At 60.3% G+C, this 57,671-nt stretch carries 50 protein-coding genes (1 of these 50 only partly in view); 28 read left to right on the top strand and 22 right to left on the bottom strand.

The window, feature by feature from the left end; genetic code table 11:
- Positions 1-283 precede the first annotated feature (283 nt).
- The 10 genes from gltA to kdsB (H586_RS0116940) all read right to left on the bottom strand — a co-directional run bounded on the left by gltA (position 284) and on the right by kdsB (H586_RS0116940) (position 13,167).
- A complete protein-coding gene (gene gltA, locus H586_RS0116870; RefSeq protein WP_011369307.1) occupies positions 284-1,714 on the bottom strand; it encodes an NADPH-dependent glutamate synthase in 1,431 nt (476 codons plus the stop codon).
- On the bottom strand, positions 1,701-2,549 hold the full coding sequence (locus tag H586_RS0116875; RefSeq protein ID WP_011369308.1) for a sulfide/dihydroorotate dehydrogenase-like FAD/NAD-binding protein: 849 nt from the start codon (positions 2,547-2,549) through the stop codon (positions 1,701-1,703). The genes gltA and H586_RS0116875 overlap by 14 nt, the downstream gene beginning before the upstream one ends.
- Before the next feature lie 339 nt (positions 2,550-2,888).
- Positions 2,889-4,208: a malic enzyme-like NAD(P)-binding protein gene (locus H586_RS0116880; RefSeq protein ID WP_027182605.1), complete on the bottom strand. Its 1,320-nt coding sequence runs from the start codon at positions 4,206-4,208 to the stop codon at positions 2,889-2,891.
- Between the two features lie 18 nt (positions 4,209-4,226).
- Entirely contained in the window at positions 4,227-4,772 is a 546-nt protein-coding gene (locus H586_RS0116885) for a FumA C-terminus/TtdB family hydratase beta subunit (protein ID WP_027182606.1), read from the bottom strand.
- Positions 4,772-5,611 (bottom strand): fumarate hydratase, encoded by an 840-nt coding sequence (locus tag H586_RS0116890; protein ID WP_027182607.1) that lies wholly within the window; start codon positions 5,609-5,611, stop codon positions 4,772-4,774. Before H586_RS0116890 ends, H586_RS0116885 begins: the two co-directional genes overlap by 1 nt.
- Before the next feature lie 265 nt (positions 5,612-5,876).
- Positions 5,877-7,310, bottom strand: coding sequence for a transferase (locus H586_RS0116900; protein ID WP_027182608.1), 1,434 nt, complete (start codon positions 7,308-7,310; stop codon positions 5,877-5,879).
- A gap of 58 nt (positions 7,311-7,368) precedes the next feature.
- Positions 7,369-9,495: a SulP family inorganic anion transporter gene (locus H586_RS0116905; protein ID WP_027182609.1), complete on the bottom strand. Its 2,127-nt coding sequence runs from the start codon at positions 9,493-9,495 to the stop codon at positions 7,369-7,371.
- Positions 9,496-10,471: 976 nt separating this feature from the next.
- A complete protein-coding gene (locus tag H586_RS0116930; RefSeq protein ID WP_027182612.1) occupies positions 10,472-11,272 on the bottom strand; it encodes a tetratricopeptide repeat protein in 801 nt (266 codons plus the stop codon).
- A 21-nt stretch (positions 11,273-11,293) separates the two neighbouring features.
- Positions 11,294-12,421 carry a glutamine-hydrolyzing carbamoyl-phosphate synthase small subunit gene (gene carA, locus H586_RS0116935; RefSeq protein WP_011369315.1) on the bottom strand — a complete coding sequence of 376 codons (1,128 nt, stop codon included), beginning with the start codon at positions 12,419-12,421 and terminating at the stop codon, positions 11,294-11,296.
- Complete coding sequence (gene kdsB / locus H586_RS0116940) at positions 12,418-13,167, bottom strand: 3-deoxy-manno-octulosonate cytidylyltransferase (protein ID WP_011369316.1); 750 nt, start codon at positions 13,165-13,167, stop codon at positions 12,418-12,420. The genes carA and kdsB (H586_RS0116940) overlap by 4 nt, the downstream gene beginning before the upstream one ends.
- 281 nt (positions 13,168-13,448) lie before the next feature.
- Between kdsB (H586_RS0116940) and H586_RS0116945 the strand changes: the two genes are divergently transcribed.
- From H586_RS0116945 to H586_RS0116990, 10 genes are all read left to right on the top strand, one after another.
- Positions 13,449-15,035, top strand: a complete 1,587-nt coding sequence (locus tag H586_RS0116945; protein ID WP_011369317.1) for a peptide chain release factor 3 — start codon at positions 13,449-13,451, stop codon at positions 15,033-15,035.
- Between the two features lie 55 nt (positions 15,036-15,090).
- Positions 15,091-16,347 carry a toxin-antitoxin system YwqK family antitoxin gene (locus tag H586_RS0116950; protein ID WP_027182613.1) on the top strand — a complete coding sequence of 419 codons (1,257 nt, stop codon included), beginning with the start codon at positions 15,091-15,093 and terminating at the stop codon, positions 16,345-16,347.
- A gap of 183 nt (positions 16,348-16,530) precedes the next feature.
- Entirely contained in the window at positions 16,531-17,607 is a 1,077-nt protein-coding gene (locus H586_RS0116955; RefSeq protein ID WP_027182614.1) for a UDP-glucose--hexose-1-phosphate uridylyltransferase, read from the top strand.
- The gene (locus tag H586_RS0116960; protein WP_234702990.1) at positions 17,604-18,908 is read left to right on the top strand and encodes a galactokinase; all 1,305 of its coding nucleotides are present in this window, start codon (positions 17,604-17,606) and stop codon (positions 18,906-18,908) included. The genes H586_RS0116955 and H586_RS0116960 overlap by 4 nt, the downstream gene beginning before the upstream one ends.
- Positions 18,909-19,019: 111 nt before the next feature.
- On the top strand, positions 19,020-20,024 hold the full coding sequence (locus H586_RS0116965; RefSeq protein ID WP_027182616.1) for a LacI family DNA-binding transcriptional regulator: 1,005 nt from the start codon (positions 19,020-19,022) through the stop codon (positions 20,022-20,024).
- A gap of 194 nt (positions 20,025-20,218) precedes the next feature.
- The gene (locus H586_RS19695) at positions 20,219-21,274 is read left to right on the top strand and encodes an aldose epimerase family protein (RefSeq protein WP_267878778.1); all 1,056 of its coding nucleotides are present in this window, start codon (positions 20,219-20,221) and stop codon (positions 21,272-21,274) included.
- Positions 21,275-21,318: 44 nt separating this feature from the next.
- The gene (locus tag H586_RS0116975) at positions 21,319-22,419 is read left to right on the top strand and encodes an ABC transporter ATP-binding protein (RefSeq protein WP_027182617.1); all 1,101 of its coding nucleotides are present in this window, start codon (positions 21,319-21,321) and stop codon (positions 22,417-22,419) included.
- A gap of 155 nt (positions 22,420-22,574) precedes the next feature.
- Positions 22,575-23,846: an ABC transporter substrate-binding protein gene (locus tag H586_RS0116980; RefSeq protein WP_011369324.1), complete on the top strand. Its 1,272-nt coding sequence runs from the start codon at positions 22,575-22,577 to the stop codon at positions 23,844-23,846.
- A 67-nt stretch (positions 23,847-23,913) separates the two neighbouring features.
- Positions 23,914-25,032 (top strand): ABC transporter permease subunit, encoded by a 1,119-nt coding sequence (locus H586_RS0116985; protein ID WP_011369325.1) that lies wholly within the window; start codon positions 23,914-23,916, stop codon positions 25,030-25,032.
- The gene (locus H586_RS0116990) at positions 25,032-25,856 is read left to right on the top strand and encodes a carbohydrate ABC transporter permease (RefSeq protein ID WP_011369326.1); all 825 of its coding nucleotides are present in this window, start codon (positions 25,032-25,034) and stop codon (positions 25,854-25,856) included. The genes H586_RS0116985 and H586_RS0116990 overlap by 1 nt, the downstream gene beginning before the upstream one ends.
- 339 nt (positions 25,857-26,195) lie before the next feature.
- Here H586_RS0116990 and H586_RS19700 read toward each other — a convergent pair whose 3' ends face one another.
- Complete coding sequence (locus H586_RS19700; RefSeq protein WP_049753918.1) at positions 26,196-26,576, bottom strand: TraR/DksA family transcriptional regulator; 381 nt, start codon at positions 26,574-26,576, stop codon at positions 26,196-26,198.
- 226 nt (positions 26,577-26,802) lie between these two features.
- Between H586_RS19700 and H586_RS19705 the strand changes: the two genes are divergently transcribed.
- The 3 genes from H586_RS19705 (at position 26,803) to H586_RS20920 (ending at position 30,364) form a co-directional block, all read left to right on the top strand.
- On the top strand, positions 26,803-28,734 hold the full coding sequence (locus H586_RS19705; RefSeq protein WP_034619672.1) for a lysophospholipid acyltransferase family protein: 1,932 nt from the start codon (positions 26,803-26,805) through the stop codon (positions 28,732-28,734).
- A 268-nt stretch (positions 28,735-29,002) separates the two neighbouring features.
- Positions 29,003-29,419 carry a 2-thiouracil desulfurase family protein gene (locus tag H586_RS0117010; RefSeq protein ID WP_011369329.1) on the top strand — a complete coding sequence of 139 codons (417 nt, stop codon included), beginning with the start codon at positions 29,003-29,005 and terminating at the stop codon, positions 29,417-29,419.
- A 768-nt stretch (positions 29,420-30,187) separates the two neighbouring features.
- Complete coding sequence (locus tag H586_RS20920; protein WP_011369330.1) at positions 30,188-30,364, top strand: hypothetical protein; 177 nt, start codon at positions 30,188-30,190, stop codon at positions 30,362-30,364.
- Positions 30,365-30,782: 418 nt separating this feature from the next.
- On the opposite strand, the gene H586_RS20770 is transcribed toward H586_RS20920, so the two are convergent.
- Genes H586_RS20770 through H586_RS0117035 form a run of 3 tightly spaced genes read right to left on the bottom strand, consistent with a single transcriptional unit; the run spans position 30,783 to position 31,603 of the window.
- Entirely contained in the window at positions 30,783-30,938 is a 156-nt protein-coding gene (locus tag H586_RS20770; RefSeq protein ID WP_011369331.1) for a hypothetical protein, read from the bottom strand.
- Positions 30,919-31,131, bottom strand: coding sequence for a hypothetical protein (locus H586_RS0117030; RefSeq protein ID WP_011369332.1), 213 nt, complete (start codon positions 31,129-31,131; stop codon positions 30,919-30,921). The genes H586_RS20770 and H586_RS0117030 overlap by 20 nt, the downstream gene beginning before the upstream one ends.
- Positions 31,132-31,156: 25 nt before the next feature.
- Entirely contained in the window at positions 31,157-31,603 is a 447-nt protein-coding gene (locus H586_RS0117035; protein ID WP_011369333.1) for a flavodoxin, read from the bottom strand.
- 746 nt (positions 31,604-32,349) lie between these two features.
- On the opposite strand from H586_RS0117035, the gene potA reads away from it, so the two are divergent.
- The 4 genes from potA to H586_RS0117055 are packed head-to-tail and all read left to right on the top strand — an operon-like array spanning position 32,350 to position 36,149.
- The gene (potA, locus tag H586_RS0117040; RefSeq protein ID WP_011369334.1) at positions 32,350-33,471 is read left to right on the top strand and encodes a spermidine/putrescine ABC transporter ATP-binding protein PotA; all 1,122 of its coding nucleotides are present in this window, start codon (positions 32,350-32,352) and stop codon (positions 33,469-33,471) included.
- Positions 33,458-34,336 (top strand): spermidine/putrescine ABC transporter permease PotB, encoded by an 879-nt coding sequence (gene potB, locus H586_RS0117045; RefSeq protein WP_027182619.1) that lies wholly within the window; start codon positions 33,458-33,460, stop codon positions 34,334-34,336. Before potA ends, potB begins: the two co-directional genes overlap by 14 nt.
- A complete protein-coding gene (gene potC / locus H586_RS0117050; protein ID WP_011369336.1) occupies positions 34,336-35,106 on the top strand; it encodes a spermidine/putrescine ABC transporter permease PotC in 771 nt (256 codons plus the stop codon). The genes potB and potC overlap by 1 nt, the downstream gene beginning before the upstream one ends.
- The gene (locus H586_RS0117055) at positions 35,103-36,149 is read left to right on the top strand and encodes an ABC transporter substrate-binding protein (RefSeq protein ID WP_011369337.1); all 1,047 of its coding nucleotides are present in this window, start codon (positions 35,103-35,105) and stop codon (positions 36,147-36,149) included. The genes potC and H586_RS0117055 overlap by 4 nt, the downstream gene beginning before the upstream one ends.
- A gap of 567 nt (positions 36,150-36,716) precedes the next feature.
- Here the strand turns inward: H586_RS0117055 and H586_RS0117065 are convergent.
- From H586_RS0117065 to H586_RS0117100, 8 genes are all read right to left on the bottom strand, one after another.
- Positions 36,717-37,106 (bottom strand): Fur family transcriptional regulator, encoded by a 390-nt coding sequence (locus H586_RS0117065; RefSeq protein ID WP_011369338.1) that lies wholly within the window; start codon positions 37,104-37,106, stop codon positions 36,717-36,719.
- 111 nt (positions 37,107-37,217) lie between these two features.
- Entirely contained in the window at positions 37,218-39,044 is a 1,827-nt protein-coding gene (locus H586_RS0117070) for an amino acid kinase family protein (protein WP_027182621.1), read from the bottom strand.
- 20 nt (positions 39,045-39,064) lie between these two features.
- Positions 39,065-39,691, bottom strand: a complete 627-nt coding sequence (locus H586_RS20300) for an acyltransferase (protein ID WP_011369340.1) — start codon at positions 39,689-39,691, stop codon at positions 39,065-39,067.
- A 72-nt stretch (positions 39,692-39,763) separates the two neighbouring features.
- Positions 39,764-41,662, bottom strand: coding sequence for an asparagine synthase (glutamine-hydrolyzing) (asnB, locus tag H586_RS0117080; RefSeq protein WP_027182622.1), 1,899 nt, complete (start codon positions 41,660-41,662; stop codon positions 39,764-39,766).
- Positions 41,650-43,050 carry a glycosyltransferase gene (locus H586_RS20575; protein ID WP_011369342.1) on the bottom strand — a complete coding sequence of 467 codons (1,401 nt, stop codon included), beginning with the start codon at positions 43,048-43,050 and terminating at the stop codon, positions 41,650-41,652. Before H586_RS20575 ends, asnB begins: the two co-directional genes overlap by 13 nt.
- Complete coding sequence (locus tag H586_RS0117090) at positions 43,043-43,891, bottom strand: cytidylyltransferase domain-containing protein (protein ID WP_011369343.1); 849 nt, start codon at positions 43,889-43,891, stop codon at positions 43,043-43,045. The genes H586_RS20575 and H586_RS0117090 overlap by 8 nt, the downstream gene beginning before the upstream one ends.
- Positions 43,888-44,487: an acyltransferase gene (locus tag H586_RS20305; RefSeq protein WP_011369344.1), complete on the bottom strand. Its 600-nt coding sequence runs from the start codon at positions 44,485-44,487 to the stop codon at positions 43,888-43,890. Before H586_RS20305 ends, H586_RS0117090 begins: the two co-directional genes overlap by 4 nt.
- A 2-nt stretch (positions 44,488-44,489) precedes the next feature.
- Positions 44,490-45,524 carry an N-acetylneuraminate synthase family protein gene (locus H586_RS0117100; protein ID WP_027182623.1) on the bottom strand — a complete coding sequence of 345 codons (1,035 nt, stop codon included), beginning with the start codon at positions 45,522-45,524 and terminating at the stop codon, positions 44,490-44,492.
- 293 nt (positions 45,525-45,817) lie between these two features.
- On the opposite strand from H586_RS0117100, the gene H586_RS0117105 reads away from it, so the two are divergent.
- The 11 genes from H586_RS0117105 to H586_RS20315 all read left to right on the top strand — a co-directional run.
- Positions 45,818-47,629 (top strand): ABC transporter ATP-binding protein, encoded by a 1,812-nt coding sequence (locus H586_RS0117105; protein WP_011369346.1) that lies wholly within the window; start codon positions 45,818-45,820, stop codon positions 47,627-47,629.
- Positions 47,630-47,693: 64 nt separating this feature from the next.
- A complete protein-coding gene (locus H586_RS0117110; RefSeq protein ID WP_027182624.1) occupies positions 47,694-48,218 on the top strand; it encodes a GntR family transcriptional regulator in 525 nt (174 codons plus the stop codon).
- A gap of 17 nt (positions 48,219-48,235) precedes the next feature.
- A complete protein-coding gene (locus tag H586_RS0117115; protein ID WP_027182625.1) occupies positions 48,236-48,997 on the top strand; it encodes an HpcH/HpaI aldolase family protein in 762 nt (253 codons plus the stop codon).
- 26 nt (positions 48,998-49,023) lie between these two features.
- Positions 49,024-49,947: an NAD-dependent epimerase/dehydratase family protein gene (locus H586_RS0117120; protein WP_011369349.1), complete on the top strand. Its 924-nt coding sequence runs from the start codon at positions 49,024-49,026 to the stop codon at positions 49,945-49,947.
- Positions 49,948-50,078: 131 nt separating this feature from the next.
- On the top strand, positions 50,079-50,852 hold the full coding sequence (kdsB, locus tag H586_RS0117125) for a 3-deoxy-manno-octulosonate cytidylyltransferase (protein WP_027182626.1): 774 nt from the start codon (positions 50,079-50,081) through the stop codon (positions 50,850-50,852).
- Between the two features lie 3 nt (positions 50,853-50,855).
- Entirely contained in the window at positions 50,856-51,464 is a 609-nt protein-coding gene (locus H586_RS0117130; protein ID WP_011369351.1) for an acyltransferase, read from the top strand.
- A 56-nt stretch (positions 51,465-51,520) separates the two neighbouring features.
- Positions 51,521-52,438 (top strand): phosphoglycerate dehydrogenase, encoded by a 918-nt coding sequence (locus H586_RS0117135; protein WP_011369352.1) that lies wholly within the window; start codon positions 51,521-51,523, stop codon positions 52,436-52,438.
- A complete protein-coding gene (locus H586_RS0117140; protein ID WP_027182628.1) occupies positions 52,438-53,088 on the top strand; it encodes an HAD family hydrolase in 651 nt (216 codons plus the stop codon). Before H586_RS0117135 ends, H586_RS0117140 begins: the two co-directional genes overlap by 1 nt.
- Before the next feature lie 59 nt (positions 53,089-53,147).
- The gene (locus H586_RS19730) at positions 53,148-54,107 is read left to right on the top strand and encodes an NAD-dependent epimerase/dehydratase family protein (protein WP_051364088.1); all 960 of its coding nucleotides are present in this window, start codon (positions 53,148-53,150) and stop codon (positions 54,105-54,107) included.
- A 15-nt stretch (positions 54,108-54,122) separates the two neighbouring features.
- Positions 54,123-54,887: a CatB-related O-acetyltransferase gene (locus H586_RS21155; protein ID WP_051364089.1), complete on the top strand. Its 765-nt coding sequence runs from the start codon at positions 54,123-54,125 to the stop codon at positions 54,885-54,887.
- Between the two features lie 3 nt (positions 54,888-54,890).
- Positions 54,891-57,671 carry the 5' portion of a DegT/DnrJ/EryC1/StrS family aminotransferase gene (locus H586_RS20315; RefSeq protein WP_051364090.1) on the top strand. The gene runs 690 nt beyond the window's last position, so 2,781 of the gene's 3,471 nt are visible here — the first part of the coding sequence; its start codon is at positions 54,891-54,893; its stop codon lies off the right edge, out of view.

The raw sequence follows: 57,671 nt of genomic DNA on the forward strand, positions 1-57,671 counted from the left end.
GGCTACGCCCGACCCGCTGCGGGCGGCATTGACGACCGGCCCCCTGCAAAAGCCCGCCTGTGCCAGTCGCATGACGTTTGCGGCAGGACACGGCCATACCGGTGCAGCCCTGTCCGGCAGCCTGCAACCGGCCCCGGAATGAACAGACCGCACGCAGACAGGGAAGCTTACGAGGGCAGCGGCACCACCTGCGGCAGCCGGATCAACGGACGGCAGAGACAGCAAAAGCGCCCGCGGCGTTGCCGCGGGCGCTGAAAGTATGCTGCAGATACAGACAGATGCGCTAGTCTTCCACCGCGCACCCCAGTGAACGGGCAATGTGCTTGGCCGCCCTGCGACCGGCCCCCATGGCCAGAATAACCGTGGCGGCACCGGTCACTATATCACCACCGGCATATACGCCGGGCATGCTTGTTTCGCCGGTTTCCTCGTCCACCGACACATAGCCCCTGCCCGTCAGCTTCAATTCAGGTTCATTTTCCAGCAGTACGGGGTTGGACCGTGTGCCGACGGCAATAACGGCAAGGTCTGTGGGCAGTTCCACGGTGGCACCCTGCACGGCCACCGGCCGGCGGCGACCGGACTCATCGGGTTCCCCCAGCTCCATTTTCTGCAGCACAACGGCTGCCAGACTGCCGTTTTCACCGGCACGGAATTCCAGAGGACCGCACAGTTCGGCCACCTGCACGCCTTCTTCAATGGCGTGTTCCACTTCTTCGTGGCGTGCAGGCATTTCTGCCTGCGTACGGCGATAGACGATATGCACAGATTCGGCGCCCAGCCGCATGGCTGTACGGGCCGCATCCATGGCCACGTTGCCCCCGCCGAAAACAGTCACGCGGCGGCCGCGGATGATGGGGGTGTCATATTCCGGAAAAGAATACGCCCGGCCCAGATTCACACGGGTAAGATACTCATTGGCGGAAAACACGCCGTTGAGATTTTCTCCCGGTACTCCGAGAAAACGCGGCAGCCCCGCCCCGACTCCGATAAAGACCGCCTTGTACCCCTGTGCGAAAAGATCGCTTATGGAAAATGTTTTGCCGCCCACTCTGTTGCGGACAAATTCCACCTGCAGTTCACGCAGGGCGTTCACTTCCTTGGCGACAATCTTTTCCTTGGGCAGACGGAATTCGGGAATACCGTACACAAGCACGCCGCCCAGTTCGTGCAGGGCCTCGAAAACAGTAACCTTGCACCCGTGCGCGGCCAGATACCCCGCCGCAGTGAGGCTGGCAGGTCCGCTGCCGATACAGGCGACCTTTTTTTCCGGGTCAATGTAAGGGCATTCCGGTTTACCGGTTATCAGACCGCAGGCGTCACGGTGCATGTATTCGTCGGCCACAAAACGTTCCAGACGGCCGATGGCCACCGGCTGCCCTTTTGCCTGCAGTATGCACGCCCCCTCGCACTGCGATTCCTGAGGGCACACCCGCCCGCACACGGCAGGCAGGCTGTTGGTGGTTTTGATAATCCGGTAGGCATGTTCCACATCGCCCTGCGCCAGCGCGGCGATGAACTGCGGTATGGGCACTTCCACAGGGCAGCCCTTGACGCAGCGGGGCTTTTTGCACTGCAGACAGCGCCCGGCCTCCTGCCGCGCCATTTCCGGCGTATACCCCAGCGCCACTTCGTCAAAATTACGCACGCGTTCCGCGGGCGGCTGGTTGGGCATGGGCACACGGGGCAGTACGGGCTTTTTACTTGCTTTCATTACACTTGCACCTGCAGTGATGGTCGTAGGATTCACGCTCCAGCGGGCGGAATGCGCCCAGCCGCTGCCGCAGTTCCGCAAAATCCACCTTGTGTCCGTCAAACTCCGGTCCGTCCACACAGGCAAAACGGGTCTCGTTGTCCACCGTCACGCGGCAGGCGCCGCACATGCCTATGCCGTCCACCATTATGGAGTTCAGGCTCACCGTGGTTTTCACGCCGAAAGGTTCTGTGGTGCGGGCAACAGCCTCCATCATGGGCACAGGGCCCACGGCCACCACTTCGCTTACACTGTCGTCTGCTTCCAGCCGCTGCCGCAGCAGTTCGGTAACCAGCCCTTTATGTCCGTAGCTGCCGTCATCGGTGGAGACAAGCACTTCAGGAGCAAATTCCTTGAGCTCTTTTTCAAACAGCAGCAGATCTTTGCTGCGGGCGCCGATGATGGCGACCACGTGGTTGCCGGCTTTATGGTGCCCCTTGGCAATGTGATGCATGGCGGCAATGCCGGTGCCGCCGCCCACACAGATGACTGTGCCGCCCTGCTCTATATGCGTCGCACGTCCCAGAGGACCGCACAGGTCAAGAATGGCATCGCCCTCGTTCAGGTCTTCCAGCATGGCCGTGCTTTTGCCCATGACCAGATACACGATGGTTATGGTGCCTTTTTCAGGGTCGGCATCCGCGATGGTCAGCGGAATACGTTCACCATGTTCGCACACGCGCAGAATGACAAAGTTGCCCGGCTGCGCCTTGGCGGCAATATGCGGAGCATCGATGACCAGCTTGCTGGTCTGGCCGGGGATCAGCCGCTCCTTGGAAATAATTGTATTTTCCATATGCTATCCGTTTGCTTGCTGCTCCGGTCATGCCGGACAGACATGAAGCTTATCATCCGTTCCTGCAGAAAAAGCGTGCTGCGCTGACTGTGCAGCCGCACAACCATAGACAAAACACCATCACAGGCATGCAAGTCAACCTTGTGCCGCGGGGTGCAAGCCAGATGCGGAATACGGGCCCGCCGGCGGACAACGGCTGCGGCTGCATCCGCAGACCGCCAGTGTATGCCGGATACGCTGCAACGAGTATTATTACGCTGCCGCAGAAGATGCGCAAGCAACGGTATTTTTCTGCCTGCATCCTGCACGACCGCCGCAGGATGCAGGCAGCGGCAGAAATCAGACGCCGGAATAACTGTCCACCACGGCTGCCGCACGGCGCGCCGCAGCATCCACGCGGACCCGCAGCGAAGCGGCATACGCTTTCATATCAGCCACAGGTACCGTGGCCACGCCGGAATCCATGGCCGCCTGCGCCACGGCGGGAGTTTCCCACTCCAGCACACGCGGGTCCAGCGGCTTCGGTATGACATAGTCCACGCCGAACTCCAGAGAATCCACACCGTACAATGCGCAGATTTCTGCAGGAACAGGCTCGCGCGCCAGCGCCGCCAGCGATCTGGCAGCGGCGATTTTCATGGCCTCGTTGATTTCCGTGGCGCCCACGTCCAGTGCTCCGCGGAAAATATACGGAAAACCGGAAACATTGTTCACCTGATTGGGAAAATCGGAACGCCCTGTACCCATGATGCAGCCGGGGCAGGCTTCTTTGGCATCGGGATATGCAATTTCCGGATCGGGATTTGCCATGGCGAACAGCACCGGATCCTTTGCCATGGCCCGCACCATGTCTTTGGAAACAAGGTCTTTTGTGGACAGACCAAGGAACATGTCCGCCCCTTTCATCACATCTTCAAGACTTCCGGCATCTTTTTTCTGAGCAAACCGTTTCTTGTAGCTGTTCAGATCGCTGCGTCCGGCATGGATAAGCCCCCGCGAGTCGAACATGTAGATATTTGCAGGATCGACGCCGAGTGCAACATAGAATGTGGCACAGGCAATGCCTGCAGCTCCGGCTCCCACAACCACAACCTTCATGTCTTCGGCCCTGCGGTTGGTTATATCCAGCGCGTTGAGCAGCCCCGCTCCGGAAATCACGGCGGTGCCGTGCTGATCATCATGAAACACGGGAATATTCATCTCGCGCTTGAGCGTCTCTTCGATGTAAAAGCATTCCGGAGCCTTGATGTCTTCCAGATTGATCCCGCCGAAGGTGGGCTCCAGCGTTTTCACCACCTCGATAAGCTGATCGGCGCTGCGCACGTCCAGATTGATGTCAAACACGTCGATGTCGGCAAAGGTTTTGAACAGCACGCCTTTGCCTTCCATAACCGGCTTTCCTGCCAGCGGGCCGATGTTACCCAGCCCCAGAACCGCGGAACCGTCTGAAACCACGCCCACAAGGTTGGAACGGCCGGTATACAGCGCGGCCTTTGCCGGATCTTCGCGGATGGCTTTGCAGGCTTCGGCCACGCCGGGCGAATACGCCATTGAAAGATCTTTCTGGTTTCTGCAGGGCTTTGCGGGAACGACTTCCAGCTTACCGGGGCGCGGAGCCTCATGATATTTCAGTGCTTCTTCTTTTGTGAAAAGAGCCATTGTCAGCCTCCTGAGTGGTCACAGATCAAGTTTGGGGGTTACATACAGCTCGCCGCCGCAGGCATCGTTGATCACCAGCAGCGGAAAATCACGCACCGTCAGCCTGCGCACGGCTTCCGGGCCCAGCTCTTCATAGGCCACAACCTCGGCGGCCAGAACACACTGTGACAGCAGCGCACCGGCGCCGCCCGTGGCTCCCAGATACACAGCGCCATGCTCACACATGGCGTTGCGCACCGTGTCGCTGCGCTTGCCCTTGCCTATGGTGGCACGCACCCCCAGTGCAAGCATGCGGGGAGTGTAGCTGTCCATCCGGCCGCTTGTGGTGGGCCCTGCCGACCCGATGGGGCGTCCCGGCGGCGCGGGTGCCGGTCCCACATAGTACACGACCGCTCCTTCCGTCGGAAAAGGCGGGGTGCCGCCGCTGTCCAGCTGTTCCATGATGCGTTTGTGCGCCGCATCGCGGGCTGTATATATATCGCCCGAAAGCAGCACGACATCACCGGCGCGCAGTTGCAGCACATCCTCAGACCTGAGTGGTGTGGTAAGATGCCAGGTAGCCATCAGAGAATCACCTCTCTGTGCCGCGCCGAATGGCACTGCACATTCACCGCCACAGGCAGGCTGGCAATATGGCAGGGATGCAGGGCAATTTTCACAGCCAGACATGTCGTGCGTCCGCCAAGGCCCATGGGACCGATGCCCAGCGCGTTGAGCGCATCCAGCAGCTCGGTTTCCATGGCGGCCACTTCCGCATCGGGGTGCACGTCGTCCAGTCTGCGGAACAGCGCCCGCTTTGCCCGCGCGGGAGCAAGGTCGAACGTACCGCCTATACCCACTCCCACGATGGTGGGCGGGCAGGGGTTGGGACCGGCTTCGGCCATGCGGCGTACCACAAATTCCTTTATACCCTGCCAGCCCTGCGCGGGGGTCAGCATGGTGCAGCGCGACATGTTTTCGCTGCCGCCGCCTTTGGCCATATAGCGTATGGTCAGCCGGTCGCCTTCCACCAGTTCCGTATGCACGATGGCGGGACGGTTGTCGCCGGTGTTGCAGCGCGTAAGCGGATGGCACATGGACTTGCGCAGGCAGCCTTCTTCATACGCCTGCGCCATGGCGCTGTTCAGCACATGCTGCAGCGAACCGCCACCCAGACGCACGTCTTCGCCCATTTCCACAAAAAAGACCGCAGCGCCGGTGTCCTGACACAATGCCAGTCCGCCGGATGCGGCAAGGTCGGCGTTTTCCAGCAGCTGACGCAGCACCTCTCTGCCCGAAGCCGAAGTCTCACTCTCCATGCTGCTTTTCAATGCGGCGTACACATCATCGCCCAACACCCTGTTGGCGGCCAGAATCATCTGCCGTACCGCAGCGTGCACAGCGGACGCTTCTATTATCCTCATATGGTCACACCTTTTCCGACATATTGCAGACATACCGGCCCGCGCGGCGGCATACGGCACCGGACACGGCCCCGTCCGCGCGCGCAACCCCTGTCTTAAACGTCTTCTTTGCGTTCGTCACCCCCATACAGTGGCATAACATGCCCCGCATGTTCATTTTTTGCACCATATCCGCCGGAGAGATCGCACATAAAAAAGCCGCCCCTTACGGGGCGGCCGTCAATGTTTCAGGTTTCCGGCGGTGCGGCGCACAGGCCGCAGCCCGCTAGGAGCCGTTGTTGGGCTGAATGAGAATGGTCGGATACATGCCGCGCGGGTCACCGTCCTGATAGGGCTGGATGATGTTGAACGTGAAGTTCTTACCCTTCTGTGCGTGTCCTGTGCCTTCGCTGCCATCAAAAAATGCACCGTTTTCGCTGAGAATACGTTTGATGCGCTTTTTGAAGGAATCAAGGAACGGACCGCCCTTGCCGCGGAAGGTCATACGCCCCATGGTCACTTCACCGTCCACTTTGGCAAACTCTTCAAAGCTGATGGAATGGGCAGCCAGATCGGCCTTGTTGCGGATATATCCCCACACAAGGTGACCGGCCGGAATTTCCAGCGGCTCTTCCAGATCGATGATGGTGTGCGGCATGACCACGCATCCGTCACCGATTTTCAGCGGACTGCTTTCGCTGCCCTGCAGGAACGAGTTGAACCCGGTGAAGATCATGTCGCCCAGATGCGCGTTGATGATCTTTCCGCCGTGGGCAGTGACGCAGTTGCGTTCCAGACGGCTGTTGATGATGTAGCAGTTTTCCTGCGCGTTGCTGCCCTTGCCCATCCATGCGTTATCCAGATAGGCGCGCTGTGACACCAGCACATTTTCGCCGATGACGGTGTCGCCTTTTATGACGGCATATCCGCTGACGGACGCACCGGAAGCCGACCCGGCGCCGCTGGCCATATGACCCGAGGCAAAGACCTCCTCGAAATCCTCCTGCCGCACTTCCACAAACTCCATGAGGACGCCTGTGGGGCAGGAACCGGCTTCCTGCGATATGTACTTGTCAAGAATGGCTTTATCAAAGCTGTAGTGGAACTCCAGCTCATCACCGCTCTTTATCCATATCTGTCCGGGTTCCACGCATTTGCCCACCAGTTCGCCTGTCTGCACATACGAGAAGTAGCGCACCACGCTGTTGTGGATGGTGGAAAGGTCCACCGTTGCAAAGGAACCGATGAAGCTGCCTTCCGTAAGCGAACCGTGGATGTTTGCATAAGGCATGGCCACGGTGTTGCGGATGGTGAACTCTTCCGGCGATTCCGGATCGTGCGAGTTGGAATGCACCAGCGTCTTGTTCAGAAAGCTGTCCTTGATGGTGATGACCTCGTCGTCATGCAGAGGAATCATCTTGCCGTCGCAGACAAAATGCTGACCCTTGCGCTTCAGTTCGTCACCGCGGATATCGCTCTTGTACAACGCAGAATGCAGCACGTTGACACGGCCCAGAAAGTAGCTGCCGGCAAGACTCGAGTTCTTGAAGTGGAAATGCACGGGGTCATCGGCCGAAAGGCCGTAGAATGCATAGAACTTCGAGTAATGCAGGTGCGGCGTCTGCCGGCGCACGTAGTCGCCCACGTCAAACTTCTGATGGCGAAGGTTGACGTTCACCCGGTCAATGATGCGCTCCAGAAGCAATTCCAGCTGCGTCATGGCTTGTCTCCGTAACAGCGCGGTCCCATTGCCGCGGGACCGCAGTTGTCGGTTGTTCCTACGTCAATGCGCAGTAGGTTGTTAGCGGACAGTTGTCCTCGGCTCCGTTTTTATGAGCCTTTTCATGGATTTCGCACAAGGCAGCGTCCATGGTCGCGTATATGTGGTCTTCTCCGATGCGTTCCCACACGTGGGTACGCTTGAGCACCGCAGTGACAGCCTCGTTCATGCCCGAAAAAGACAGATCGATGCCGGCGCTGCGTACACGGTCGATAAGCAGTCCCAGTGCTTCTTCGCCCGATGCGTCAATATCGTTGATGCCGTTGCACACTATCAGAATGTGGCGCAGGCGGGGCATGGCCTCCATGCGTTCCATTATCTGGTCTTCCAGAAAGCTGGCGTTGGCGAAAAACAGCGGCCCGTCAAAACGGACAACGGCCATATACTCGCACTGACGCAGCCCTCTGGCCTCCGCATCGCGCATATCCAGATTTTCGTCGCGCGACAGGTTCGCCACGCGGGGACGCATGGATTTATACAGGAACACACCCAGCGACAGCACCACGCCCACAAAGATACCCTTGTCCAGATGCGGCGCAAACGCCAGCGTGCACAGAAAAGATACAATGGAAATGGCACCGTCGTACCACTGGGCCTTCCATGCATGGCGGAAGCCCTGCGCGTTGATCAGCCCGATAACCGCCATCATGATGACCGCTGCCAGCACCGACTGCGGGAGATGATACAGCAGCGGGGTGAAAAACAGCAGCACAATGACCACAGCCATGGATGTGAACACGCTGGAAAGCCCGCTTACGGCACCGGAAGCCAGGTTGACCGCCGAACGCGAAAACGAACCGGATGCGGGATAGCTTTTGCCCACCGCGCCCAGAATGTTGGCAAGCCCCTGCCCCACAAGTTCCTGGTTGGGGTCAAGACGCTGACCTGTTTTGGCGGCCATGGCCTTGGCAATGGAAATGGCTTCCATAAAGCCCAGCAGCGAAATAATGGCAGCATAGGGAAGCAGCTGCAGCATGACGCTGATATCAAGGGTCGGAATGGAAAGCGTGGGCAGACCGCTGGGCACGGTGCCCACCACCGCACCGCCGCCCATCATGGGCAGTGCGTTCACGTCAAGAGGTCTGTTACCCACCTTCAGGCGCCACACGCGTCCGTCGGTCTGCATACCGTCGGGAGTCTGCCCCTGCTGATAAAAAAGCATGGAGCCGTCGGCCATGACCACACCGTCAAACAGCATGTCGCGCAGCGCGGCTCTGTCGTTATGAATGCCGCCTTTCAGGCGGTCCATGGCCAGCCCCACTTCCTTGATGCGGTATTCCAGCTCAAGGTGGGCATTGTCATCGGCCAGGCCTTTTGCTTCTTCAAGCTTTCTGCCCAGCTCCGCGCGTTTTTCTCCCAGTGCGGGAATGGCGTTCACCTTCTGGTTAAAGGCGGCGATCAGCTCCGAGGCCGCGGGGGCCTTGAGCGCGGTAACGGGAGCCTTGGCATCGTGCTGAAACCCGATACCCCACGATATGGTGGTGGTCAGCGCCACGGCCACCAGCACGTTGGGCACCTTGGGCATGTACCGTTTGAGCAGATACATGATGGCAAAGGCCAGCACCCCCATGACAAGGGTCGGCCAGTGCGTGAAATTCATTGCGCTTTCAATGACGCGGATAATGGTTTCGTAGTGATGCTCGGCTTTGTCCACATACACGCCGAACAGCTTGGAAAGCTGCGAGGTGGCAATGATGATGGCCGCCGCGTTGGTAAACCCGTTGACCACGGGGTGCGACAGAAAGTTAACCACCAGCCCCAGCCGCAGTACACCCAGCGCCAGCTGAAAAAGTCCCACCATCAGAGCCAGCATGATGGCGTATGCTATGTACGCCTCGCTGCCCTGCGTGGCGAGAGGAGCAAGCGAGGCCGAGGTCATCAGTGAGACCACAGCCACCGGACCGGTGGCAAGCTGACGGCTGGAACCGAACAGCGCCGCTACCAGCGGAGGAAGAAAAGAGGCGTACAGACCGTAATATGGAGGCAATCCCGCAAGCTGCGCATAGGCCATGGACTGCGGAATTAGGACCAGCGCCACCGTGAGACCGGAAATCAGATCCGCTCTCAGGCTTTCGCCGGTATACCCTTTGAACCATCCGAGGAAAGGGAAGACTCTCGTCAGCATTCGTTCACCCGTCGCTTTGTATCTTCCGCAGCCGGACGGAATAATCCTGCCCTGCCCGACGCGGAAACTGCCTGAACATGCCGGAAAAAACCGGCAGCGATGCACAAGGATTCCCGGCACCCGCGCGGGCCACTGCGCGCTGCCATGCGGAACCCTGCCGCACCGTCATAACTGCAAACACTCCGGCCAGATGCATACCGGCTGCCCACCGGCGCTTCCGGCTGCCCGCCGGAAAGCATATGTTCAATGCATATGACCAATTGTGACCCTTAAAAATTTTTCTCCCAAAACACAAGGTAAAAATTTCACAAGCTATAATATATGTCAAAACAAAGACATAGAAGTCATTTCGACAGACTTGAAAGTTTTGTCAACCTCTTTCTGGGATGTGATTTTTTACACAGGACGCCTGCCCCCGGGCCGCCGGCACACACGTGCCCCCCGCACAGGCCTGCATGCCGTACGGCTTTGAACACCCCTACCCCGCATCAGGCATGGACCACGGACCCCGCACCCGAAGCGTTTTGGCAGCCAACCCGTACAGGGTATGCCGCAGGCGGCAGAACAGTGCCCCGTCGCACAACGGTTCAAAGCGGCGCACACCTTTTCCGCAGCAGGCTGCAGCAAAATGCAGCAGCGCACCACCATGAGACATCTGCTCGTTCCCGAGTCAAACAAGCGGCCGCAGGTGCACAGGGCATTCTGCACACACCGTGCCTGAAAGAGGTGTTCACGAAAGACAGATTGCCCCGCCATAAAATATTTCTTTATGCATGCCGCATTAGCGCCGCATGCGTTATTCCAATCAAAGCCTAAAACCTGATTATGGGCAGTGTGTCAACACCCGCCATGTTGCATGATGTCCATATGCGTATTTCCTGTGATTTTTTTCGCGCATCAAAAAAAAACGGCCCCGCAACGGGGGCCGTTTCATTTATTATCATTTTCATGCAGACCGGAAGATATCAAACCGGCGTCACTGGATTTTTTTCAGTGCGAAGTTGAGCATCTTTTCCGCTTCCACAAAGTCGGGTTTTAATTTCAGAGCCATACCCGCAGCCTTGGCTACTCTGTCCCACTTGCCCCAGTCCACATACAGCCGGCCGAGGTTAAAAAACAGATGCGGGTCATGCCCCGTGTACTTGGCAGCCTTGAAGTAATACTTTTCGGCCACGTCGAACTTGCCCAGCTTGCGCAGGGCAATGCCGATACGGTTGTACAGATGCACCGACTCGGGGCTTTCATCCAGCGCCTGCGCAAGGTATTCAAAAGCTTCTTCGTAGCGGCCCGCTTTCAGAAAGCGGTCGCCAATCTCGCCCTTCAGCTCGGCATCGTCTTCAAACCGGGCAACCAGTCCGCGGAAGTGTTTCTGCGCATCCTCAAACTGACGGTCGTCCAGCATCTGCTGCCCGCGCCGCATCTCAGCCTCTTTCGACGCTTCAAACTGCCTGAGCTGTTCCTGCGCTTCGGACACGGCGGCCTCTTCCAGCGCCTTGACCAGCGATGCCACCACATCCAGCACTTCACGTTCCGCACCGGGTTTGTAAGAAATGGTCAACGGAAAAACCCTGCGCAGTTCGGCGTCATTATTCAGATGATGCGCCGCATCATCCAGCAGACGCTCGAATTCCTCTTTCTCCGCCTTCATCAGCGGGTTTTTAAGAACAGCCAGCAAAGCAGTGTGATACGACTGCGCAGCGGGCATAACCTTGCCCTGCCGCAGCAGCGAACGCACCTGCGTAAGCTGTTTCCGCGCTCTGGTCAGTTCAGCAGACATTCTTTTCTCCGGTCGGCACGGCTACTTTCCCAGATGTTCGCGCAGCAGTTTGCGGAACCTGCCGAAGAAGTAGTGGCTGTCGTTGGGTCCCGGGCTGGCTTCGGGGTGGTGCTGCACCGAAATGACCGGTTTGACGGTATGCTCGAAACCCTCAAGCGTATTGTCATTCAGGTTCACATGGGTCACACGCACATCGGGAACTGCATCCAACTCTACACAGAACCCGTGGTTTTGCGAAGAGACTTCTATGCGCCCCGTTGTCAGGTCCTTCACCGGGCTGTTGCAGCCGTGGTGCCCGAATTTAAGCTTGCGCGTGGTACCGCCCAGCGCATGCCCGAGCAGCTGATGCCCCAGACAGATGCCGGCCACGGGCATCATGTCGGTCAGTTTTGCGATTTCGGCTATTTCAGCCTTCAGCGTTGCCGGGTCTCCGGGACCGTTGGAAAGGAACACGGCCTCGGCACCGCAACGCTGCACGTCCTGCGCGGTAAAAGAAGGCGGCACCACAAGCAGGTCCAGTCCTTCTGCGGCAAGCAGGCGCAGAATATTCCATTTGATGCCGAAGTCATAGACCACCACACGCGGCCCCTTGCCCGGCCATGCGTACACCCCGTCCTGCAGAGTCACTTTCTGAGGGCGCTCGCCGTCCCAGCGGTAAGGGCTTTCGGGTGCCACGCGCACAACCAGATTCTGGCCTTCCATGGACGGCAGGTCTTTTGCCCGCTGCACCAGCGCCGCGGGGTCGGTCTCCGCAGTGGAGATAATGCCCCGCATGGCTCCGTGCATGCGCAGATGACGGGTAAGGGCGCGGGTGTCTATGCCTTCGATGCCCATAATTCCGTTACGCTTGAGATAATCGGGAAGCGACGCCACGGAACGCCAGTTGGAGGGCACCTTGCAGCATTCCTTAACAATGAACGCCTCAACGTGCACCTTGCCGGATTCCACGTCTTCGCGGGTCACTCCGTAGTTGCCGATAAGCGGATAGGTCATGCAGACCATCTGCCCCGCATACGAAGGATCCGTCAGCACTTCCTGATAGCCGGTCATGCCGGTGTTGAAAATCACCTCACCACCCGTCTCTCCGGGGCCGGTAAAGGAACGGCCTTCCAGTACGAAGCCGTCTTCAAGGGCCAGCAGCGCTCTCATCCTTCGTTCTCCCGTATCATGTTGATAATTACGTCGATATCCCCGGGGCGGTCCACACCGTGCGTCCGGTATGCCGTTTCCACCACCCGTATGGGTATATTGTTTTCCAGAAGCCGCAGCTGCTCCAGTTTTTCCGTACGCTCAAGCACGGACTGTTCCAGCTGCGTAAAACGCCGCAGAGCCTGATACCGGAAAGCATACAGCCCCACGTGCCCCATGCAGGGCGCACCGGACTGCCCGTCGCGGCAGTACGGTATGGCTGCCCGCGAAAAATACAGAGCGTCACCCCCCGCCGTGCACACCACCTTGACCACATCGGGACAGGCGGCCTGCTGCGGGCTGATGGCCCGCGCCAGAGTGGTTACCTGCACGGCGGCATCTTCAGCAAAAGGCCGCACCAGCTCGGAAAGCATGCGCGGCTCCAGTGCGGGCTCGTCACCCTGAATATTAACCACCACGGCGTCCTCGTCCAGCTGCAGCAGCGTTGCCGCTTCAAAAACGCGGTCGGTGCCGCTGGGGTGGTCGGAACGGGTCATCACATACGGCACGTCCAGCGCGTGCGCCGCTTCCGCAATCCGTCCGTCGTCCGTGGCCAGCACCACCTGCTGCAGCTGCGGACACAGGCTTGCCCTGTGCCACACATGCCAGAACATGGGGCGGCCCTGAATATCTGCCAACGGTTTGCCGGGAAAACGGGAAGAATCGTATCGTGCCGGGATTATTCCGTAACATGCTGTTGCGGTCATGAGTCCTGCCGGAATATAGCTGCGTGGCGGCGGGTGCCGCCCGGTAACAGTGCGCCAAATCGATGGACTATACCTGCAAACGCCGCAGGAGGAAAGAGCTTTCAACCGGCCGGAACCCGCACGGACTGCCGCAAATCGGCAGGACACGCAACATACTGCCGCTGCGGATTATTTTCAGCGCTCATGCCTTATGTTGACCGCACACCGCATCTATAGCATAACACCGCCCTCGCGGGTGTCCCTTGCAGGGCGCCGCAAAACCACCCCGCCGAGGTTTCACCGTGAACAGGGAACATCAGAGAGAAGTAGACAAACGCCGCACGTTCGGCATCATCAGCCACCCCGACGCAGGCAAGACGACCCTTACCGAAAAGCTGCTGCTTTTCGGCGGGGCCATACAGATGGCCGGCACCGTCAAGTCGCGCAAGGCAGCCCGCCACGCCACGTCAGACTGGATGGCCATGGAGCAGGAACGCGGCATATCCGTCACCACCTCGGTGATGAAGTTCCACCACAACGGCTACGAAATAAATCTTCTCGATACCCCCGGTCACCAGGATTTCTCGGAAGACACCTACCGGGTGCTCACCGCGGTGGACAGCGCGCTGCTGGTCATCGACTCCGCCAAAGGCGTGGAAGCGCAGACCCTGAAGCTGATGGATGTGTGCCGCATGCGCAGCACTCCCATTGTCACCTTCATCAACAAGCTGGACCGTGACGGCCTGCATCCGCTGGAAGTGATGGATGACATTGAAAGCCGCCTCAATATCCAGTGCAGTCCGCTTACCTGGCCCATCGGCATGGGAGCGGATTTTAAAGGCACATGGGACATACGCACCGGACGGCTGCATATGTTCACCCCCGCCAACGACGGGCGCATCGCCTCGGGGCGCATCATTGAAGGACTGGACAACCCGGAACTGGACGAAGCGCTGGGCGAACAGGCCGTTACGCTGCGTGACGAGCTGGCGCTGCTGGCAGAAGCCGGAAACCCCTTTGATAAGGAACGGTACCTCAAAGGTGAACTGACCCCGGTGTTTTTCGGTTCGGCCATCAACAATTTCGGTGTGCGTGAAATGCTGGACACCTTTGTGGATCTGGCACCGGCTCCCCAGCCGCGTCCGGCCACAACCCGCACGGTTTCACCCTATGAAGAAGATTTTTCCGGTGTGGTTTTTAAGATTCAGGCAAACATGGACAAAAACCACCGCGACCGCATCGCCTTCATGCGTATCTGCTCCGGCAAGTTCACACGCGGCATGAAAGTGCGTCATCACCGCATCGGCAAAGAAGTGGCACTGGCCAATGCCACCATATTCATGGCGCAGGACAGAACCGGCGTGGAAGAGGCATGGCCCGGCGACATCATAGGCATACACAATCACGGCACCATCAAGATAGGGGACACTTTTTCCCTACGCGAGCCGCTGAAATTTGTCGGCATACCCAACTTTGCCCCCGAACATTTCCGCAGGGTGGTGCTGCGCGACCCCATGAAGGCCAAACAACTGCAAAAAGGTCTGGAGCAGCTGGCCGAAGAAGGCGCCGTACAGCTTTTCCGGCCGCTTCTCGGCAATGACTATATTCTCGGCGCCGTGGGTGTGCTGCAGTTTGAAGTCATCGTGGCCCGGCTAAAAGACGAATACAACGTCAACGCCCTGTATGAAGGCTGCAACATAACCACGGCACGCTGGCTGCACACCGACGACCCCAAAACCATGGCCGAATTCCGCGACTACTACCGCAGCGAACTGGCCATGGACGCGGAAGGCTGCCTTGCCTATCTTGCGCCCAACCCGTGGCGGCTTGAATCCGCAGTGGAGCGCTATCCCAAAATGGAATTCCGCACCACGCGTGAAATCAGCTAGCACTGCGTCCGCCGAGGGCAGTTCCGCCGCGGCAACATCAGCGAGGTACTCCGCCATGCGGTCACACAGCGTTCTTTTTATTTTCTGCACCTGCCTTGCCTTCTGCATCGGCGCAGACGCAGCGACCGGACACAGGGCGCTTGCCGCACAGCAGGACGAGTCATGGCCCGCGGCACGTGTGCTGCATGAAGAACACTACCCCGACGGAACACTCAAACTGCGGCGCACCACAAGCTTTTCCGACATGTTTGAAACGGAATACCGCTACAGCCGCAACGGCACGCTGGTATCCACCACGGAGTATACTGACGGCAAGCTCCGCAACGTGACGGAAGAGCTGGGCCACGGCCTGCAACGGCAGACATCCTTCCATCCTGACGGGGTGACCCCGCACTGGGAAAGGACGAGGGAAGCCGTCGGCGAAGGCAAATTCCGCACGACCCGCGCCACCGGCGACTCGTTTGTTTACCGCCCCGACGGAACGCTGAAAACCAGAGCCCTGTACCGCGAAGGGTACAAGGTGCTGTCCGAAGAATTCAGCCCTGACGGAACGATGACCATACGCCGCAGCCATTACAAGGCCAATGACAGCCTGATTCCGGTACACCTGCTTATGCAGCCCGGCCCCCCGCCGCGGTTCTGTTCCGCGCTGGACCGCCGCGTGACCACGGCAGCGGGTGACGATGTGTTTCAGACAATCACCTGCTCGGGCAGCACGCGCCTGCTGGTCACCCCGTTTTTCAGCCTGCGCACGGAACAGCTCCCATCGGGCGGTACGCTGACAACAGTGCTCGACTCCGACGGTTCGGCACTGGCCACGCTGGAACCGGCGCAAAGCCACAGCAAGTACGTCACATTATACGCCTATGATGATATTCAGGCGGTGCTCTACAAAAAAAAGGGCATTTTCGGCACCACGGAGCGGAGTATCTTTTTCAAGCTGCGCACGCCGTGGCCTGACACCGGACAGGCCGGAGAAGGACAGAGTCTCTGCCCGTACCGGCTTGTGCAGTACTACACGTCGGCAGTCTCCATGGAATTCGACGAGCGGGAAGAACTTGCGGACCTCATGCTCAGCCGCGACAAGCGTATCGTGCACTGGCTGCGCCTGTACGGGCATATCGTGGTCCTCGACCAGCGTTACGACCTGCGCCCCGATCAGGAATCCATCATCACACAGGTTTTCGTGGACGGCAAAACCGCAGGAGAAGTGCACTTTATGGGCAGGCCCGACCATCTGGCCCACCCGCTGGAAGACGGCCGCGTTCTGCACGTGACCCCCAAGGACCTCTGGCTGGAAGAACAACCCTAGCCGCCACCGCCCTTTTACCCCGCGCTGCGGCTGCGGCTGCGGGCGCCCGCATGCCTGTCAGACACAGGCCCCCCACGTTTTTTGTATCCGCAAATTGCAAACGTTTGCATCAGCAACGGAAGTCCGTTAGGGTTACCCGGAAAACAACCCGGCACTCAGACCGGTGTCTTCCGGAGACATGCCATGGGCCTGCAACCGTACAAGGACATTCCGCACACACGGCGCAACGCGCTGACAGGCGAATGGGTGCTGGTGTCGCCCCACAGGGCAATGCGCCCCTGGCAGGGGCAGCAGGACGCACCCGACACCACCGTCATGCCCGCCTATGACCCGCAGTGTTATCTGTGTCCGGGCAACCTGCGCACAGGCGGTGCCCGCAACCCGCACTACAGCGGCGTATTCGTCTTCGACAACGACTTTCAGGCACTGAAAACGCCCGGCAGCCGCACCGCGCAAAGCCCCCCCCGCAAAAACGACGACCTGTTTGCCGCCAGACCCGAGACTGGCATCTGCCGTGTCGTATGTTACTCTCCCCGCCACGACCTGACCATGGCCCGCATGCAGCCCGCACAGGCAGAGGCCGTCATCACCGCGTGGCAGCACGAGTATGCCGCACTGTGCTCACGGCAGGATATCGGGTATGTCCAGATTTTTGAAAACAGAGGCGCCATGATGGGCTGCTCCAACCCGCATCCCCACGGGCAGATATGGGCCAGCAGCTCCGTGCCGCACATCGCCGCGCAGGAAGACACCATGCAGCGCCGCCACCTGCAGCAACACGGCGACTGCCTGCTCTGCAGATACACCGCTCTGGAAGAAGAATACAAAGAGCGTGTGGTCTTCAGCAATGACTCGTTCTGCGCGGTGGTACCCTACTGGGCGGTGTGGCCCTTTGAAACCATGCTTCTGCCGCGCAGGCATGCCGCCGACATCACAGACATGACTCCGGCGGAAAAAACCGATCTCGCGCATGCGCTCATACGGCTGACCACCAGATACGACAACCTGTTCCGCACGCCTTTTCCCTATTCCATGGGCATACACCAGCAGCCCTGCAAGGGCGCTTCTCCGCAGGCGTGGCATTACCATTTTCACTTCTATCCGCCGCTGCTGCGTTCCGCATCGGTACGCAAATTCATGGTGGGCTATGAAATGCTGGGCAGCCCGCAGCGCGACCTGACAGCAGAGAGCGCGGCGGACAGGCTGCGCGCCCTTTCCGACGTGCATTACACGGGCCTGCGGCAGGGGTCTGCAACATGATGCCCGCGCTGCTTACGCAGCAGGAAATGCTGAACGCCCTGCATAGGGGGGCACTGGACGCGGGGCTGCGCGCCCTGTACGCGCCGGACAGCGACAGCGGGCACACAGCCGCTGCGGCACGCATCCGGCTGGAAAACCTGCTGCATGAACATCTGCACCGCTACGGCCCGCGGCCTGTGGGTATTTTCAGCGCGCCCGGCCGTACGGAACTGGCAGGCAACCATACCGACCACAACAGGGGTGTGGTGGTGGCGGCAGCAGTCACACTGGACTGTCTGGCCGTGGCTTCTGCCCGCGCCGACCTGCGCGTGCATCTGGTTTCCGCCGGATTTGCCCGTCCGGTGGGCCTGACACTGGATGACCTGCAGCCGCGCGCGGACGAAAAAGAAACCCCCGCGGCCATCGTCAGAGGCATGGCTGCCGGCATACACGGCCTGATGCCCCTCTGCGGGTTCGATGCCTGTGTGCACAGTACGGTTCCCGTGGGTGCGGGACTCAGCTCCTCCGCAGCATTCGAGGTGCTCTGCGGCCGCATTTTTTCAGGCTGGCATTCCGGTTACGTCCTCACTCAGCAAACGCTGGCGGCACTGGCCCATACCGCAGAATCCCGTTATTTCGGCAAGCCATGCGGCGAAATGGATCAACTGGCCTGCGCGGGCAGCGGAGCTTCGGTCATCCGCTTCGGCATGCCGCAGGGCAAAAACGTTGAAGCCGTGCCCGTCAATATTGCGGAAGCCGGCTATCAGCTTGCGGTTGTAAACACGGGGGGCAGCCACGCCGACCTGACGGCGGAATACGCCGCCATACCCGCAGAGATGCGCCGCGCCGCGGCCGTACTGGGCAAGCAGCAGGCCCACGGCATCACCGCCGCAGAGGTGCTGCGCCACGCCGCAGCCATCCGCAATGCGGCCGGAGACCGGGCCCTGCTGCGGCTGCTTCATTTTGCCGAAGAGACACAGCGTGCCGAAGCCGTGGCACAGGCGCTGCGTCACAACCGCACGCAGGAATTGCTGCGGCTGGTCAATGCCAGCGGCGATTCTTCGTGGCGGCTGCTGCAAAACTGCTACCCCGCCGGTGCGTCCGCCCAGCCCCTGCCCGTGGCGCTGGAAACGACCCGCCTGCAACTGGACGGACAAGGGGCATGGCGTGTGCACGGCGGAGGATTTGCCGGTACCATACAGGTCTATGTGCCGCAGCGGCTCATGGCCGGCTACACAAAGTGCATGGAACAGCTTTTCGGCGCCGGGTGTGTCATCCCGCTGGATATCCGCGGCAGCGGCCTGCACCGGCTGTTCCCGTAAGTCAGCTCCGCAGGCAAAAAAAGCCGTGCCGCTTTTGACAAAACCATGTAAATGAGGTCAAACTGCAAACGTTTGCAGCAACTGCGGCACCCGCCGCAAAACGGACAGCGCATGCGCCAGTACACCATTAAAGACATCGCCAGAGAACTGGGGGTTTCACCCTCGACGGTGTCGCGTGCGCTCAGCGGACACCCCGGCATCAGCGCCCGGACCCGCAGCAGGGTTCAGGAACTGGCCCGTCTGCACAACTACCAGCCCAACCTGCTCGCTAAAAGTCTGCAGCAGAAACATTCCAGCACCATCGGCGTCATTGTGCCGGAGATCCGCCACGACTTTTTCGCCGCCACCATCAGCGGCATCGAAGAGGTGGCCTACACGGCAGGATACGCCATCATGGTCTGCCAGAGCCATGAAACACTCGACCGCGAAACAACCAACATAGCCGCACTGCTGGGACAGCGTATAGCGGGCCTGCTGCTTTCCGTCTCGTGCCGCACGCACGACGCACGGCATCTTGCTCCGGTGCTGCGCAGCCGGACGCCTCTGGTGATTTTCGACAGAGTGCCCGAAGGGTTTGCAGGCAGCACAGTCACCACCGACGACGAGCAGGGAGCCTGTGACATCACAGCGCTGCTGCTGCAAAAAGGCTACCGGCGCATAGCCCACATAGGAGGCCCCCCGCATCTGGCCATAAGCCGCCGACGGTACGCAGGCTATGCAAAAGCCCTTGCCGCGGCGGGAATGCCGCAGTTTTCCGGATACCATATTCAGGGCGGCTTTGACGAAGAAGACGGCAGACGCGGCGCCATGCAGCTTTTTGACCTTGCGCAGCCGCCTGACGCCATCATGGCCGTCACCGACCCTGTGGCACTGGGAGTGTACAGCGCCGCGCGGCAGCGGGGTTTGCGCATACCGCAGGATATAGCGGTCACCGGATTCAGCGGCAACCCCGTGGGCGAACTGATCACCCCGCGCCTGACAACAGTATACCAGCCAGCCTTTGAAATGGGCAGACGCGCCGCCGGCCTGCTGCTGGAACAGATACGCGGCGCCGCGGCACAAAGCACAGCAACCGTGTCATTGCCCACGCGTGTGGTTGTGCGCGAATCGGCGTAGAGGCAGACATGAGCAGCACGCAGGATACATGTTTTACGCACCTGTCAGGTGCGCATACTGTCAGACCGCAACCCTGCGCAACAATACCGCACTGTTCCTGCCCTGCTTTCCGGCGTATTCCGTGGCCCGGCCGCGCCGCACGTCCCGCCCCTCAGCCAGACGGCCGGTCTCCTTCTGCGACACCCTCCCTGTTCATGCTGCGCAATACAAATGACATGACGGTTTGTATTACCGATTACGGAGCACGGCTCGTTTCCGTTCTCTGGCCGCAAAGTAAACCGCCTTGTTCCGGCAGTACCGGCGCACCGGATTCCCGGCGCGATGTCATAACGGGGTATGATTCACCATACATGTACATGGACGATCCGTATTACATGGGCGCAATTATCGGCAGGCTGGCCAACCGGACCTCCGGAGCATGTTTTTCACTGGACGGGCAGCGCCACTGCCTGAAAGCCAACGACGGTCCGCATCATCTGCACGGCGGCCCGCACGGTCTGCACAGCCGCATGTGGCAGGTGCAGGCAGGCGATTACGCCGAAAACGCAACAATCATATTGCGGTATGCCAGCCCGCACGGAGAACAGGGATACCCCGGCACCGTGCAGTTCACCGTCAGCTGCACGCTGACAGACAGCAACACGCTGCGTCTGACCATGCACGCGCAGGCCGACGTTCCCACGCCCGTCTCACTGACAGCGCATCCCTACTTCAACCTGAGCGGTCATCCGGCGGGCAGCCTGCACGGGCACCGGCTTACCGTTCACGCATCCCGTTATCTGCCCTGTTCCGCAGCACAGAAAACCGGCTACGGCATTCCTGCCGGTCACACCGCGCCTGTGGCAGGCACCGCGCTGGACTTCACAACGCCGCGCGACCTGACACAGGCCCTGCGGCAAACTCCGCAGGGCTTTGACCACTATGCCGTGCTGGACGCCGCAGCATCCGCAAGCGAACCGCAACACCCCGTGCTGCGCCATGCCGCCACGCTGCACCATGTGCCCACCGGCCGCAGCATGCAGGTACACACCGACCAGCCGGGACTGCAGATATATTCAGCCAATTTCATCGCCCCCCGCACACGGGGCAAGTACGGAACCTGCTACGGCCCTCAGACAGCTATCTGTCTGGAGCCTCACGGCTTTCCCGATGCGGTGAACAACGCACACTTTCCCTCATGCATCATCGGGCCGCAGGCACCGTACACCCAGACAACGGAGTACCGTTTTTTTACAGGACAGCAGGCGTAACAAACCCCGCCGTCCGCAAGCAGCAACAGGATCACGGAAACGCCATGGAAAAAGTTTCGCTCAACGGTATAAGCAAGCGCTTCGGCGACGTACGGGTCATTCACGATGTCAGCCTGTCCATCAGAGAAAATGAATTCATCGTGCTGGTGGGGCCTTCCGGCTGCGGAAAATCCACCATACTGCGCATGATAGCGGGGCTGGAGAGCGTGAGCGGCGGCGAAATACGCATAGGGGGCCGCGTAGTCAATGACGTGCCGCCCAAGGAACGCGATGTGGCCATGGTGTTTCAGAACTACGCCCTGTATCCGCACATGACCGTGGGAGAAAACATGGGGTTCAGTCTTAAAATGCAGAAACGCCCCGGAGCCGAAATCGAGTCGAAAGTGCAGGAGGCCGCAGCCGTTCTGGGGTTGACCGAATATCTGCACCGCAAACCCGCGGCTCTTTCCGGCGGGCAACGGCAGCGCGTGGCCATGGGCCGCGCCATTGTGCGCAAACCGCAGGTCTTTCTGTTCGACGAGCCTCTTTCAAATCTGGACGCCCAGCTGCGCACCCAGATGCGCATGGAACTGAAAAAACTGCACCTGAAGCTGAACACCACCACCATATACGTCACCCACGATCAGGTGGAGGCCATGACGCTGGCCGACCGCATTGTACTGCTGAAAGACGGACATATACAGCAGGTGGGGGCCCCTGTGGATGTCTTTGAACGTCCGGCCAATGTGTTCACCGGGCGTTTTATCGGCAACCCGCCCATGAACGTGCTGCAGGCGGTGCTGCATAAAGGCGCGGACGATGCAGGGCGCCATGTGGCCGCAGAGGGCCTGCGCATTGCAGTGGCAGACACGGTAGGCGCCGCGTTGCCCCACGGTACGCCGGTAACCGTGGGCATACGGCCCGATGCCGTCAAAACCGGCGACGCGCTTATGCATCTGCCGGAACACTGCCATATGGATGCGCGTGTGGAAGTGGCCGAAATTCTGGGCGGTCAGTCGCTGCTGGAAGTATCGGCGGCGGGTGTTCCGCTCATAGCGGAAGTGGCAGGCCGCGTGCTGGTGCGCCCCGGAGACTCCATACGCATAGGCGTTGACCCTGCACGGGTTCTGCTTTTTGACGCGCAGACCCAGAACGCCGTCGACTGAAACGCGGAAGAGCACGGCCCCCCTGACGGAAGCCGTGCAGACCATAGGCTCATGGCCGCGCACAGCGGCAAACGGGATTGCCGGACAACGTCTGCCGGCGCATTGCGGCTCAGGGCGCCACAACCGCCCGCACCGCACAACGCAGGAGGAAGGGTATGAACAGATTCCTGGCAAAAGCGGCCGTTGCGGCCGCCGCATTCTGCCTGATGATCACGGCGCCCGCCATGGCGGCGGCGCAGGACAAGCTTGGCGGAACTCTGGAAATTTTTTCGTGGTGGGCCGGTGACGAAGGCCCCGCGCTTGAGGCCATGATAAAGCTGTACAACAAGCAGCACCCCGGCGTCAGCGTGGAAAACGCCGCCGTCACGGGCGGATCGGGCATCAACGCCCGTGCAGTGCTTAAAACCCGTATGCTGGGCGGCAATCCTCCTGACAGCTTTCAGGTGCATGCAGGACAGGAACTCATCGGTACGTGGGTTGCCTCGGGCCGTATGGAAGACCTGACCTTTCTGTACAAACAGCAGGGCTGGATGGAAGCGTTTCCCGCCGACCTCATCAAGCTGATCGGCACGGAGAACGGCATATGGTCGGTACCGGTGACGGTTCACCGCTCCAACGTCATGTGGTTTGTACCCGCCAACCTGAAAAAATGGGGAATACAGGCTCCTGCCGACTGGAACGAGTTTCTGGAAATAGCCCCGCGGCTGCAGGAACAGGGCGTGGTGCCGCTTGCTCTGGCCACCAACTGGACTGCCAACCACCTCTGGGAATCCGTGGCGCTGGCCTCCATGGGGGCCGACCGGTGGGACGCCCTCTGGCGCGGCGAAATTCCGTGGACCGATCCTGAAGTGGTCAAAGCATGGGAGCTTTTCGGCAAGGTGCTGCAATACACCAATGACGACGCCACATCGCTTTCGTGGCAGCAGGCCACAGACATGGTTGTGGACGGCCGCGCCGCCTTCAACGTCATGGGCGACTGGGCTGCCGGCTACATGAACACCACGCTGGGCATGGCACCCGGTAAAGACTTCGGCTGGTCCGCATCGCCGGGCACCGGCGGCGTGTTCATGTTCCTTTCCGATTCGTTCGGCCTGCCCGTGGGCGCCGCAAACCGCGACAACAGCCTCGCGTGGCTGGCACTTGTGGGTTCGCGCAGCGGCAGCGACGCCTTCAACCCGCTCAAGGGTTCCATCTCGCCCCGGCTTGATACCGACCTGAACCTGTACAATGACTATTCAAAATCCGCCGCAGGCGACTGGGGCCGCGACCGCATCGTGGGCAGTCTGGCTCACGGAGTCACCGCCAACGAAGGCTTCATGAGCGATTTCGCATCCGTTATGGAGATGTACCTGAAAAACCGCAACGCCGGTCAGGCCGCCATGGCCTGCCACGCCATTGCCGTAAAAAACGGCATAGCCAGACGATAGCATACTGACCATTCACCGCGCCGGAGACCGGCAGGTCTCCGGCGCCACAGACGGGGTTTGCACAATAATGGCCGACTTATCACGGGACAGATGGAAAGCACTCATCACGCTCATGCCGTCCGTCGTGCTCATTGCGGTGTTCGTTTACGGGTTTATCGGCGACACCATTTATATTTCGCTGACGGACTGGGGAAGAGGCGCCGCGCTGGCACTTGATCCGCAGATCAATTACATCGGTTTTGAAAATTATACCGAACTGTTCACCGGTTTCATCGACGGCCGCTTCCGGCAGGACATGGTCAACGCCATGTTCTACTCGGTGCTGCTGCTGGCCGGGGCCATCGGTCTGGGGCTGTTCATCGCCGTGCTGCTGGACAGAAAACCCGCGGGCGAGGCCGTGCTGCGCACCATATTCCTGTATCCCATGGCGCTGTCTTTCATCGTCTCCGGCACCATCTGGCGCTGGCTGCTCGCCCCGCAGGGCGGGGTCAACGTGCTGCCGACCTATTTCGGATTCGACAGACTGCAGTTCACATGGCTTACCAGCAAGCAGACCGTGCTGCAGTTCAACTGGCAGAACCTGCTGCCGCTGCTTCTCTGTATCATGGCTGCGGTGCTCGTCCTGTCCGGGTTCGGCTGTCTGCGCAGCAGGCCGCGGCGTGCCGCATGGTTTATGGGCTGCGGCGCCCTGCTGGGCCTGTTTGTGGCCGTTGCGGGCAGCAGCCTGCCGCAGGCTCTGTTCATGGAAGAAACACACGGCTTCAATCTGGCCACGACGGGCATCATCATTGCCACCGTATGGCAGTATTCGGGTTACACCATGGCCCTGTATCTTGCGGGACTGCACGGCATATCGCAGGACCTCGCCGACGCCGCCCAGCTGGACGGTGCCTCACAGTTCGCCTACTACCGGCATGTGGCCATCCCCATGCTGCGCCCCATAACCATCAGCGCCATCATCATTCTGTCGCACATCTCGCTCAAGATGTTCGACCTCATCTTTGCCATGACCGGCCCGGACAACGGTGCCACAGGACATCCCGCGCTGCTCATGTATCTGACCACATTCAGGGCCAACGACTTTGCCAAGGGTGCTGCCATTGCCGTGGTGCTGTTTCTGCTGGCGGCCATGTTCATCATTCCGTACCTTGTCAGTTCGTACCGCCGCAAAAGGAGGGGCTACTGATGCACCGCACGTTTTCACCGGCGCGGGTGCTGCTGTATGCAGTGCTGTTTCTGCTGGCGGCCGTCTATATCACTCCGGCATACATGGCCCTTATCACCGCGCTCAAGCATCCGGCCGAAATCAGCCTGACCACCGCATGGGAACTTCCCGCCACGGCCAACTGGAGCAGCTTTGCCGAAGCCGCACGCAAGCTGGGCCCCAACTTCATGAACAGCATAATCCTGACCGTATGCGCCACCATCGGCTCCACGGTGCTCGGCTCGCTGAACGGCTATGTTTTTTCCAAATGGAAGTTCAAGGGCAGCGAAGTGGTTTTCACCCTGTTTCTGTTCGGCATGTTCATTCCGTACCAGATCATTCTCATTCCGCTTTTTCAGCTGCTGCGCGACATGAACCTGTACGGCGGCCTGCCGGGGCTGATTCTGGCACACGTTGTCTACGGTCTGCCCATCACCACGTTGATCTTCCGGAATTTTTACAGCCAGATACCGACAACGCTTGTGGAATCTGCCCAGCTGGACGGCGCGGGATTCTTTTCCATATACCGGCATATCATCTTTCCGCTGTCCATTCCGGGCTTTGTGGTGACCAGCCTGTGGCAGTGCACGCAGGTATGGAACGAATTCCTGTGGGGTATCTGCCTGACAAAGCACACCTCCGCCCCCATGACCGTGGGACTGGCACAGCTGGCAGGCGGACAGGCCGTCAGCTGGAACCTGCCCATGGCCGGTTCTGCCATTGCCGCACTGCCTGTGCTGATGATGTACATTCTGCTGGGCCGCTATTTCATCCGCGGACTGCTGGCGGGTTCCGTCAAAGAATAACGTCACCGGCATAAAAACAGACGGGCATTTCCGCCAAAGATGCCCGTCTGTTTTTATGCCGTGCAGAAACCCGCTGAAAATACGCCGCAGTGCGGCGGCATGCAGCAGACGACCTGCTGCCGGAAAAACACGCCGCGGTGCCGCCCGTGCAGCAGAGCCGCGCGACAGACCCGGAAAACAGGCCCGGAAGCGGGCCCGGAAACAGGTCCGGAAACAGGTCCGGAACAAAAGCACCACGCCGGTGCCCGTTACCCTGTGCAGGCCGCATAAAAGCCCCGCCCAGAGCACACCGCAGTGCACACACGCCATGCGGCGGTCGCTGTGCAACCGTATCCGCGCTTACGCGCAGACCGGATCGCGCAGCAGATACCTGCGGGCGGCCTCGGCCTCTCTGTCTTCCTGACAATGAATACAAAGCGTCGTGGTCGGATTGGCCTTCAGCCGGGCTTCGCCTATTTCGTCACCGCATTCTTCACACCGGCCGAAGCCACCCGTGGCAATACGGTGCAACGCCGATTCCACAGCCGCCAGCTGCCGAGCCAGCCGCCCGCGCAATGCCACATCCAGCGTCAGTTCCGCCAGCCGCGAAGCCTGCTCGTTTTCATCGGGGCAGGCAATAACCGCTGCCGCGGTTTCCGGCGCCAGTCCGCACTGCTGTTTAAGAAAAACCACCCTGTCGCGCAGGGAATCCGCAATGGTGCCAAGCTGCTGATCATTCATAACCATAACTCCGTTGGTTGCGGTTTTCCGATGCTTCAGGGTTATGCCCCGCATGCCGGCATGCTGCACGGCAGTCCGGTTACGCGCAGCAGACAATCATATGACACGCTCTGCCGGCGTGTTTCTTCACCAAACAGTCACCCCCAGTTCACCGTATCTCCACACCGCCGCCGTACTACAATGCAGCGACAATCATACTCCGGTACCAGCCGGAGGGAGGTAACCCATGCAGAGTACCCGCACCGGCAGCCCCGGCCGTCAGCCATCGTCAGCAGTCCAGCCGTCCGGTTTCATGCCGCCTGTGGCACGGGCCATTCCCGCGCCGCTGCGCACCCCGCTGATGCACGCCCTCAAGCTGCCTCAGCTGCTTTCCATGTACAGGCAGGTTTCCACCGGCGGCAGCGCCTGTGGCGAAGGTCTCAAACCGTCCGGCCGCACGGCGGACGTGCTGGCCCTGCTGGCCGCACGCACACACGATGCCGGAGAACTGAAAGCCCCGCATATATTTGCCCGTGACGCGCTGCAGCTGCTGGACATCACGCTGGATATCCGGCCGGAAACACAGGCAGGTCTTGAATCGCTGCCCCCCGACCAGCCGCTGGTGGTGGTATCCAACCATCCGTTCGGTGTATTAGAGGGACTGGCCCTGATGGCTGCACTGCTGCCGGTGCGGCCCGACACCCTTTTTCTGGCTAATTATCTGTTGCGCAGCATTCCGGAAATCCGCGAGCTCATTCTGCCGGTCAACCCCTTTTCCACACGGCAGGCCCGTCGCGAAAATATCAGCGGGCTGCGTGCGGCCGTGGGGCACCTGCGTCAGGGCGGCTGTCTGTGTGTCTTTCCCGCCGGAGAGGTGGCGCATCTGCAGCCACGCCGGCGAGCCATAACCGATCCGGTGTGGAACAGTAACGTTGCCGGTCTCATACGCCGCACCGGCGCCGCGGTGCTGCCCCTGCATTTCGAGGGGCGCAACAGCATGCTTTTCAACCTGATGGGCCTTGTGCATCCTTTTGCCCGTACCGCCATGCTGCCGGCTGAACTGCTGAAAAAGCGCTCTTCCACGGTAACGCTCAATGTGGGACGCATCATTCCGCCACAGATATTCCGCGACCTGCCCCGTGAAACCGACATCACCGCGTATCTGCGCGCCCGCAGCTACGCTCTTTCGCGCGGGCCGAAAGACCGGCAGACGGCAACAGCCGTTGCACGCCGCGCGGCCCCCGTGGCCGGGCCGTTTCCCGTGGCGCGGCTGCTGGCCGAGATTGCAGACCTGCCGCCTGAACAGCTGCTGCTGCGCGAAAACGGGTACCTTGTTTTTGAAGCCCGCGCATGGCAGGCACCGTGCTTTCTGCATGAAATAGGCAGACAGCGGGAACTTACCTTCCGCGAGGTGGGCGAAGGCAGCGGAGAAGCGCTGGACACGGACGTGTTTGACAACCGTTACGACCATATCATTCTGTGGCATGAAAACGACAGGCGGCTTGCCGGTGCCTACCGCATCGGGCAGACAGGGACAGTCCTTCCGGAATTCGGAGTGAAGGGACTCTATTCGTCCACGCTGTTCCGCTTCAGCCCGCGCTTTTTTGCACAGGATGACAATGCGCTGGAACTTGGACGGGCCTTTGTGACCGCACCCTATCAGCGTGACTATGCGCCGCTGATGCTGCTGTGGAAGGGCATAGCGCACTTTGTGCTGCGCCGCCCCGGCGTCCGGCGGCTGTTCGGCCCTGTCAGCATCAGTCTGGAATACAGCCGGTATTCACTGAGCGCCCTTACAGAGTTTCTGCGCCTGCACCATCAGGACAACACGCTGGCCGCCATGGTCAGCGGGCGCAAGCCTCCCCGTTATAAAATGGACAAACGTGCCCCCGACATGCTCAACATGCAGGGCATGCACTTCAACGGCTTGTGCAATCTGGTGAAAGATATCGAGGGCGGACGCACCGTGCCGGTTCTTTTCAAGCATTATCTCAAACTGGGCGGGCGGATAGGCGGCTTTCACGTGGATACGGCGTTCAGGACTCTTGATGCCTTTCTGTGCATTGATCTGGCCGATGCCCCGCCCGCCATGCTGCAGCGGTACATGGGCAAAGAACAGGCGGTGACCTTTCTGCGCCGCTGCCAGCACAGCGCCTGCCAGATAATTTCTGGCAGATAAGTTCTGGCAGGTAAGGTCTGGCAGGTAACGCCTCACAGGCCACATTTGACAGGTCCGGCGCTGGGGGCTTCCGCGCTTCGCCCCGCCGTGCCGGATACAAAGGCGTCCCGCCCCCCGCGGGCGGTTTACACCGCGGCAGATGCCCGCATCCGCCTCCTGCTGCCGGCATCACCGCCGGAGCCGCGGCGGCGCCTTGACAACACACCCCGTGCGGATACAGTCCGCACGGGGTCTTTCTGGTCTTGCCTGAACATAAAAGGAGACGACCATGCGTTACATTGTCAGTGCCTGTCTGGCCGGAGTATGCTGCCGCTACGATGCACAGGCAAAACCGCACCCGCAGGTGCTGGAGCTCATCCGTCAGGGCAGGGCCATACCCGTATGTCCCGAACAGCTGGGCGGCCTGCCCACACCGCGTGACGGCGCGGAACTTTGCCACGGCCGGGTGCTAACCCGCAACGGAACCGACGTCACTGCGCAGTTTGTACTGGGTGCGCAGCAAGCTCTGGAGCTTGCCCGTCTGTTCGGCGCCGGTGCGGCCATACTGCAGGCGCGCTCTCCTTCATGCGGAGTCACACAGGTTTACGACGGAACATTCAGCGGCAGGCTGGTGGCAGGTTCCGGCATTTTTGCGGCTCTGCTGCAGCGCAACGGCATACCCGTTACCGAAGATACCGCCCTGTGACCTGACTTGCACATCTGCACACATTTTCTGCACAACCATGTGCATCACGCTGCACATGCGGGCATATAAAAAAACGAACAGTTTTACAACATGCTGTTATAGCATGTTATTTTTGTTTGGCACGACATGTGCTTTAAGGAAAGCATTGGCAATGAGTTTCCTCTGAAACAGACGCATCCTGAACACCACCGGAGACCGTTACCGAACCACTTGCGGCATCCCCGCACACGGTTCTCCGGCACTTTTACCGGCAGTTTCCCTTCCGCCGGACAACCCCGATTCCGAGAGTGTGGCGCTCTGGAGGTTGCCCGGCCCGAAACATCGCCGATTACGGGGCGACAAGCCCAAGCGCTAACGGTCACGCTTTTTGACCGACTGAATATATCGGGGTCATGTACCCCGTGGCCGCCCGGCTTCCTCCTCCCCGTCGGCGGCCGCACTGCGAAAGATGGCGACGTGGCAAGGCCGCAAGGCCTTGCCCAGCTTACAACCCCGCTCATGCGGGATGACATAGACAACTTGCCATGAGGACACTCCTCCTCTGCTGCATACGCCGGTCGCGGCAACGCCCGAAGCCGTGACCAATGGCAGACGAACCCGTCAATACCTCCTTTGCTCTTCCCCCGGCCGCATTGTGCGGCCGGGGGCCTTCTTTGTACCCCGCACACGGGTATGGCTGTTGACAGCAGCCCTTACATTTACCTACCTTCCCGTGCACCGGGCACAACGTACAACCCTCATGCGGCCCTGCCGCACACAGGAAGCATCATGTCCAACTTTCTTGTACGCGGCATTCTTATAGGCGGCGCTCTGGGCGCATTCGGCGGTATGCTGGGATTGAGCGACAATCTGCCCCGCGCCGTTGCCATCGGCATGGTCGGCGGTTTTTTTGCCGGTCTCACGCTGGCCCGCAAGCACGCAAAAAAGCAGAACAACACTAAATAGCACTGCGCTTGGGGCGGTGCTGCGGACAGGGTATAAAAAAAGCAGCCCGGCGGGCCGCTTCAGGCGGTCCGTCAGCCGCGGTCTGTTTTACCCGCCGTCAGCCCCGTGCAAAGTTATGCCTGAGGTAATCGGCGGCCGTAATCGGCGGGCGTAATCGGCAGACGTGACCGGCAGACGGGCATGCCGTGTACGGGCAGAAACCAAAACACACATAGCCGCACACAAAAAGGGCGCCGGAGCGCCCTTACGGATACATGCCAGCCCGATACGGCGGCCTGCTGCCCTGCAACTGCGCAACGCAGCTTTCGGCTGTGTGCCGGCTACAGGGCGGTTCAGATATTTTCCGGCTGCCGGAACGGCGCAACACGGCAGACCCTGCCGCAGAATACGCCGCATGGCGCCTTTTCATCTGCTGCCGCTAACCGGCAAGAGTGCCCAGCAGCATTTCCAGCAGCAGAACAGTGACAAGGCACAGCATCACATCACGCACTTCCGAGCCTTTGCGGAACATTCCCTTTTTTCTGCCGACGGGTGCCTGCAGTTTCCGGGGGGAATTACCGGCCTGCGGCACCACGGGCATCTCCTGCGGAAGAACCGGCAGCGGCGCCGGACGGGGCGGCACCTTCGGAAAGAACTCCGGCCGCATGCTCCTGTTCGGCCATGGCGCGGGCAAGATGGCCGGAATCATCGGTCAGAACGCCGCGCAGAACGCTCCGCAAAAAGCCTTTTGCGGTTCCCCGGGAATGAATGCTCAACTTGGGCTGCATGATGCCTCCTGTGCTGTGGTATCTGTTACAGGGCTGCGCCGACGGCCGACGCCCAGTCTGCTATCTCGCTGCGGCACGAACCGGGATCGCCGTCAATCTTCAGTGAATCGCAGATAATGCGCGCGCCGTTTTCCTTTGCACGTTCTTCAATGGCGTCCACCGCGCCGCAGAACCACTGATAACTGGAATCGCCGCACCCGAAGCAGCCCACCTTGACGCCACTCAGGCCGGCCTTGTCCAGTTCATCATACAGGTCGATGAAATCGTCCTGCAGTTCAATCTCCTCGTCACCCCATGTGGAGCAGCCGAAGAGCACAGCGTCGTAGCCCTCGCACAGACCTTCCGCCTCGACTGCGGTAACATCGTTTACCACGGCATCATGGCCTGCATTTTTCAGTTCGGTGCCCACAATCTCGGCTGTGGTCTGGGTGTTTCCGGTTGTGGAACCGTAAACGATAAGCACTTTAGCCATCTCGCAAACCTCGTGTGACAGTTTGTACGCCCCCGCCAATCGGGGGCATGCTACAGTGGCTGTGCACAACGGCGGAACAGATGAACAAAGGTGCCGGCCGCGCGCGCAGGACATGACGGGCTGATTGCTGTGCCACGGAGCCTGTCAGTTCGGGCGCCCTGCGCGCCGCCGGTCTGGTAAGGAGCATGCGTTTCATTTCGGTATGCGTGTCGTTCCTTTCTCGGTTGCCCCTCTTGTATGTGAAAATGAAATTCATTGTCAATTCTATTCTCAAAAAAATATTGCCGGGGCCCGTCACAATTTGCATCGCAACCGCGATATGTTATGGTTGCCGCAGTATATTACCCTTTAAAGGAGTGTTTTTTTTCTTGTGAAGACAGAAAGATCATGGCAAGTAACGCGCGTTGCATTTTGCAGCGGCGCGTACACGCGTCAGATCATCGCAAGGGAGCGGCGGGACTATGCAAACCCTCCACCACTGCAGCAGCGCCCCTTCTTATCATGCGCTGCACCGCGTACACTACGCGGGCGATGCCCGAACGCCGGGCTGCGGTTTAACCGGCAGGGGGTAGCCCCGGCCGGACTTCCGCAGTGTTACCGGCCTCTTGTTGTCTTGGGCAGGTTCTGCCCAAACTTTCCCAAATCCAGTAAAATCGAGTACCATCGCAGGACATGCTCCTGCACTGGCCGCGCGTACCGGCCCGTCCGACGGGTTGGCATCATGTTTTTTTATCGGGGGTGCGACGATGGCTGAACAGGATTACATATTCGAGCTGCGCGGAGTATCAAAATACTTCGACGACACCTGTGCGCTCGAAAATATAGATCTGCAGATCAGAAACGGCGAGTTCCTTACGCTGCTGGGCCCTTCGGGCTGCGGAAAAACAACCATTCTGCGTCTTCTTTCCGGATTCGAAACGCCCTCATCGGGCGATGTCATCCTGAGCGGCCGTGTGGTGAACGACGTTCCGCCCGAGCAGCGTCAGGTAAACACCGTGTTTCAGAATTATGCGCTTTTTCCGCATATGACGGTGCGTGATAACGTGGGCTTCGGGCTGAAAATGCAGAAACGTCCGAAGGATGAAATAGCCAGACGTGTGCGCGAAGCACTGAAGATGGTGCATCTGGAGCAGTTCGGCGACCGCAAGCCCGCGCGGCTTTCCGGCGGGCAGCAGCAACGAGTGGCCATTGCCCGCGCAGTGGTGAACAACCCCTATGTGCTGCTGCTGGACGAGCCCTTCAGCGCCCTTGATTTTAAGCTGCGCAAAAAAATGCAGCTGGAAATCAAGCATCTGCAGCGTCAGCTGGGCATCACCTTTGTCTTTGTGACACACGATCAGGAAGAGGCGTTTGCCATGTCCGACCGTGTGGTGGTGATGAATGACGGCCGCATTGAACAGATAGGCTCGCCGCAGGAAATATACGAAGAACCGGCCAACCTGTATGTGGCCCGTTTTGTGGGCGACATAAACATACTGGACGGTACCATAACCGCCCGCCGCAACGGCGTGCTGTATGACGCCACGCTGGAAGGCGTGCCTTTTCCCGTGCAGACCGGAAAGCAGTTTGAAACCGGCGACCGCGTCAAGGTTCTGCTGCGTCCCGAAGACATCCGCCTGCACATGATGCACGACCTGCCGGATGGTGAATACTTTACCGGCGCCATTGAAGAAACCGTGTACAAAGGCGCCACCGTTGATATTGTGGTGCGGCTGGACAGCCCCAGCGAAGGACAGCCCGGCAAACAGCTGCTGGTTGCAGAATTCTTCAACGAGGATGACGAAGAAATCAACTACACTCCGGGCGAACGCGTGGCCGTCACCTGGGTAAACGGCTGGGAGGTAGTGCTGGGAGATGATGGGGAGTAAGTTTTTCCGCCGGTTCAGCATCACCGCCGTTGCGCTGTGGCTGGGGCTTTTTGCGCTGGTACCGCACCTTATGCTGGTGGGAGCGTCTTTTCTGACGCGCGACCCCGGCAGCTTTGTTGCGCCGCAACTCACTCTGGACAACTTTATCCGTCTGTTCGATCCCATGTTCGTCAGAATATTTCTGGAATCGTTCAGGCTGGCGGGCATCACCACAGCTTTCTGCCTGCTGATGGGCTATCCGTTCGCCTTTCTGCTGGCCACAGCCCGCGAACACCTGCGCCCGTGGCTGCTGCTGCTTGTCATCATTCCTTTCTGGACAAACTCGCTCATCCGCACCTACGCCATGATCATTATCCTGAAATCCAACGGGGTGCTGAGCAAAGTGCTCATGGCGGCGGGGCTTATTGATGCCCCCATATCGCTCATGTACAGCGAAATAGCCGTGGTGGCCGGTTTTGCCTACACGTCGCTTCCGTTCATGATTCTGCCGCTGTTCGCTTCCATCGAAAAGCTGGACATGCGCCTGCTGGATGCCGCACGCGACCTTGGCGCCAGCACGCGGCAGACATTTTTTTCCGTCACGCTGCCCCTGACCATGCCGGGCATAGTGGCCGGCTGCATGCTTGTTTTTCTGCCTGCGCTGGGCTGTTTTTATGTGCCGGAAATACTGGGCGGTTCCAAAACGCTGGTCATGGGCAGCTTTATCAAAAACCAGTTTCTGGTGGCCCGCGACTGGCCGCTGGGTTCCGCTGCCAGCATAGTGATGACTCTTATTCTCGTGGTACTTATTCTGCTGTACTATATGGCAAAAAAACGCAGCGCCACGCATCACAAGGATGATGAACTGTACGGGGAGGGCATGTGATGAAAATCCTGCGCCGGACCTACATGTGGGCGGTCTACGCCTTTTTGTACATTCCCATTCTGGTGGTCATTGCCTATTCCGTCAACAACGCGAAATACACCACCGACTGGAAAGGCTTTACATGGAAGTGGTATCAGCAGCTGTTCAGCAACCAGCAGCTGATGGACGCCGCCGCAAACTCGCTCATGGTGGCCACCGTTGCCGCCACCTGCGCCACCGTGCTGGGCACGCTGGCCGCCCTGTGCATACACCGCTACCGCTTTACCGGACGCAAGGTGCTGCACGGCCTCACGTATGTGCTTACGGTGTCGCCCGATATCGTCATGGGCATCTCGCTTCTCATCTTTTTCATTTTCTTTCATATCGAGCTTGGTTTCGGCACGCTGCTGGCAGCGCACATCACGCTGTGCCTGCCTTTTGTCACGGTGACGGTACTGGGCCGCTTTTCGGAATTCGATGAAGATGTGGTGGCTGCAGCCAAAGACCTCGGCGCATCAGAAGGACAGGCCTTCCGCCATGTCATTCTGCCGCTTATCATGCCTGCCGTCATGGCAGGCTGGCTGCTCAGTTTCACACTTTCCATGGACGACGTGCTCATCAGCTTCTTTGTAACGGGGCCGAACTTTGATATTCTGCCCCTGCGCATCTATTCCATGGTCAGGCTGGGCGTAAAGCCCGACATCAACGCGCTGAGCGCGGTTCTGTTCTGCCTGACAATCGTACTGGTACTGCTGGCCCACACCCTTAGCAAGGCAAGGAGACGCCCATGAAAAAGCTCTTCGCCGTCATCCTGACGGTCATGCTGTGTCCGTTTTTTGCCCAGAACGCTCTGGCGCAGGATGAAAAAATCCTCAATGTGTACAACTGGTCGGAATACATTCCGCAGGATGTGCTGACGCAGTTCACGGAAGAAACCGGCATCGAAATCAACTACACCACGTTTGAATCCAATGAAGCCATGTACGCCAAGCTCAAACTGCTGGACGGCAAAGGCTACGATGTGGTGGTGCCTTCTACCTATTTTGTCACGCTGATGCGCGAACAGGGCCTGCTGGCCAGAATAGACACCGGCAAGCTGGATAACTTCAAGCATATTGACCCGTTTGTTCTGCACCAGCCCTTTGACCCGAAAAACGAATATTCCGTGCCTTACATGTGGGGTTCCACCAGCCTGCTGGTGAATACCGATCATGTCGATCCCGCATCCGTAACCAGCTGGCACGACCTGCTGCGTCCGGAATTCAAGGGCAAGATCATTCTGTCGGACGATCTGCGCGACACCATGGGCATGGCTCTGCTGGCCACCGGCCATTCGGTGAACAGCCGCAGCGATGCAGAGCTCAAAGAAGCGTACGAGTTTCTGAAACAGCTCTACCCTTCCGTACGCGTGTTTGATGTGACTGCCACCAAGCAGGCGTTCGCCAGCGAGGAAGTCATCATCGGCATGTCATGGAACGGCGATGCCACCGTGCTGACGCAGGAAATGCCCAATCTGCAGTACATCTATCCCCGAGAAGGCGCCCCCCTGTGGCTGGACAGCCTGTGCATTCCCAAAAATGCCGAGCACAAAGACAACGCCCATACGTTCATCAACTTTCTGCTGCGGCCCGACATTGCCAAGCGCATAGTGGAAGAATATCTGTATTCCACCCCCAACAAAGCCGCGTGGGAACTGCTGCCCGAAGACCTGAAAAACAGCCGGGCGGTTTCCCCCACAGCGCAGGATCTCGAAAAAAGCGAATTCTGCGACTCAGTGGGCCCCGCACTGCAGATATATGAAAAATACTGGCAGATGCTGAAAACCAGAAGTTAACGCATTGCGCCACCCGCACATAAAGCCCGCAGGCATAAGCCTGCGGGCTTTTTTTCATACGCGCATTGACAAAAAAAACTGCGGAGGCTCTCCGCAGGACGGTACTAAGCCGGAACAGGCCGCTGCCGCGCGCACGCACAAAGCCGGAGCACGGTCCGCCGCGGGTGCAAAAGCGCCTGCCGGAACCGCACCCCGCCGGAGCAGAGACACAGCCGTTCCGGCGGCAGAAAAGGCGGGCCGGTACACGGTCCGGAAGCAGCACCCGGACGGAGCAACACAAAACCGGCATGTGCAAGGTGTCAGAAAGACCGCCGGAAGGCGGAAAAAGGACCGCGCTCGTATGCACCATACGCCGCAGCCCTGCAGCCCAGTGGTCCGGATATGCGGGAGGTATGCAGCGGAGTCACCGCCGTTCACCGCCGTTTAGGCGGCACCGGTCTGCCATTGCGGGAAACCGGCACTGCACGGCCTTATACGGCAAAAAGCCGTGACCGGTGTGCGGAAAACGACAATGGCCGCGGGGCTGCGCCGCAGCCGTTCACAGCCGGCTGCAGCGCAGCCGCGGCATCAGTTTTTCGTCATGCATTCGTCGCAGATACCCTCAAACTCCACCCGCGCTGTGGTCACGGTAAAACCGGGCACATCAAGGCGGTTGAAAGCAGGCACGTCAAGCGGCTTCATCACATCACCCACACGGCCGCATTTTGTGCAGCGTACATGCTGATGCGGCGCCGTGTTGCCGTCAAAGCGTTTCTGGGCGCCTGCGTGCTCAAGCCGCAGAATCTCACCGGTTTCCGCCAGCAGATCCAGATTGCGGTATACCGTACCCAGGCTGATACGCGGCAGAATGGGGCGGACCATCTCATAAATCTCATCTGCGGTGGGGTGGCTCGTCACTTTACGCAACTCGTCAAGGATCACCTTGCGTTGCCTTGTCATTCTTGTCTGTGCAGCCATGGAAGCCTCCAGCAACTAATTAATAATAACCATTCCTAAAGTAGTGCCGCTGCAATGTCAAGGACCGGCGGTCTCGCGACCGCAGAAAATACTGTCCGCCACAAAAGCTCTTCAGCGTCCCTGCCCCGCCATCATGGCCGCCAGATGGCTTTCTATGCCTGACAGCGGGCAAGCGGTGTTCACATAGGCGCGGCTGAATGCCGTATCGCGCAGCTTGCCGCCCTGCTGCGGAGAATATCGCAACAGAGCCTGTGTCAGCTCATCCGCCGTATGAAACACGTGAACTCTGCGCTCCAGCAGCCGCAGCGCTCGTTCGGTGAACGGTGCCGTAGGGTCTGTCAGCAGAAAAATATCCATGTCATACGCCAGAGCCTCATACAGCGGCGTGGAAGGAAATTCAATGACCGCCAGAGAGGGCCGGTAGCGCTCCAGAAAATCACGCCAGCCCATCTGCACCACCTGAGCATGACGCAGCCCGCGCAGTGCGGATGTCACGGCAATGCTGTCGCGTGAAGCATGGGGAAAAGGTTTGACGATACTGCGCAGGTCGGTGCGCGCTTCAAGCGCTTCAAGCACGGCACACTGCGCACGGGCAAGCCTGTCCGCTCCGGTACGGCACGTCCAGAAAAGATCCACCGCGTTAGTGACGGGAAAGACCACATCCACAGGCTCGGCGCCCTGACGGGGCGATGCATGATCGGCATTGCCCCCCGGCAGTACCGTGCAGCACCTTACCGCGCCGTAAGCACGACGTTCACCGGCGCTGTAGGCGTCTTCAAAACATTCCTGATCGGCGGCATAACTGATAAAATGGGTGCAGGCGGCAAAATCGGTCATAAAATGTTTTTCGCCCAGATGCTGCGAAAGGTAACAGCCGCCGTGCTGCAGCCCCGCCACAGGAACGCCCTGCCGCATAAGAGCTTCCGAGGCAAGCCGCGAGGGAGTGCCTACCAGCGGCACTGTCCAGCCGGCCGCGGTCACCCCGTAGCAGTCATGAATCCGCTGCATGTGCACCGCAGGCGCCATGAAATAAGCCAGCCGTGCGGTAAAATCGGCAACAAGGCGATCCTGCAGCGCCTGCCTGTCCGTACCTGTAAACACAGGCCCGCCGGCCGATCCGCCGGGCACCCCCGGGGCCGACCTGCGCACATACTCCGCGGCGTCCGCCCACAACGTGCGGCCGGTGGCAGGTATTCCCCGTACCGGACGCACTCCTTCGCGCGGCCACACAAGAACAGTATCGGCATGGCGGGCAAACATGCCGCCAAGCTGCTTTTCAGGCTGAAAGACCACAGCCAGCGAGCGACCGCGGTGCAGCCGCACCCCCCGCCGCCCTTCGGCGGCGGCCCTCAGGCGCTGCAAAGTCCTGCGCGGTGCAAGAGCCAGACGCAAAGCCCGCTTCCAGCCGTGTTCCAGCACGGAGCCATGTGACGTGACGGGATGCTCCAGCAGCCGGGCGCCGTGCATATATGCCGCACTGCGCAAAATACCCAGAAAAGAAAAAACAGGATGGGCCGCAGCTTCGCGCTGATGCCAGTAATGCACGACGGCCGTGCCGTGCGGCACAAAAGCAGCATCGGCCCAGTGCGAAAGCAGACGCGCCCCCGTCAGGTGATACTGCCCGTGATAACGGTAGAGCAGGTCGAACACGTCCATTTCGGGCAGGCCGAGCATACGGCACAACCCGGCGGATATACCGGCATCCAGCGGCCGGAGCAGTTCATGCAGTTCACGGCAGGAGCTGTCCATGAGCGTGCGTATGGTGTTGTCCGGCGTGAAGGATGAAACATCACGGCATGCAACACCGTGAGCCTGCAGGTGGTCCACCACAGACCAGTGAGTTGAAAACACCCGTTCATGACGGGCCTGTGCGCCGTATGCCGCCAGAAACGCTTTCGATGCAGCGCAGGAGTCTATGAGATGCAGCGTGCCGCCCATATCTGTGGCTCCGGTATTCTTCAGGGCCTGTCGCAGATTTTTCTGGCAGGCACACCCACATTGACCGAATACGGCAGGGTATCTGCGGTCACCACGGCATTGGCACCGATAACGCTGCCATCGGCTATGGTCACGCCCTTTGTTACGGACACGTTGGCCGCCAGCCAGCAGTCACTGCCGATGATCACCGGTTCGTGCGTGTAACCGGACTGCCTGACGGGCACGCTGCGGTCGTAGACATGCTCGCTGGAGTTGATGCTCACACGGGGACCGATGATCGTACCGCGGCCTATGCGGACATCGGCTCCGGCATTAAGCAGCAGATACGGCGTAAGAGCGCACTGCTCTCCTATGTCCACCACGGCGTCCCGCGCCGCCACCAACCGGCACGGCCCGTCAACCACCACACCGTCCCGCAGAATTATGGTGCCGTTTTCACGGTTGCGCAAATCCAGATCACCCCACACGGAAACATTGTCTCCGATGATTATGCGGTCGCGTCTGCCACGCAGTTTGAGCAGGATGCGCCCCTTGATGAAAAAACCGCGGCCCACCTGCACGCCGTAACAGCGCAGCGCCCAGGCTATCAGCAGACTCCAGACTCGCCACAGACGGTCGCCGAAAAGCATTTCCAGTATCATTCTCATAAAATACACCTCTGTCGAAAAGCGTACGCAAAACTTACGAAAAGCAACCGGACAGTTATTGAAATAAATGCCTCACGCATCGGCGCAGTCTTCAAGAAACATCTTGCAGCACAGGATGTTAAACAAAAACTTGCTTTCGCTGTTGCCCAGAGACCGGCCGTCCAGCAGCTGCGCCACGGCATCACGCCGCACAATGTCCCATACGGGACTGTCCGCCAAGACCTGCGCCCGGACCGCGCTGTCCCGCACATCCAGAAAATCAAGCACCGGCGCATTGAACCCCACCTTGCGGCGGTTATCCAGAATCATATCGGGCACAATGCCGCGCATGGCTTCGCGCAGCACAGCCTTTGCCATTCCGTCGCGCACAAGATGCCGCACAGGTATGCGCAGCGAAAAATCAAACAGAGCTCTGTCCAGAAAAGGGGAACGGTTTTCCACCGAATGGTACATGGCGTTGAGGTCGTCCTCATGCAGAATGACGGGAACCGCTTCGTGGAACAGTTCGTTCAGCATTCTGTTGCGCAGGGGCACGGCGTGGTAGGCATGTTCCGTAAAAGGCTCGTCGAAAGGCTGACGCAACGCCCCGGCGAATCTGTCGTTATGCAGGTATATGTGGCCGCGTTCCTGCGGGGCGTGCACAAACACCTCCGGGTCCTGCAGGTACGGGTTGCGCACCACGGGTGCCACATGGCGGCGCCAGTTTTCCAGCGCTTTGTCGTACAAGGCGCCCGAACCGTACATGGCGGCCAGATACAGATTATGATGGTCGTAGTAGCCGGTGAACAGTTCATCGGCGGCCGTACCGCTGATGGATATGGCATATCCCTGCTGCCGGATACGCTGCATGAGCAGCCAGTGCACATAATATGAAATGGTCAGCACCGGCGCATCGTGGGCACGCACCAGAGTCCGCAGCCCGTCCAGAAACCCCGCGACGGAAGGTGATACCGAGGTATGCCGCAGTCCGAGCTCGCGGACCACATGCTCCACGCATTCACGCTCTTCGTAGCGGGCGTCGGTGTTCATGACCGTGAATCCGTGCACATCGTACCCGAACACCCTGCGGGCGATGCAGATAAGCGAATTGGAATCAATTCCGCCACTCATGCAGAACGCCAGCGGCACATCAGCTCTCAGACGCAGCTCCACGGAGCGGATGAGGCGCTCGCGCGTGCCGCGCACAGCGTCTGCAAAACTCATGTCTTCCTGCACGGGGTCGTGCGCGGCATGAGGACGCTCCCAGTAGCACAGTCCCCGCAGGCCGCCGGCATCCGCCGCCAGCATGGTTCCGGCGGGCACCTGACGCAGACCGGCAAAAAACGTCTGCCGGGTTTTGTACAGCGACTTGTAGCCGTTTACCAGATACCGGCGCAGATGCTCTGTATCGGGCCGCAGGGGCCGCCCTGTCAGCGCGGCCAGCAGTTTAGGCTCCGAGCCGAAATACAGCCCGCCGTCGTCATCGCGCAGGTAATACAACGGCTTTTCGCCGAAACGGTCACGTCCCAGCACCAGCGTGCCGCGCGAAGCATCAAAGTAGGCAAAGGCCCACATGCCTTCGCATGCGTCCAGCGCTCCCGCCATGCCGTGCAGCAGGTCTTCTGCGACGTGGCCCCCGCACAACAGGGACCGCCCCTGCGGATCCAGCGCCCGCAACAGCACCTCGGTATCGCCGGTGGTGTCAAAAGCCAGCCCGCCCCGCTCAAGCCGTTCACGCACTTCGGAAAAATTGTACAGCTCGCCGTTGAATGCCAGCACTCCGCCGCCGCGCTGCATGGGCTGACCCGAACGCGGGTCGGGGTCCAGTATGGAAAGCCGTGCATGCAGAAGCAGCACATGCCTGCCGTCCGCGGTACACCGCCGGAATGTGCCGCTGCCGTCCGGCCCGCGGTGGCGCATGGCCGCATGGCAGCGCCGCACGGCGTCATCCGGAAGACAGCGCCTGCCTATGTACCCTGCTATTCCGCACATATACGTTCACGCTCCAGACGCAGCAACGTTTCGGCAACAGCCAGATCGCGCGCAGAAGACACCACATGCAGCGCGTCACCTGCCAGCACTATGTGCCCCACCCTGTCGCCCAGCCAGTGCGGGCTTTTTTCGTACCAGCCGCGGGTAAGCAGGTGCAGCCCCGGCACGGCACGGAAAAGATACTCACGCTCGAACCGCATGCCGCCGTAACGCTGATTGTTGCCAACCAGCTGCAGCCCCGTGCCGTCATGCCGGAAAAAAAGATCATTCTCAGGGTTGACGGGTATCACCGTATCAACATCGAAAATACGTGCCGTATTGACGGCCTTGTCAATGTACAGGCTGCTGCGGAAAGGCGTTTCCACTGACAGCATCATGCAGGCGCGGGCCTGACGGGCCAGCAGAGGCAGACTGTCCAGCACGTGCTGCAGGGTGTCATGCAGCGCGGTATTGCTGCGGGCAAACGCTCTGGGACGCTCCACAATGTGCACAGCGCTGCCGTACCGCCGCCGCACATGGTCCATCACTGCCGCATCGGGCGTGGTGACAGCCACACCGCACAGCTGCGTTGCCTCCAGCGCGGCATCCAGCGTCCAGTCCAGCAGCGTTCTGCCGCCCAGCTGCTCCAGCGCCAGACAGTGGGGGTCCACGGAAAGCCCGCGTACAGGAACAAACGCCAGTGTGGGACAGGCCGGCCGGTTGCTTCTGCGGGCATGCGCCTCTTTGATGCGCGCGCGGGTTTCCACAATCATCCTGCGGTCGCCCGACAGACTGCCGCCATGCTGGCGATAGTAAAACAACGGTTCGTTAACGTTGCGCACATCGTGCTTTTCAATAAACCGCAACCACAGGTCATACCCGTCCTGACAGCGGAATTCTTCGCTATAGCCGCCCACGCTCAGCAGATGTGACCGCCTGATAAGCGTGCACGCGCCGTGCGCCGGCATATCGGGCAGCGAAACACCGCCGTTGAAATCGTTGCGGATCTCTCTGCCGATAACGGCCCCGTTTTCATCAACGTAATAATAATCGGGAAAGACAAGCCCCACGGAAGGGTTGCGCTCCAGAATATCCGTCATGACGGCCAGCGCTTCGGGTGCCAGATAATCATCGGCATCCAGCCGCATGATGTACCGCCCGCGTGCCATGCCAAGGGCCGTGTTGCTGGTGCGGTTCAGCCCGGCGTTCTGCTGCAGCAGTACGCGCACCCCGGGGCGCCCCTCATATTCCAGCACGATATCGCGCGACCCGTCCGTGGAACCGTCATCAATGATGAGCAGCTCATAATCGTGCAGGGTCTGGGCAAACACGCTTTCCACAGCCTGACGCAGAAACCTGCCGTAATTGTAATTGGTGATGTAGACCGTAACAAGCGGTTGGCTAGCCATGCAGGCATTCCCTGTACAGTTCGATTATTTCATGGGCGGCATAGGCCGTATGCGGCCGGTCCATTCTGGCCAGCATACGCTCAAACAGGGCAAAATCTTCTTCCGTATCCACGGCCAGCTGGATTTCACCCAGCGAAGGATCACCCGATTCCATATTCATGATGCGGATGCTGCGGGTGTCGTAAAAGTATTTGGTCACATGCTCCAGATGCTCGGGCAGATGCATGGCGGCATACCCTGCCAGAAATGCCGATGCGCGGCATACTTCGACACTCTGTCCCTTGGGAAAGGTGCGGCGCAGCACGTTGGTGACCATGTCGGGCAGTTCGGTGGCGTCATGTCCGGCATATCCGGCCAGAGTCACCGACCCGCAGGCAACCAGCGGCAGAGAGGCACACTCCGCGTGCATGTTGCCCCGCTGGGCATGACTGTCGGACAGTCCGGCGGCAGAAACACCGCCAAGCCCGTACAGCAGATTCACGGCACTGGAAATGGTCTGCGGATCAATAAACGGGCTGTCGCCGTTGATGCGCACAAAGGCATCCCACCCGCGCCAGCGCACACAGGCCGCCACGCGGCCGGCCACATCGACATCCGACCCGCGGAACACCGCAAGATCACAGGCCGCGGCATATTCCTCCAGCCGGTCATCCACGGTTCTGTCCGTTGTGGCCAGCACAATTTCTGAAACCCCGCGGACCATACGGGCCCGTTCCACAACATACCCCAGCATTTCCTTGCCGGCAGCCGTACGCAACGCCTTGCCCGGCAGACGGGTCGAATCAAGCCGCGCCAGAATGATTATTCCGACACCGCCTTTTTTCTGCAGCACCGCATTCATTTTCTGTATCCCACTATCCGTGCCGGAGCACCGGCCACGATGGCCCCTGCAGGCACATCGGCAGTAATGACGCTGCCGGCCCCCGCCACAGCGCCGGTTCCTATACGCACCCCCGAAACCACGGTCACACGCGCCCCCAGCCACACATCATCGCCCACCACCACGGGGCGGGCGGTCATATCCTGCGTGTTGATTCTGCTGCCCGCCGCAATGCCGTGGTCGGCATCCACCAGATAACAGAAGGGCGCTATGAGGCAGTCCGCCCCTATCACTACAGAGTAGCTTGCAAAAATAGTCGTGTGATATCCTATTGTCGTATTGCTGCCGATGCGCAGTTCACCCTGCGGCTGAGCCACACACAGCCGCGCGCCCTGTTTGAAAAACACATTGTCGCCGAAATGCATATGCCGCGTGTACCGCATCAGATGCACACCGCTGTCCATGTGTATGCCGCAGCCGGCACTGCCCACGCGGCGCAGCTGCCACCAGCGGCGCATGTCGTGCCACAGCCCGCCGGACGCCGCCGTGCGCACGCGGCTCTGAAAACGTCTTTCATCCGGGCCGTGCTGCGGGGGCTGCATCTCTGAAGACATCATGATCACTCCTGTTCCAGCACGGCCTGCAGGTCGGCAGCCGTAAGCACCTCGTGCGCTCCCATGCTGCGCGGCGCCCTGCGCCCCAGAAAATCCTCGTAGCGGGTGGCGCACACGCCGTGCGCGGGCCGCAGCACTGTCAGGTTGTCTTCAGTAAACAGCTGTCCGGCGGCTATATCCTGCGCCGCGTACACAGAACGCCGGAACGATGTCACATGTCCCTGCGCCTTTTCTGTGTCCGTGGGCTGCTTGACCCAGCTGCCCTGCAGCGTGCGCGCCCTGCGGATGCGTTTCAGCAGGTCGCGCAGTTCGTCCCGCGTGATTGAAACAAGATGGTCGCGGAAACTTTTTCCTTCCCGCGTATCCGTAAAATGCAGCTCGAGTATCTGCGCACCCATGACAGCAGCGGCATAGGCCGCCTCGCTGTCCGTGGTGTGGTCGGAATAGCCCACCGGCAGGCCGAATGCCTGACGCAGCGAATGCATGACATTCAGGTTGGCGTCGCCGTCCGGACAGGGGTATGCCGAGGAACACTGCAGCAACGCCAGTTTGCCCTGCGTGATATAGGAGGAATCCAGACTGCCGATATACCGCACCGCGGCTTCCACTTCCGGCATGGTGGACAGCCCCGTGGACAGAACCAGCGGCTTACCCGTGGACACCAGTGCCCGCAGCATGGGGCAGGCGGTGAGGTCGCCGGAACCAGCCTTGTGAATACGCACATGCGGTTCTATCCAGCCCAGCCGTTCCCTGTCCCATGCCGAGGCCATGAACTGCACCCCCGCATGGCGGCACATGTCGATAAGCGCCTCGTACTGCCCGCGGCTCAATTCAAATTTTTTAAAATGCCGGTTGCGGTCAGGACTTTCAACGCGGCTGACCAGAGCATCACCGGCGTACACCTGCAGCTTCACGGCATCAGCGCCGGATTCAATGGCCAGCGAGACAAGCTTTCTGGCGTAAGCGAAATCGCCTTCGTGGTTGCCGCCGATTTCGGCTATCACAAACACGGGGTTTTTATCAGATATGAAATAACTCACAGCTTTTTCACCATGTGCGTTCAATTTTGCTGTTCAAAACCGTCATCTCGCGGCAGCCCGCATCTGACGCCCTGCCGCGGTTGCGGACACCGGCCGTGGTGCCTTTTTTCTGTGCGGGCTTTGACGCATGCCCCGCAGGGTGTGTATGGTGCCGTTGACAGTAATGCCTCTTTGGCGATACCTAGTTTGTACAGTTTTTCTGTACTCAAAAAAGACAAGCATGGCAACAACCACACGGCGACACAAGCCGTTCCGCAGCAAAATACAATAACAATCAACAAGATACATCTGACATGCTGCATTCCACTCTGGACGTTCTGCGCAGTATCCTGCACCTTCTCCCGGCTGGTCTCCGCCGCCGGTTCTGGATCATTGCCGCCGGCATGGGGCTGGTCTCCGTTGTCGAAATGCTGTTCATTGCCTGTGTCGCCCTTTTCGCATCGGCATCCACCGCTCCGGAAAGCATACTCGGTTCGGAACGTCTGGCACCGCTGCGACATGCCGCAGGGGCTGCCTTTCCCGCTTCCGCCACGGAACTGCTCATCATCCTCAGCTGCGTCATGCTGCTGCTTGTGCTGGCAAAAAACGCCGGCGCATGGATGCTCACACAGGCCAGCAGCACCTTCTGCGCCCGGGTGGACGCCACCGTGGGCGAAATGCTGCTGCAGCGCTTTCTGCGCAGACAGTACCTGTGGCATCTGGGCAGACACTCCGCCGATCTTGTGACGCTGCTCACCTGGCGGCGCGAGGTGGGTTCCGCCCTGACATTTCAGGCCATGCAGGGCATGAACGAACTGCTGGTGGCCGCCGTTTCCGTGCTGACACTCATCGCATGGGCGCCGCTGGCCAGCGCCATCATCATGGCGGTGCTTACGCTGGCCGCAGTCATCGTACTGCGGGTGGTCCGCCCCGGCATAGACCGCCATGCCCAGCGCTGGACACGCTTTGACATGGCCGCCAACAAAGCTGCCACCACCGCCCTGCACGGCATAAAAGACATCAAGGCTTCCGGCAGGGGACAGGCGTTCTTTGATGCCTACCGCCGCAACGTGCGTACCGCCGCCGATGCCGATGCCGTCACCCGCGTGCTGGGCACATCACCCCAGTGGCTGCTTGAAACGGCAGGTATTTTTGCTCTGTGCGGCGTCACGCTGTATCTCACACTGGGCGCCGGCGCGGACGCCGCGGAAATAACCGGCACACTGGCGCTGCTGGGCGTGGCCGCGTGGCGCGCACTGCCGGCGGTCAACAGGCTGCTCATCCGCGTGGCCAACATCCGGCGGGCATTGCCTCAGACCCTGCGCATCATCGACGTGCTGCAGTCCCCTTTTGCCGCAGACCAGCAGGGCAACGACGAGCTGCCGCCCCTGCGCGGCGCCATCACCTTCAGCAACGTGAGTTTTTGCTACGGCGAAAACGGCAGGCCTGCGCTGGACAATATCTCGCCGGTCTTCCGCGCAGGCACCATGACCGGCATCGTGGGCGCCTCCGGTGCGGGCAAATCCACCATTGCGGACATGCTTACCGGCCTGCTGCCCGTGCAGCAGGGCAGCATAACCATGGACGACACTCCGCTGACACCGCGCACCATGGCCTGCTGGCGTTCCCGCGTGGGCTATGTGGGGCAGAAACCCTACATCATAGACGGAACCCTTGCGGAAAACATCGCCTTTGTCCCTCAGGGGGGTTCCTTCGACCGCCAGAGAGTGCTTGAATGCTGCCGCATGGCGGGCATGGATTTTGTCCGGCATCTGCCGCAGCAGGAAGACACCCCCATAGGTGAACGCGGCGCGCGGCTTTCCGGCGGGCAGGCCCAGCGAGTGGCGCTGGCAAGGGCACTGTACGGCCGCCCGCAGGTGCTGGTGCTGGACGAAGCCACCAGCGCGCTCGACAAAGGCAGCGAAGACATCATCCGTCACACCATACGTTCGCTGGCGCACAACTATACGGTTATCGTCATCGCACACCGGCTTTCCACCATAGAGGACTGCGATTCGCTTATCTGGCTGGATAACGGCACCGTACGCATGCAGGGCCCCGCAGCACAGGTGCTGCCGCAGTACAGACAATTTCTCGCCCTTGCGGCACAGCGCGCACAAAACTGATGCGCGCCCTATTTCCGGCTCTTGAGGGCCGTACATATAACGTCAGGTTTTAGTCATCATGAACATGCTCAGTTCGCTTTTCACATCGAAAACCCGGGTCAAACTGCTCATAAAGCTTTTTCTCAATCCGGACGTCTCGTCCTACCTGCGTGAGCTGGCTTCGGAATTCGAACTCTCGCCCAACGCGCTCAAGGAGGAACTCGACGGCCTTTCGCAGGCCGGCTACCTCAACAAGGAAAAAAAAGGGCGCTACATCTTTTACAATGCCAACCGCAGTCATCCGTTTTTCCCTGAAATAAGCTCCATTGTGCGCAAGCACATGGGCATTGACGGGCTGGTGGAAATCATCGTCAACCATCTGGGCACCGTACTGGAAGTCTATATACTGGACGACTACGCCAACGGCGTGGACAGCGGGCTTATCGACGTGCTCATCGTGGGCGACGTGGACCCCGAAAAAGTACATACCCTGTGCGTGAATGCCGAAAAACACCTGAAACGCAGGGTGCGCACACTCATATTGACCGAAACCCAGTTCGAGGACAGCCGCGACGTGATAATGAAGCGGCCCCACTGGAAAATTTTCTGATCATGACGGAACAAACCATGCATACAGCACAGTCCATACGCGAAACCATGCAACGCGGCCTGCCCTCTGTGGGCACATGGCTGCAGCTGCCCTCTGCCGACGTGGCCGAAATACTGGGCGCGGCAGGCTACCAGTGGGTGGCCGCCGACCTGGAGCACGGCGCCTTCAGCCGGTCACAGCTCCCCGATGTGTTCCGTGCGGTGTCGCTGGGCGGAACGGCCCCCTTTGCCCGCGTGGCCCACTGCGACATGACCGGCATCAAGGCCGCGCTGGATTCCGGCGCACAGGGCCTCATTTTTCCCATGATAGAAACACGCGCCCAGCTGGACGAAGCCATAAGCTGGGCACTCTACCCGCCTGCCGGAACACGCGGGGTGGGATTCTGCCGGGGCAACCTGTACGGCAGAAACTTCGACCACGGCATGGCACAGGCTGCCGAAACCGTTTTTGTGGCGCAGATAGAACACATCCGCGCCGTGGAAAACATTGACGATATTCTGAGCCATCCGCGGCTGGACGCCATCATGGTGGGTCCCTACGACCTGTCCGGATCCATGGACTGCACTGGCGATTTCGCCCATCCGCAATTCACGGCCGCACTGGCCCGCATCGAGTCCGCCGCCAAAGCCCGTCAGATTCCCATGGGGCTGCATATCGTCTCGCCCGATCCGGCAGAGCTGGCCCGCCGCACGGCGCAAGGGTACCGCTTCATCGCTTACGGGCTTGATGCCGTCTTTCTGTGGAATGCCGCACAGAACCCTGCCGCGGCACCCCGCTGAACCTGCAGCCGATAACGGAGTACGTCATGAAAATCACAGTATTCGGCGGTGCCGGTTTTCTCGGTTCGCATGTTTGCGACAAGCTGTCGGAAGCAGGCCACGAGGTCACCATATTCGACATTGTCGCATCCCCGTGGCTGCGCGGCGACCAGACCATGATCACAGGCGACATTCTGGACGAAAACGCCGTGCAGCGGGCAGTGGACGGGGCACAGGCCGTCTACAACTTTGCCGGTATAGCCGACATAGGCGAAGCCGGAGAACGCCCCGTGGACACGGTGAAGTACAACATACTGGGCAACACCATTGTGCTGGACGCCTGCCGCAGGGCAGGAGTCCGTCGTTTTGTCTTTGCCAGCTCGGTGTATGTGTACAGTCAGGCGGGCAGCTTTTACCGCTGCAGCAAACAAGCCAGCGAACTGTACATCGAAACCTACCAGCAGCTGCACGGGCTTGATTACACCATACTGCGCTACGGCTCGCTGTACGGTCCCCGCGCCGACAAGCGCAACGCCATATACCGTTTTGTGCGCGAAGCTCTGGAAACAGGACACATCACCTACTACGGCCGTCCCACGGCGCTGCGCGAATACATCCATGTGGAAGATGCGGCGCGCTCCAGCGTGGAGATACTCAACCCCGAATATGCCAACCTGCACATCGTGCTGACCGGACACCAGCCCATGCAGGTGGGAAATCTGCTTAAAATGATTGCCGAAATGCTGGGCAGACCTGTCAGTTTTTCATTCAACGACAATCCCGCCAGCGGGCACTACGAAATTACACCGTACAACTTCAGTCCCCGCGTGGGCAGAAAAATGACCCCTGTGCTGCATACCGACCTGGGACAGGGCGTGCTGCATACCATTGAAGAACTGCACAGGGAGCTGCACCCCGAAATGGATGAGGTGCAGGGCGTGCTGGTGCACGACCCCGGAAGCGGCAGCTGAGCCTGCCCCTGAAAAGTTGCCCCTGAAAATTTATCCCTGATGATTTCTTTCTGATGATTTATTTCTGACAGCCCGCGGCTGCCGCAGCGGCAGTACGCGGGGCACAGCAAGAACACCGCAAGGACACAGCAATGAACATTATCGCCATAATACCCGCCCGCATGGGTTCCAGCCGGTTTCCCGGCAAACCGCTGGCCGACATCCACGGCGTGCCCATGGTGGGCCACGTGGCACTGCGCACCGCCATGGCTCCCGCTGTCAGCGAAACATGGATAGCCACCTGCGACGAAGAAATCATGGAATATGCCCGCAAGGCCGGCATCAAGGCGGTCATGACGGCAGACACCCATGAACGCTGCACGGACCGCACTGCGGAAGCCATGCTTAAAATTGAAGAAATGACCGGTAAAAGCGTGGATATCGTCGTCATGGTGCAGGGAGATGAGCCCATGGTCACTCCGGACATGATAGACGCCGCTATAGCCCCCATGCTGGAAGACGCCTCGGTGAACGTGACCAACCTGATGGCCGACATGGAAACAGAAGCGGAATTTGAAGACCCCAATGAAGTCAAGGTGGTGACAGACCTGCACGGTGATGCGCTGTACTTTTCGCGCGAGCCTGTGCCCTCGCGCAAAAAGGGCGTGCTCAACGTGCCCATGCGCAAACAGGTCTGCGTCATCCCGTTCCGCCGCGATTATCTGCTGCGCTTCAACAGCCTGCCTGAAACCCCGCTGGAACGCATCGAGTCGGTGGACATGATGCGCATTCTCGAACACGGAGAAAAAGTACGCATGGTGCCGTTCTCCGGCAGAACCCTGAGCGTGGACACCCCGCAGGATCTGGAAAGGGCCCGCGCCATGATGCAGCAGGATACCCTGCGCAGAGACTACACCGGAGCCTGACCCATGCTGCCGCGTCCTGAAACGCTCTGCCTGCGCGCTGCGCTGCGCGACAACGCCGAAGAACTGTGGACATGGCTTGCAGCCGTGCCGCCCACCGCAGCGGGCACCCTGCTGCGTATGGCCATGCTGCGGCCGCTGTTCGGCAGCGGCGCGCCCCGTATGGGAACAGGCTGCCTGCTGCGGGGCTGCCGCAACATGCACTTTGCGCAGCAGGTGCGCATCATGCCGCGCTGCAGCCTGTACGCCCGCGGCGGCAGCATCAGCATCGGCAGCCGCACGGCACTCAACAGCGGGGTATTTGTGGACGCCGAAGACGGCGGTACCATAACCATAGGCAGCGACTGCGGCATAGGGCCCGGCACCGTCATCCGTGCGGCAAACCACAGGTTCGGCAAAGCCGGTATTCCCATCAGCATGCAGGGGCACAGGCCGGGCCGCATAGTCATAGAGGATGACGTCTGGATAGGCGCCAACTGCACCATTTTGCCCGATGTACGCATAGGCACCGGCGCAGTTGTGGGCGCAGGAGCAGTTGTGACGCGCGATGTGCCCCCCCATACCGTGGCCACCGGCGTACCGGCGCGCGTCACCGGCAGCCGCTCCGACCGCTGAACGCGCCATCAAACCCGTGCGCATGGCGCACAATATCTGCTTTACGGATAAACAGCATGAAAATAGCCATAACAACGTCGTCATTCGCCCGCTTCAGCGAGGCACCGCTGCAGCTGCTGCGGCAGGAGCACATAGACTATGTGCTGAACCCGCTGGGCCGCAAACTGACCGAAAACGAAACCATAGACCTGCTGCAGGACTGCGTGGCCGTGGCGGCAGGCACGGAACCGCTCACAGCCCGCGTCATGGACGCGCTGCCCGGCCTCAAGGTCATCTCCCGCTGCGGCACCGGCATGGACAACGTGGACATGGAAGCCGCACGCGCACGCGGCATCGCCGTACGCAACACGCCGGACGGCCCCACGCAGGCAGTGGCGGAACTGACCCTCGGACTGGCTCTTGATCTTATGCGTCAGGTTTCGCGCATGGACAGGGAACTGCGTTCCGGCGTGTGGAAAAAACGCATGGGCAACCTGCTGGGGGGCAAGCGGCTGGGTATTGTCGGCATGGGTCGCATAGGCCGCGCCGTGGCAGATATTTTCACACCGCTGGGAGTACAGGTGGCCTTCAACGATCCGGTATCCTGCTGCGGTGATTATCCCTGCATGCCCGTGGAAGAACTGCTCGGCTGGGCGGATATTCTGAGCCTGCACTGCTCCATGACGGGCGGCGAATGTTCGCTTTTCACCGCGGAACACCTGCGGCGCATGAAACGCGGCAGCTGGGTGATCAACGTGGCCCGCGGCGGCCTGATAGATGAGCAGGCGCTGTACGAAGCCCTTGCCGACGGCCATCTGGCCGGCGCCGCCGTGGATGTTTTCGGCAACGAACCCTACACCGGACCGCTGAGTTCGCTGGACAACGTCATCCTGACTCCGCACATCGGGTCTTACGCCAAGGAGGCCCGCATACGCATGGAAACCGATACCATTGCCAATCTCATCGACGCGCTGCGCGCCGCCGGAGTGAAATAATGGCGCTGGAACTGGTTGTCTTTGACTGCGACGGAGTTCTGCTGGAAAGCGTGGAGGTAAAAACCCGCGCCTTTGCCCGCACGGTGGAAGAGCACGGTCCCGCAGCCGTTGGGCGGATGCTGGAATACCATGCGGCTCACGGCGGAGTGAGCAGATTCAGAAAGTTTGAATGGTTCTGCACCGAGGTGCTGGGCAGGCCCGCGCGGCAGGAAGACCTGCAGACCATGGGCGAAAGGTTTGCCCGACTGGCCTTTGAAGAGGTTATGGCCGCCCCCTGCGTGCCCGGTGCACTGGAAACGGTGGAAGCACTGCACGGCAGAGTGCCTTTGTATGTGGCATCGGGCGCCCCCCATGACGAGCTGAATACGGTGCTGAGCGCCCGCGGACTTGCCGCACGTTTCGACGGCGTGTTCGGCTCGCCGCCGCACAAGACGCAGCTGCTGGCGGACATTCTGGAAAGAACAGGCGCTGCCGCGACCCGCACGGTAATGGTGGGCGACAGCAGCACCGATCTGGAAGCGGCCACAGCCTGCGGCACCCTGTTTTTCGGCAGGGGCGCGGTTTTTGCCGGCTCCGGCCATCCGTGGGCAGCCGACCTGCACCCGCTCAAGGACCACCTGCTGCAGCTGTTGCAGTGCGGCGGGGCATAACCCGTCCCAAAGCAGACAGACCACGTTCCGGCCCGTGCCGGACACGGAGCATACAGACAATGGCAAACTATCTTGTAACCGGCATTGCCGGATTCATCGGTTCCGCCGTGGCGCGCGCCCTGCTGCAGCAGGGACATCAGGTCACCGGCGTGGATAACCTGACAACAGGATACCGCGACAATGTTCCCGCGGGTGCCGCCTTTATCAAGGCAGACTGTCAGGACGCCGCCCTGTACGATACCGTCCTGCCGCGCACCCCCTTTGACGCGATTTTTCACATAGCCGGACAAAGCAGCGGCGAAGTGAGTTTTGACGATCCCGCATATGACCTGCGCACCAACACTGAATCGACGCTGCATCTGCTGCGGTTTGCCCGCCGCACCGGCTGCACGCGGCTCATATATGCCAGCACCATGTCGGTATACGGCTGCCAGCCGGACGAACCCGTGCATGAAACAGCCCCCGCAGCACCGCTTTCATTCTACGGTGTGGGCAAACTGGCCAGCGAGCACTACCTGCGCCTGCATGAACAGTTCGGCATCCGTTCCACCGCGCTGCGCCTGTTCAATGTGTACGGCCACGGGCAGAACATGGACAACATGCGTCAGGGCATGGTTTCCATTTTCATGGCCATGATGCTGCGCAACGGGCACATTCATGTGAAAGGCAGCCCGGAAAGATACCGGGACTTTGTGCACATTGACGACGTGGTACGCGCCTTTCTGCTCTGTCTCGGGCAGCAGCGCTCGCACGGCGAAGTGATCAACATCGCCGGCAGCGGCCGTGTTACCGTGGGGCAGCTGGTGGAAGAACTGCGTGCTCTGCATCCGGCACCTGTCACCGTGGAGTTTTCCGGCTGCACGGCAGGAGACATGCACGGCATACATGCAGACAAAGACAAAGCCCGCACAGTACTGGGCTATACGCCGCAGGTTTCGCTGCGGCAGGGGCTGGAAGACATGTACCGGCGCACCGCACCGCTGCTGACCCGGCACCACGGGGCAGAAAACGCATCCTGAACGCAGGGAGACGCCATGACCAGCGCAGAACAGCCTGCCATGAACAGCGGCGGCCAGACCGGCTGCAACCATATTCATCCCGCGGCCACGGTGGCACAGGGCTGCGAAATTGCGGGCAGCGTCATGCACGAACACGCCCGGCTGAAAAAAAACGCCGAACTGCGCGACTCGGTACTGGGTGCCTACAGCTATCTTTCTGCCGGTTCCATGGCCGTTGCCGCCGACATCGGCAGGTTCACCTCCGTGGGCCCCGGCGCATATATCGGACTGTGGGAACATGACACCTTCACCACCACCCACACCTTTTACCTGTATGAATCCAGCGGCGGGTTCTGCAAAGGCTGGCGCAACTTCAGCCGCGACAGCATAAGAACGGTCATCGGGTCAGACGTGTGGATAGGAGCCAATGCCGTCATCCGCAAGGGCGTCACCGTGGGCCACGGGGCCGTCATAGGCGCTTCGGCCGTGGTGACCCGCGATGTACCGCCCTTTGCCGTGGTGACAGGCGTACCGGCGCATGTACACAGGTACCGCTTTGACGCCGCCACCCGCAGCCTGCTGCTGCGCACGCGCTGGTGGGACCTGCCGCGGGAGACAATACAGGACATGGTGGACAAAGAAGTCTGGTACGATATCAATGACCTTGTGGCATATCTGCGGACTCTGCCCGACATGCAGGCCGAACAGATGGACGGACAGGCGGCCGGACAAATGGACGGACAGGCGGAGACCCCGCAAGACCGACAGGCCCCGCAGCAAAAGCACCGTTCACGGAAATGAGCTATGACATCCCCTACGACCGAAGCAAAAAGAACCGCGCTGCGCCGGAGACTGAGCGAGCTTTCCACCCGTTTCTGCAACGACGAGGTATTGCTGGCTAATCCGGTGCTGGCCAAAAACACCTTCTACGCCGACCTGCTTGCGTCCCTTGACTGGGATGACGCAGCCGTGCACATGCCGCAACGTACCAGATGGCTCCAGATGGCCCGGTATGCATTGCGCAGCACCGTGTGGCTGGCCAGCCTTGCCGTCAATACTCTTGTCACCCGCCTGTGCTGGCGTTCCGGCCCCGCGCAGGAACACGCCGTAAACGGCCTGAACCGCAACACCGCAGCGGAACAGGCCGGACCGCGGCCGCTGGTACTCATCGACACGTTTTTCCACATGAAGCGCATCGTCCGCAACGGCAGATTCAACGAAGTGTACCTGCCCGGACTAGGCGACGCACTGGAAGAGGCCGGCGTGGAATATGCCTACCTGCCGCGCGTCTGCGAAGGGGAGAACCCGCTGGTGTTCTACCGGGCTCTCAGGGTGCTGCAGCAGCAACGTGTTCCCGTCATTCTGGACACACAGCTGTTCACCGTTGCCGACCTGCTGCGCATAGGACTGGCCGCCATTCGCGCACCCTTTGCCCTGCGGCGCGTTCTGCAGGCCGTGGCCGCGCCGCAGCCGCCTGCCGCCACAGGCACTTCTGCCCATCAGGCTCTGGCCAGATGGAGCGATGACGCACCACATGGCACCCCGTCATACGAAAAACCATACGGAAGTGATGACATTCCGTCATTGGAAGAACCACGGGAAACAACACACCCCGCAGGCAGTCAGCCGCCCTTTGACCGCACCTTCATAGACCGGCGCATCAGCCGTGCGCTGTGGGCGGCCATGCACGACGTCACGGCGCGCTATTACGCACGCGGCATCACCGGCCGCAGGCTGGGAACGGTAACAGACTCAGGCGGCGCGGGTGCAGCGCGGGCCCTCACCGTGGTTTCATGGTACGAAAACCAGCAAACGGAAAAACTGCTGTTCCGCGGCATACGCCGTGCGGGCATCGCGTGCCGCATTGCAGGCGCGCAGCTGCTTGTGGTGCCTCCGGAGCAGATGAACATGCAGCCGGACATGGCCGAAGAACCATTGCAGGTGCTGCCCGACACCATCCTGACGCTGGGGCCGCATGCGCTGGCTGCAGACACCACCGGCAGAGCGGCCGCAGGCGCCGCCCTGCGCTACCGCCATCTGTTCGCCCCTCAGGCGCAGCGGGCATGCCCCGCCAGAGACGTCCTGATTCTGCTGTCCATTTCCGAAGCAGAAAACCGTTCACTGCTGCGCCGCCTGCGCTCAATCCCGTTGCCGCTGCCTCCGGATGCGGCGCTGCTGGTCAAATTTCATCCTGACACCGACCCCGCCGCCTATGCACACCTGCTGCCCAGAGGCAGCCTGACCATAGGCGGCACCATGCCCGAGGCACTCAGCCGGGCAAGGCTGGTCATAGGCACCGGTTCCGGTTCGCTGGCCGAAGCCGCATGCCGCGGCATACCTGTCATTGCGGCTTCCATGGGCGGCAGCGGCGCGCTCAACTACATGCCGGAACCCGGCAGAAACACCATCTGGTTTCCCGCCGGCAGCACACAGGATATTCTGGACCACGCCCGCCGTCTGCTGGGCATGAACCGGCAGCAGCTGGACGCGTTGAAACACAGCGGAACCGCAATGCGGGATACGGTCTTTTTCAACCCTTCGCCGGAACGCATTCTTGCCATGCTGGGACTGGCAGACGACTGCTGGTCCGGAGCAGGGCCGGAACAGGCACAGGAATACATCCGCCACAGGCAAAGCACCCGTGAGGAAGACACCTGTACGTCTCCGGCCGCGGCCGCACATACCCCGCAGCAACGGCTGCTGCAGGCGGTACACGCCGGTCCTCACGGTGCCGCATACGCAGACGCCCTGGCCGCGCTGCCTGTGCCGCGGTATCCGGCTGAAATCAGGAGGCTTGTGCCGTCGCGGGCGGGCCGGACGGCCGCTTCGCTGCGCCGTATGCTGCGCCAGCTGCTGCAACCGCACTGCTTCGGATTCATCACCGGCGCACCGGCGGCCCCCGCCGCAGTGGTACCGCAGCCGGACTGCGTCGGCGACACGCGCAAGGCTGTGGCGGAATATGAAGAAGCGTTCACACGGTTCATCGAACGCCCTTTATGCATCGACGATGCGCCGCCCGCAGAGGACGCCGCAGCAACCTGCCGCGCAGCGTGTTCCCTGCCGTGCACCTCGCAATGCTCACTGCCCGACCAGCACGATGCCGGACACACCGGCACGGGCGGGTCTGTCAGCTTTGCCGCCGCACGCATGGGCCTTTACGCCCTGCTGAAAGCTTCCGGAGTGGGAGCAGGTGACGAGGTGATACTCACCGCCTTCACCTGCGCCGTCATGGCCGATGCAGTGCTGCGCACCGGTGCCACCCCCGTATACACCGATGTGGATCCGGTAACGCTGGGCACCTGCCCGCAGGCGGTGGAACGCGCCCTCACAGACCGCACCAGAGCAGTGGTTGCCCAGCATAGTTTCGGTATTCCCTGCCGGATAGAAGACATCGCCCTGATAACCCGATCACGCGGGGTGCTGCTCATTGAAGATTGCGCCCTGACGCTGGGATCGCGGCTGCACGGCCGCACCGCAGGCACCTTGGGCGATGCAGCGATTTTCTCCACAGACCACACAAAACCGCTCAACACGCTTATCGGGGGCGTGGTATACACCCGCAACACTGCACTGTACGACGCGGTG

Source organism: Oleidesulfovibrio alaskensis DSM 16109 (assembly GCF_000482745.1).
Classification (GTDB): Bacteria; Desulfobacterota; Desulfovibrionia; order Desulfovibrionales; family Desulfovibrionaceae; genus Oleidesulfovibrio; species Oleidesulfovibrio alaskensis.

Coding starts and splice junctions, on each gene's coding strand:
- H586_RS0116985 (WP_011369325.1), top strand. CDS start 23,914: ATGGCCGACTTATCACGGGACAGATGGAAAGCACTCATCACGCTCATG.
- H586_RS20300 (WP_011369340.1), bottom strand. CDS start 39,691: ATGAGAATGATACTGGAAATGCTTTTCGGCGACCGTCTGTGGCGAGTC.
- H586_RS0117120 (WP_011369349.1), top strand. CDS start 49,024: ATGAAAATCACAGTATTCGGCGGTGCCGGTTTTCTCGGTTCGCATGTT.
- H586_RS0116990 (WP_011369326.1), top strand. CDS start 25,032: ATGCACCGCACGTTTTCACCGGCGCGGGTGCTGCTGTATGCAGTGCTG.
- H586_RS20920 (WP_011369330.1), top strand. CDS start 30,188: ATGTCCAACTTTCTTGTACGCGGCATTCTTATAGGCGGCGCTCTGGGC.
- H586_RS0116880 (WP_027182605.1), bottom strand. CDS start 4,208: ATGGCTCTTTTCACAAAAGAAGAAGCACTGAAATATCATGAGGCTCCG.
- H586_RS0116955 (WP_027182614.1), top strand. CDS start 16,531: ATGGGCCTGCAACCGTACAAGGACATTCCGCACACACGGCGCAACGCG.
- H586_RS20575 (WP_011369342.1), bottom strand. CDS start 43,050: ATGGCTAGCCAACCGCTTGTTACGGTCTACATCACCAATTACAATTAC.
- H586_RS0116960 (WP_234702990.1), top strand. CDS start 17,604: ATGATGCCCGCGCTGCTTACGCAGCAGGAAATGCTGAACGCCCTGCAT.
- H586_RS0116965 (WP_027182616.1), top strand. CDS start 19,020: ATGCGCCAGTACACCATTAAAGACATCGCCAGAGAACTGGGGGTTTCA.
- H586_RS21155 (WP_051364089.1), top strand. CDS start 54,123: ATGACCAGCGCAGAACAGCCTGCCATGAACAGCGGCGGCCAGACCGGC.
- H586_RS0117030 (WP_011369332.1), bottom strand. CDS start 31,131: ATGCAGCCCAAGTTGAGCATTCATTCCCGGGGAACCGCAAAAGGCTTT.
- H586_RS0116950 (WP_027182613.1), top strand. CDS start 15,091: ATGCGGTCACACAGCGTTCTTTTTATTTTCTGCACCTGCCTTGCCTTC.
- potC (WP_011369336.1), top strand. CDS start 34,336: ATGAAAATCCTGCGCCGGACCTACATGTGGGCGGTCTACGCCTTTTTG.
- H586_RS0117105 (WP_011369346.1), top strand. CDS start 45,818: ATGCTGCATTCCACTCTGGACGTTCTGCGCAGTATCCTGCACCTTCTC.
- potB (WP_027182619.1), top strand. CDS start 33,458: ATGATGGGGAGTAAGTTTTTCCGCCGGTTCAGCATCACCGCCGTTGCG.
- carA (WP_011369315.1), bottom strand. CDS start 12,421: ATGAGAGCGCTGCTGGCCCTTGAAGACGGCTTCGTACTGGAAGGCCGT.
- H586_RS0117130 (WP_011369351.1), top strand. CDS start 50,856: ATGCTGCCGCGTCCTGAAACGCTCTGCCTGCGCGCTGCGCTGCGCGAC.
- H586_RS0116905 (WP_027182609.1), bottom strand. CDS start 9,495: ATGCTGACGAGAGTCTTCCCTTTCCTCGGATGGTTCAAAGGGTATACC.
- H586_RS0117070 (WP_027182621.1), bottom strand. CDS start 39,044: ATGGGCGGCACGCTGCATCTCATAGACTCCTGCGCTGCATCGAAAGCG.
- H586_RS0117110 (WP_027182624.1), top strand. CDS start 47,694: ATGCTCAGTTCGCTTTTCACATCGAAAACCCGGGTCAAACTGCTCATA.
- H586_RS0116980 (WP_011369324.1), top strand. CDS start 22,575: ATGAACAGATTCCTGGCAAAAGCGGCCGTTGCGGCCGCCGCATTCTGC.
- H586_RS0116885 (WP_027182606.1), bottom strand. CDS start 4,772: ATGGCTACCTGGCATCTTACCACACCACTCAGGTCTGAGGATGTGCTG.
- asnB (WP_027182622.1), bottom strand. CDS start 41,662: ATGTGCGGAATAGCAGGGTACATAGGCAGGCGCTGTCTTCCGGATGAC.
- gltA (WP_011369307.1), bottom strand. CDS start 1,714: ATGAAAGCAAGTAAAAAGCCCGTACTGCCCCGTGTGCCCATGCCCAAC.
- H586_RS20305 (WP_011369344.1), bottom strand. CDS start 44,487: ATGATGTCTTCAGAGATGCAGCCCCCGCAGCACGGCCCGGATGAAAGA.
- H586_RS0117140 (WP_027182628.1), top strand. CDS start 52,438: ATGGCGCTGGAACTGGTTGTCTTTGACTGCGACGGAGTTCTGCTGGAA.
- kdsB (WP_027182626.1), top strand. CDS start 50,079: ATGAACATTATCGCCATAATACCCGCCCGCATGGGTTCCAGCCGGTTT.
- H586_RS0116975 (WP_027182617.1), top strand. CDS start 21,319: ATGGAAAAAGTTTCGCTCAACGGTATAAGCAAGCGCTTCGGCGACGTA.
- H586_RS0117115 (WP_027182625.1), top strand. CDS start 48,236: ATGCATACAGCACAGTCCATACGCGAAACCATGCAACGCGGCCTGCCC.
- H586_RS0117055 (WP_011369337.1), top strand. CDS start 35,103: ATGAAAAAGCTCTTCGCCGTCATCCTGACGGTCATGCTGTGTCCGTTT.
- H586_RS0116875 (WP_011369308.1), bottom strand. CDS start 2,549: ATGGAAAATACAATTATTTCCAAGGAGCGGCTGATCCCCGGCCAGACC.
- H586_RS19730 (WP_051364088.1), top strand. CDS start 53,148: ATGGCAAACTATCTTGTAACCGGCATTGCCGGATTCATCGGTTCCGCC.
- H586_RS19700 (WP_049753918.1), bottom strand. CDS start 26,576: ATGAATGATCAGCAGCTTGGCACCATTGCGGATTCCCTGCGCGACAGG.
- kdsB (WP_011369316.1), bottom strand. CDS start 13,167: ATGACCGCAACAGCATGTTACGGAATAATCCCGGCACGATACGATTCT.
- H586_RS0117065 (WP_011369338.1), bottom strand. CDS start 37,106: ATGGCTGCACAGACAAGAATGACAAGGCAACGCAAGGTGATCCTTGAC.
- H586_RS0116900 (WP_027182608.1), bottom strand. CDS start 7,310: ATGACGCAGCTGGAATTGCTTCTGGAGCGCATCATTGACCGGGTGAAC.
- H586_RS0117090 (WP_011369343.1), bottom strand. CDS start 43,891: ATGAATGCGGTGCTGCAGAAAAAAGGCGGTGTCGGAATAATCATTCTG.
- H586_RS0117035 (WP_011369333.1), bottom strand. CDS start 31,603: ATGGCTAAAGTGCTTATCGTTTACGGTTCCACAACCGGAAACACCCAG.
- H586_RS0116890 (WP_027182607.1), bottom strand. CDS start 5,611: ATGAGGATAATAGAAGCGTCCGCTGTGCACGCTGCGGTACGGCAGATG.
- H586_RS19695 (WP_267878778.1), top strand. CDS start 20,219: ATGCTGCGCAATACAAATGACATGACGGTTTGTATTACCGATTACGGA.
- potA (WP_011369334.1), top strand. CDS start 32,350: ATGGCTGAACAGGATTACATATTCGAGCTGCGCGGAGTATCAAAATAC.
- H586_RS0117010 (WP_011369329.1), top strand. CDS start 29,003: ATGCGTTACATTGTCAGTGCCTGTCTGGCCGGAGTATGCTGCCGCTAC.
- H586_RS19705 (WP_034619672.1), top strand. CDS start 26,803: ATGCAGAGTACCCGCACCGGCAGCCCCGGCCGTCAGCCATCGTCAGCA.
- H586_RS0116930 (WP_027182612.1), bottom strand. CDS start 11,272: ATGTCTGCTGAACTGACCAGAGCGCGGAAACAGCTTACGCAGGTGCGT.
- H586_RS0117135 (WP_011369352.1), top strand. CDS start 51,521: ATGAAAATAGCCATAACAACGTCGTCATTCGCCCGCTTCAGCGAGGCA.